The 57,230-nt window shown below is 70.7% G+C and carries 49 protein-coding genes and 5 pseudogenes; 32 read left to right on the top strand and 22 right to left on the bottom strand.

What is annotated here, in order from left to right:
* Positions 1-63 precede the first annotated feature (63 nt).
* Positions 64-390 carry a carboxypeptidase-like regulatory domain-containing protein gene (locus ACZ6BG_RS11775; RefSeq protein WP_469000240.1) on the top strand — a complete coding sequence of 109 codons (327 nt, stop codon included), beginning with the start codon at positions 64-66 and terminating at the stop codon, positions 388-390.
* 288 nt (positions 391-678) lie between these two features.
* On the opposite strand, the pseudogene ACZ6BG_RS11770 reads toward ACZ6BG_RS11775, so the two are convergent.
* Together ACZ6BG_RS11770 and ACZ6BG_RS11765 are read right to left on the bottom strand one after the other, a co-directional pair.
* Positions 679-1,215: pseudogene (locus ACZ6BG_RS11770) on the bottom strand (RNA polymerase sigma factor); the annotation flags it as partial.
* Between the two features lie 245 nt (positions 1,216-1,460).
* Positions 1,461-1,916, bottom strand: a complete 456-nt coding sequence (locus ACZ6BG_RS11765) for a hypothetical protein (RefSeq protein ID WP_468999726.1) — start codon at positions 1,914-1,916, stop codon at positions 1,461-1,463.
* 286 nt (positions 1,917-2,202) lie between these two features.
* On the opposite strand from ACZ6BG_RS11765, the gene ACZ6BG_RS11760 reads away from it, so the two are divergent.
* A complete protein-coding gene (locus ACZ6BG_RS11760; RefSeq protein WP_468999725.1) occupies positions 2,203-2,361 on the top strand; it encodes a hypothetical protein in 159 nt (52 codons plus the stop codon).
* Between the two features lie 173 nt (positions 2,362-2,534).
* On the opposite strand, the gene ACZ6BG_RS11755 is transcribed toward ACZ6BG_RS11760, so the two are convergent.
* On the bottom strand, positions 2,535-2,954 hold the full coding sequence (locus tag ACZ6BG_RS11755; RefSeq protein ID WP_468999724.1) for a VOC family protein: 420 nt from the start codon (positions 2,952-2,954) through the stop codon (positions 2,535-2,537).
* A 116-nt stretch (positions 2,955-3,070) separates the two neighbouring features.
* Between ACZ6BG_RS11755 and ACZ6BG_RS11750 the strand changes: the two genes are divergently transcribed.
* The 5 genes and pseudogenes from ACZ6BG_RS11750 to narI all read left to right on the top strand — a co-directional run bounded on the left by ACZ6BG_RS11750 (position 3,071) and on the right by narI (position 8,348).
* Positions 3,071-3,442: a cupin domain-containing protein gene (locus ACZ6BG_RS11750; protein ID WP_468999723.1), complete on the top strand. Its 372-nt coding sequence runs from the start codon at positions 3,071-3,073 to the stop codon at positions 3,440-3,442.
* A 64-nt stretch (positions 3,443-3,506) separates the two neighbouring features.
* Positions 3,507-5,480 (top strand): annotated as a pseudogene (locus ACZ6BG_RS11745) (molybdopterin dinucleotide binding domain-containing protein); the annotation flags it as partial.
* Positions 5,447-7,078, top strand: coding sequence for a nitrate reductase subunit beta (gene narH / locus ACZ6BG_RS11740; RefSeq protein WP_468999722.1), 1,632 nt, complete (start codon positions 5,447-5,449; stop codon positions 7,076-7,078). The pseudogene ACZ6BG_RS11745 and the gene narH, both read left to right, overlap by 34 nt.
* Positions 7,075-7,623, top strand: a complete 549-nt coding sequence (gene narJ / locus ACZ6BG_RS11735; RefSeq protein ID WP_468999721.1) for a nitrate reductase molybdenum cofactor assembly chaperone — start codon at positions 7,075-7,077, stop codon at positions 7,621-7,623. The genes narH and narJ overlap by 4 nt, the downstream gene beginning before the upstream one ends.
* Complete coding sequence (gene narI / locus ACZ6BG_RS11730) at positions 7,623-8,348, top strand: respiratory nitrate reductase subunit gamma (RefSeq protein WP_468999720.1); 726 nt, start codon at positions 7,623-7,625, stop codon at positions 8,346-8,348. The genes narJ and narI overlap by 1 nt, the downstream gene beginning before the upstream one ends.
* 3 nt (positions 8,349-8,351) lie before the next feature.
* Here the strand turns inward: narI and ACZ6BG_RS11725 are convergent, their stop codons facing one another.
* The 6 genes from ACZ6BG_RS11725 to ACZ6BG_RS11700 all read right to left on the bottom strand — a co-directional run bounded on the left by ACZ6BG_RS11725 (position 8,352) and on the right by ACZ6BG_RS11700 (position 13,340).
* Positions 8,352-8,975 (bottom strand): Uma2 family endonuclease, encoded by a 624-nt coding sequence (locus tag ACZ6BG_RS11725; RefSeq protein ID WP_087885609.1) that lies wholly within the window; start codon positions 8,973-8,975, stop codon positions 8,352-8,354.
* A gap of 152 nt (positions 8,976-9,127) precedes the next feature.
* Complete coding sequence (locus ACZ6BG_RS11720) at positions 9,128-9,889, bottom strand: succinate dehydrogenase iron-sulfur subunit (protein WP_468451004.1); 762 nt, start codon at positions 9,887-9,889, stop codon at positions 9,128-9,130.
* Positions 9,889-11,643: a succinate dehydrogenase flavoprotein subunit gene (gene sdhA, locus ACZ6BG_RS11715; RefSeq protein ID WP_468451006.1), complete on the bottom strand. Its 1,755-nt coding sequence runs from the start codon at positions 11,641-11,643 to the stop codon at positions 9,889-9,891. Before sdhA ends, ACZ6BG_RS11720 begins: the two co-directional genes overlap by 1 nt.
* 23 nt (positions 11,644-11,666) lie before the next feature.
* Positions 11,667-12,161 (bottom strand): succinate dehydrogenase hydrophobic membrane anchor subunit, encoded by a 495-nt coding sequence (locus ACZ6BG_RS11710; RefSeq protein WP_087885611.1) that lies wholly within the window; start codon positions 12,159-12,161, stop codon positions 11,667-11,669.
* 8 nt (positions 12,162-12,169) lie between these two features.
* Positions 12,170-12,550, bottom strand: coding sequence for a succinate dehydrogenase, cytochrome b556 subunit (sdhC, locus tag ACZ6BG_RS11705; protein WP_190114701.1), 381 nt, complete (start codon positions 12,548-12,550; stop codon positions 12,170-12,172).
* Between the two features lie 148 nt (positions 12,551-12,698).
* Positions 12,699-13,340, bottom strand: coding sequence for a 2-oxo-4-hydroxy-4-carboxy-5-ureidoimidazoline decarboxylase (locus tag ACZ6BG_RS11700; RefSeq protein WP_468999719.1), 642 nt, complete (start codon positions 13,338-13,340; stop codon positions 12,699-12,701).
* Between the two features lie 406 nt (positions 13,341-13,746).
* Between ACZ6BG_RS11700 and ACZ6BG_RS11695 the strand changes: the two genes are divergently transcribed.
* The 4 genes from ACZ6BG_RS11695 (at position 13,747) to ACZ6BG_RS11680 (ending at position 17,848) form a co-directional block, all read left to right on the top strand.
* On the top strand, positions 13,747-15,366 hold the full coding sequence (locus ACZ6BG_RS11695; RefSeq protein WP_468999718.1) for a beta-N-acetylhexosaminidase: 1,620 nt from the start codon (positions 13,747-13,749) through the stop codon (positions 15,364-15,366).
* 295 nt (positions 15,367-15,661) lie between these two features.
* Positions 15,662-16,375, top strand: a complete 714-nt coding sequence (locus tag ACZ6BG_RS11690; protein WP_468999717.1) for a DUF4328 domain-containing protein — start codon at positions 15,662-15,664, stop codon at positions 16,373-16,375.
* A gap of 159 nt (positions 16,376-16,534) precedes the next feature.
* Positions 16,535-17,038, top strand: coding sequence for a hypothetical protein (locus ACZ6BG_RS11685; RefSeq protein ID WP_468999716.1), 504 nt, complete (start codon positions 16,535-16,537; stop codon positions 17,036-17,038).
* Positions 17,039-17,152: 114 nt separating this feature from the next.
* Complete coding sequence (locus ACZ6BG_RS11680; protein ID WP_468999715.1) at positions 17,153-17,848, top strand: hypothetical protein; 696 nt, start codon at positions 17,153-17,155, stop codon at positions 17,846-17,848.
* Positions 17,849-17,953: 105 nt separating this feature from the next.
* Here the strand turns inward: ACZ6BG_RS11680 and ACZ6BG_RS11675 are convergent, their stop codons facing one another.
* Positions 17,954-18,448: a hypothetical protein gene (locus ACZ6BG_RS11675; RefSeq protein WP_468999714.1), complete on the bottom strand. Its 495-nt coding sequence runs from the start codon at positions 18,446-18,448 to the stop codon at positions 17,954-17,956.
* A 25-nt stretch (positions 18,449-18,473) separates the two neighbouring features.
* Positions 18,474-19,907, bottom strand: a complete 1,434-nt coding sequence (locus ACZ6BG_RS11670; protein ID WP_468999713.1) for an FG-GAP-like repeat-containing protein — start codon at positions 19,905-19,907, stop codon at positions 18,474-18,476.
* A 317-nt stretch (positions 19,908-20,224) separates the two neighbouring features.
* Here ACZ6BG_RS11670 and ACZ6BG_RS11665 point away from each other — a divergent pair, with 317 nt between their 5' ends.
* From ACZ6BG_RS11665 to ACZ6BG_RS11655, 3 genes are all read left to right on the top strand, one after another.
* Complete coding sequence (locus ACZ6BG_RS11665) at positions 20,225-21,043, top strand: hypothetical protein (protein ID WP_468999712.1); 819 nt, start codon at positions 20,225-20,227, stop codon at positions 21,041-21,043.
* A 327-nt stretch (positions 21,044-21,370) separates the two neighbouring features.
* Positions 21,371-22,042, top strand: coding sequence for an RNA polymerase sigma factor (locus tag ACZ6BG_RS11660; protein WP_468451022.1), 672 nt, complete (start codon positions 21,371-21,373; stop codon positions 22,040-22,042).
* Positions 22,042-23,388, top strand: a complete 1,347-nt coding sequence (locus ACZ6BG_RS11655; RefSeq protein ID WP_468999711.1) for a hypothetical protein — start codon at positions 22,042-22,044, stop codon at positions 23,386-23,388. Before ACZ6BG_RS11660 ends, ACZ6BG_RS11655 begins: the two co-directional genes overlap by 1 nt.
* Before the next feature lie 301 nt (positions 23,389-23,689).
* On the opposite strand, the gene ACZ6BG_RS11650 is transcribed toward ACZ6BG_RS11655, so the two are convergent.
* The 3 genes from ACZ6BG_RS11650 to ACZ6BG_RS11640 all read right to left on the bottom strand — a co-directional run bounded on the left by ACZ6BG_RS11650 (position 23,690) and on the right by ACZ6BG_RS11640 (position 26,760).
* Positions 23,690-24,619 carry a L,D-transpeptidase family protein gene (locus tag ACZ6BG_RS11650; RefSeq protein WP_468999710.1) on the bottom strand — a complete coding sequence of 310 codons (930 nt, stop codon included), beginning with the start codon at positions 24,617-24,619 and terminating at the stop codon, positions 23,690-23,692.
* 75 nt (positions 24,620-24,694) lie between these two features.
* A complete protein-coding gene (locus ACZ6BG_RS11645; RefSeq protein WP_468999709.1) occupies positions 24,695-25,228 on the bottom strand; it encodes a MarR family winged helix-turn-helix transcriptional regulator in 534 nt (177 codons plus the stop codon).
* Positions 25,225-26,760, bottom strand: coding sequence for an FAD-dependent monooxygenase (locus ACZ6BG_RS11640; protein ID WP_468999708.1), 1,536 nt, complete (start codon positions 26,758-26,760; stop codon positions 25,225-25,227). Before ACZ6BG_RS11640 ends, ACZ6BG_RS11645 begins: the two co-directional genes overlap by 4 nt.
* Positions 26,761-26,798: 38 nt before the next feature.
* Between ACZ6BG_RS11640 and ACZ6BG_RS11635 the strand changes: the two genes are divergently transcribed.
* The gene (locus tag ACZ6BG_RS11635) at positions 26,799-27,458 is read left to right on the top strand and encodes a TetR/AcrR family transcriptional regulator C-terminal domain-containing protein (RefSeq protein WP_468999707.1); all 660 of its coding nucleotides are present in this window, start codon (positions 26,799-26,801) and stop codon (positions 27,456-27,458) included.
* Here ACZ6BG_RS11635 and ACZ6BG_RS11630 read toward each other — a convergent pair.
* From ACZ6BG_RS11630 to ACZ6BG_RS11620, 3 genes are all read right to left on the bottom strand, one after another.
* Positions 27,424-28,368, bottom strand: a complete 945-nt coding sequence (locus ACZ6BG_RS11630; RefSeq protein ID WP_468999706.1) for a class I SAM-dependent methyltransferase — start codon at positions 28,366-28,368, stop codon at positions 27,424-27,426. The two genes, ACZ6BG_RS11635 and ACZ6BG_RS11630, sit on opposite strands and share 35 nt — an antisense overlap.
* A 232-nt stretch (positions 28,369-28,600) precedes the next feature.
* Positions 28,601-30,007 carry a polysialyltransferase family glycosyltransferase gene (locus ACZ6BG_RS11625; protein WP_469000237.1) on the bottom strand — a complete coding sequence of 469 codons (1,407 nt, stop codon included), beginning with the start codon at positions 30,005-30,007 and terminating at the stop codon, positions 28,601-28,603.
* 17 nt (positions 30,008-30,024) lie between these two features.
* Positions 30,025-31,005, bottom strand: coding sequence for a glycosyltransferase family 2 protein (locus tag ACZ6BG_RS11620; RefSeq protein ID WP_468451034.1), 981 nt, complete (start codon positions 31,003-31,005; stop codon positions 30,025-30,027).
* Between the two features lie 198 nt (positions 31,006-31,203).
* Between ACZ6BG_RS11620 and ACZ6BG_RS11615 the strand changes: the two genes are divergently transcribed.
* From ACZ6BG_RS11615 to ACZ6BG_RS11590, 6 genes are all read left to right on the top strand, one after another.
* Positions 31,204-32,547: a DUF6716 putative glycosyltransferase gene (locus ACZ6BG_RS11615; RefSeq protein WP_468999705.1), complete on the top strand. Its 1,344-nt coding sequence runs from the start codon at positions 31,204-31,206 to the stop codon at positions 32,545-32,547.
* Positions 32,548-32,834: 287 nt separating this feature from the next.
* Complete coding sequence (locus ACZ6BG_RS11610; RefSeq protein ID WP_469000235.1) at positions 32,835-34,139, top strand: cytidylyltransferase domain-containing protein; 1,305 nt, start codon at positions 32,835-32,837, stop codon at positions 34,137-34,139.
* A gap of 14 nt (positions 34,140-34,153) precedes the next feature.
* On the top strand, positions 34,154-35,095 hold the full coding sequence (locus tag ACZ6BG_RS11605; RefSeq protein ID WP_468999704.1) for an N-acetylneuraminate synthase family protein: 942 nt from the start codon (positions 34,154-34,156) through the stop codon (positions 35,093-35,095).
* A gap of 136 nt (positions 35,096-35,231) precedes the next feature.
* Positions 35,232-36,497, top strand: coding sequence for a hypothetical protein (locus ACZ6BG_RS11600; protein WP_468999703.1), 1,266 nt, complete (start codon positions 35,232-35,234; stop codon positions 36,495-36,497).
* Between the two features lie 491 nt (positions 36,498-36,988).
* Positions 36,989-40,945, top strand: a complete 3,957-nt coding sequence (locus ACZ6BG_RS11595; RefSeq protein ID WP_468999702.1) for a polymorphic toxin-type HINT domain-containing protein — start codon at positions 36,989-36,991, stop codon at positions 40,943-40,945.
* Positions 40,946-41,023: 78 nt separating this feature from the next.
* Positions 41,024-41,464 carry a hypothetical protein gene (locus ACZ6BG_RS11590; RefSeq protein WP_468999701.1) on the top strand — a complete coding sequence of 147 codons (441 nt, stop codon included), beginning with the start codon at positions 41,024-41,026 and terminating at the stop codon, positions 41,462-41,464.
* A gap of 84 nt (positions 41,465-41,548) precedes the next feature.
* Here ACZ6BG_RS11590 and ACZ6BG_RS11585 read toward each other — a convergent pair.
* Positions 41,549-42,085 (bottom strand): annotated as a pseudogene (locus ACZ6BG_RS11585) (site-specific integrase); the annotation flags it as partial.
* Here ACZ6BG_RS11585 and ACZ6BG_RS11580 point away from each other — a divergent pair.
* Positions 42,044-42,217 carry an HNH endonuclease gene (locus ACZ6BG_RS11580; protein ID WP_468999700.1) on the top strand — a complete coding sequence of 58 codons (174 nt, stop codon included), beginning with the start codon at positions 42,044-42,046 and terminating at the stop codon, positions 42,215-42,217. The pseudogene ACZ6BG_RS11585 and the gene ACZ6BG_RS11580 sit on opposite strands and share 42 nt — an antisense overlap.
* 13 nt (positions 42,218-42,230) lie before the next feature.
* Entirely contained in the window at positions 42,231-42,701 is a 471-nt protein-coding gene (locus tag ACZ6BG_RS11575) for a DUF4262 domain-containing protein (protein WP_468999699.1), read from the top strand.
* Positions 42,702-43,054: 353 nt separating this feature from the next.
* Here the strand turns inward: ACZ6BG_RS11575 and ACZ6BG_RS11570 are convergent, their stop codons facing one another.
* Entirely contained in the window at positions 43,055-44,302 is a 1,248-nt protein-coding gene (locus tag ACZ6BG_RS11570; RefSeq protein WP_468999698.1) for a helix-turn-helix domain-containing protein, read from the bottom strand.
* 132 nt (positions 44,303-44,434) lie between these two features.
* On the opposite strand from ACZ6BG_RS11570, the gene ACZ6BG_RS11565 reads away from it, so the two are divergent.
* A complete protein-coding gene (locus tag ACZ6BG_RS11565; protein WP_468999697.1) occupies positions 44,435-44,647 on the top strand; it encodes a hypothetical protein in 213 nt (70 codons plus the stop codon).
* A 401-nt stretch (positions 44,648-45,048) separates the two neighbouring features.
* Positions 45,049-45,719: pseudogene (locus ACZ6BG_RS11560) on the top strand (polymorphic toxin-type HINT domain-containing protein); the annotation flags it as partial.
* A 1,099-nt stretch (positions 45,720-46,818) separates the two neighbouring features.
* Here the strand turns inward: ACZ6BG_RS11560 and ACZ6BG_RS11555 are convergent.
* Together ACZ6BG_RS11555 and ACZ6BG_RS11550 are read right to left on the bottom strand one after the other, a co-directional pair.
* Complete coding sequence (locus ACZ6BG_RS11555; protein WP_468999696.1) at positions 46,819-47,055, bottom strand: DUF7848 domain-containing protein; 237 nt, start codon at positions 47,053-47,055, stop codon at positions 46,819-46,821.
* A pseudogene (locus ACZ6BG_RS11550) lies at positions 47,052-47,304 on the bottom strand (hypothetical protein). The gene ACZ6BG_RS11555 and the pseudogene ACZ6BG_RS11550 overlap by 4 nt, the downstream one beginning before the upstream one ends.
* 273 nt (positions 47,305-47,577) lie before the next feature.
* On the opposite strand from ACZ6BG_RS11550, the gene ACZ6BG_RS11545 reads away from it, so the two are divergent.
* The 3 genes from ACZ6BG_RS11545 to ACZ6BG_RS11535 are packed head-to-tail and all read left to right on the top strand — an operon-like array spanning position 47,578 to position 49,265.
* On the top strand, positions 47,578-48,297 hold the full coding sequence (locus tag ACZ6BG_RS11545) for an XRE family transcriptional regulator (RefSeq protein ID WP_469000233.1): 720 nt from the start codon (positions 47,578-47,580) through the stop codon (positions 48,295-48,297).
* A 2-nt stretch (positions 48,298-48,299) separates the two neighbouring features.
* Positions 48,300-48,770 carry an NUDIX hydrolase gene (locus ACZ6BG_RS11540; RefSeq protein WP_468999695.1) on the top strand — a complete coding sequence of 157 codons (471 nt, stop codon included), beginning with the start codon at positions 48,300-48,302 and terminating at the stop codon, positions 48,768-48,770.
* 45 nt (positions 48,771-48,815) lie between these two features.
* Positions 48,816-49,265, top strand: a complete 450-nt coding sequence (locus ACZ6BG_RS11535; RefSeq protein WP_468999694.1) for a hypothetical protein — start codon at positions 48,816-48,818, stop codon at positions 49,263-49,265.
* Between the two features lie 47 nt (positions 49,266-49,312).
* On the opposite strand, the gene ACZ6BG_RS11530 is transcribed toward ACZ6BG_RS11535, so the two are convergent.
* Positions 49,313-51,499: a glycosyltransferase gene (locus ACZ6BG_RS11530; protein WP_468999693.1), complete on the bottom strand. Its 2,187-nt coding sequence runs from the start codon at positions 51,497-51,499 to the stop codon at positions 49,313-49,315.
* 566 nt (positions 51,500-52,065) lie between these two features.
* Between ACZ6BG_RS11530 and ACZ6BG_RS11525 the strand changes: the two genes are divergently transcribed.
* From ACZ6BG_RS11525 to ACZ6BG_RS11510, 4 genes are all read left to right on the top strand, one after another.
* Positions 52,066-52,695 carry a hypothetical protein gene (locus tag ACZ6BG_RS11525; protein WP_468999692.1) on the top strand — a complete coding sequence of 210 codons (630 nt, stop codon included), beginning with the start codon at positions 52,066-52,068 and terminating at the stop codon, positions 52,693-52,695.
* 391 nt (positions 52,696-53,086) lie between these two features.
* Positions 53,087-54,340: an amidohydrolase gene (locus ACZ6BG_RS11520; RefSeq protein WP_469000230.1), complete on the top strand. Its 1,254-nt coding sequence runs from the start codon at positions 53,087-53,089 to the stop codon at positions 54,338-54,340.
* A gap of 325 nt (positions 54,341-54,665) precedes the next feature.
* Positions 54,666-55,748, top strand: coding sequence for a BMP family lipoprotein (locus tag ACZ6BG_RS11515; protein ID WP_468999691.1), 1,083 nt, complete (start codon positions 54,666-54,668; stop codon positions 55,746-55,748).
* Positions 55,749-56,079: 331 nt separating this feature from the next.
* Positions 56,080-57,132 carry a BMP family lipoprotein gene (locus tag ACZ6BG_RS11510; protein WP_468999690.1) on the top strand — a complete coding sequence of 351 codons (1,053 nt, stop codon included), beginning with the start codon at positions 56,080-56,082 and terminating at the stop codon, positions 57,130-57,132.
* Positions 57,133-57,230 lie beyond the last annotated feature (98 nt).

Raw genomic sequence — 57,230 nt, 5'->3', positions numbered from 1 at the left:
GGAGCACCCGGGTCCCGCGGCGCGGCCAAAGGACATGGCGCACCCAGGGAGGACGACGCGCCCATGGCAGGCGACACACCCAGGGAAGGCGGCGCCCCCGGCCCGTACGGCCCCGTCGTCCACGGATTCATCGTCACGCCGGACGGCGACCCCATCCACAGCGTGACGCTCACGCTGCTGTCCAAGGGCGGCAGCCAACTGGACCGGGTGTCGTCCCTGGCCGACGGCTCCTACATCCTCGCCGCCCCCGCCCCCGGCGTGTACGTGCTGGCGGCGACGGCCCCCGGATACGCCTCGAAGGCCCGCCACATCATGCTCGGCGACGGGCCGTTGACGTACGACCTGGAGCTGGTGGAGGCGGTGGGCGGCGGAGTGAACGCCGTGACCTGACCCCGCACCGGCCGGTACGGGTCCCGACCCGACCGGACCGGCCTGGACTCGGCCGGTGGGCGGAGCTGCACCCGCCCACCGGCCTCACCGCCGGGACACCCGCCCGCCGACGACCCGAGCCCACGGGACGGCGAGCGGGAGGACCGGCACAGCGGTGGCCGCCCACCCGTGGGGGCGGCCACCGCTGCTCACGCCGTGCGGCCCGCGGGGACAGTGGTCCCGCCCGGGATCGGGCCCGCCGCCCGACGAACCCCGCCCGGAGCCACCGCTCCGCCCCCGCCGCACCTCGCCCGTCAACTGCGCCCGCAGCCGCCGCAGTCCGCGGTGCAGCGCCATCCGGACGGCACCGGGCCGCTTGCCGAGGACCCGGGCCGCGCTCGGCCCGTCCATGCCCATCACCACGCCCAGGTAGACGGCCCGGCCCTGGTCCGGCGGCAGCCCGGCGACCAGGTCGAGGGCGTCGTCGGTCGACAGCGCCTCCAGGACCTCGTCCGCGGTGTCGCGGGCGGCCGGTACGTCGAGCGCGTCGCCGTCGGTGAGGCTCAGGCGGGGGCGGCTCAGGCGGCGGCGGACGTGGTCGCGGGCGCGGTTGCGGGCGATGACGGCCGCCCAGCGGCGGAAGTCGCCGCCGTCGCCGGTGAAGCGCCGCAGATCACGGGCGATCTGCAGCCACGCCTCCGACGCCACGTCCTCCGACTCGTCCCCGACGATGCCGCGCACATAGCCGAGCAGGCCCGGGTGCACCCACTGGTACACCGTCGCGAACGCGGCCTCGTCCCCCTCCTTGGCGGCGGCGAGGGCGCGCGTCAGCTCCGCGTCGCCGATCCTCGTACGCCCGCCGGGGCCCGCCGACGCGCGGTCCCCCCGGCCCGCGCGTCCACCGCCCCCGGGGCCCCGGTCGCCGGGCTCCCGGCCCTCGGATCCCCGGCCCTCAGGCTGTGCGTCCCCGGCCTTCCGGCCCTCACGCTGTTGGTCCCCACCCGCGCCCACGCGCTCCTCTTAACCCCCGCTGACACTGCGCACCGTGCCCGTGCCCCCATGGCCCTGCGGCCCCGTGCGTCCCCGGTCCGCTACCGTCGCGCGGGTTCCGGCTCCGCATCGGGCGCCGGGGCGGTCCGTCGGCCCGGCAGCGTCAGATAGAAGGTCTGGAGGGACTCCGCCGCCCCCGCCTCGTACCGGTTGACGACCTTCCCCAGCGGGCTCCACACCCGCCCGTCCGGCATCCGGACGCCGACGGTCTGCCCGAAGAACTCCCGCTGGCTGTCGTCGAAGTCGATCCACGCGGCCCCCGCCCGGCGCACCAGGACCTCACCGACGTACGCCCCGAAACCGAACAGCGCCCCCGCGACCTCCGCCCGCTCGCGCCCGTCCTTGCGCAGCCCGTCCAGGACGAAGTCCACGACGCGCAGGCTCCGTACGGAGAAGTCCAAGGGCAATCGGTTGCGCTCCGTCACATGCGCGACGAACCTGCGCGTGTACCCGCGCATCTCGTCGGCTCGCGGCGGTCTCTTCCCCTCACCGGCCATTCTTCCCCACCCCTTTGGCCTTGCCCCCGCGTGTGCGGGAGCACCGAACGCACTCTCCGCTTAACAAGCGCAACCAGGATCCCAGGCGTCACGGGTGCCGTCGGTGTCCCTTCTCACATGCCCAACTCGCCCTGTCTGTACAACCTTTACGGCTGATCGGCCGTCCGCGAGGCGCCGCGGAATGCCCGATTTCGGCACGGCGTGGTGACGGGGCGGCGCCGTGTTGTACAACCACCGCGCCCATCGGGTGAGGGCCTGTCGGGGCGAGTGGGGAGGGGCGAAGGGCGTGGAGATTCCCGGGCTTTCGGAGGACGTGGTGGAGCTGGGCGAGGAGGAGAAGGCGGGGCTCGTGGGGGAAGTGCCGGACCGGCGGGTGGTGTTGGTGGGGGTGGTGCTGTTGGTGATCTGCGCGGGCTTCGTCGTCAGGGCGCTGTGGGGGGCGTGATGGGGGTGCTGCGCCGAGGGGGATGGGGGTGCTGCGCCGAGGGGGATGGGGGTGCTGCGCCGAGAGGGATCGGGGTGCCGCTTCGGGTGCGACCGGGGTGCCGCGCCCAGCGTGATCGGGGTGCCGCTTCAGGTGCGAGGGCCCCGGGACAGGGTGCCGCCCCCGGTCAGGTCCTACGCGCGGCCGAGCCCCGGCCGCTTCGAGTAGTCCGTGAAGCCGACCACGTTCCCCCACGGGTCGGCGATCTCCACGGTCCAGCCCGTCGCCACCGAGGCCGGTTCGGCGAGCACCGCGACGCCGGCCTCGCCGAGTTCGCGGGCCTTCGCGCGGGCGTCCCGCACCTCCAGCCAGACGCGGGGCGCGGGCCACGGCGGCGGGCGGCGGTCGGTGCCGTCCTCCACCCGGAGCAGCACCCCGGGCGTCTCCGCGCCCACCTTCAGGATGGCGAGCCCGGCCTCGTCCAGGCGGTACGTGAGCGGGAACCCGGCCCGCTCGTAGAAGCCGACCGCCTCGTCGAGGTCGCCCACGGGGAACAGCGCGTTGTCGAATCCGAGCAGGTCGGAGGCCGTCGACGGCTGGCTATTGTCTGACATGTCGTCAGAATACGGGTCGGTTCGGCCCAGGGGCCGCGTCATTGCCGCGCGGCGCGTTTCCCGCCGGGAACCCTGGTACCCGACCACCACCACCGCCGCGACGTACGGAGCACCCCATGCCGGACCCCCACGACCCCCACGACGCTCAGGACTCCTGGGCAGTCCTGGACCTCACCGCCCTCGCCGACGACCACCTGAACCGGGCCCGCACCGCCGCCCACGGCCGCAGCGCGCATCTGATCGTCCACGACGGGCCGCTGCGCCAGAGCGTCATCGCGCTGGCCGCGGGGTCCGCCCTGCAGGAGCACGCGGCCCCGCCCGCCGCGAGCCTCCAGGTCCTGCGCGGCAAGGTGCGGCTCACCACCGGGTCCGGCGCCGACAGCGTGCTCGCCGGGGGCCAGTTGTGCGCGATCCCGCAGGAACGGCACGGCCTGCTCTGCCTGGAGGACTCCGTGGTGCTGCTCACGGCGGTCACGGAGACGGCCTGAGCAGGGGGCACCGCGACGGCCCGAGCCCCGGGCACCGCGACGGCCCGAGCCCTGGGCGCCGCGACGCCCCGCGACCGGCTGGGCCACCCTCGCGGGCGCCGGCGACTGGTCGCGGCCGCCCCGGCGGATGATCGACTCGGCGTACTGGTTCCTCAACACCGACCAGTGGCGCTACGACCGGTTCGCCGCCGACGTGCTCGCCTCACCGCTCGGCGAGGGCCGGTTCACGGGGATGACGGCGGCGGACTGCCTGGCGCAGTCGACTCGGTCGGGCTGGATGCCGTCGTACCCGACGTTCGACCGCAACCCGCTCGACCTGGGCGAGGGCACCGACCCGGTGACCGCGGCCGTGGACCAACTCCGCTCCGGCGAGCTGAAGTTCGCCTGCGAGGACCCCGACGCGCCGGAGAACTGGCCGCGCGTCCTCACCCTGTGGCGGGCCAACCTCCTCGGCTCGTCCGCCAAGGGCGCCGAGTACTTCACCAAGCACCTCCTCGGCACCCACTCCTCCCTGTGCGCCGAGGAGGCACCGCCCGGGGCCCGCCCCCGCGACGTGACCTGGCACGAGCAGGCCCCGGAGGGAAAGCTCGACCTGCTCCTCTCCCTCGACTTCCGCATGACGTCGTCGACGCTCCTGTCCGACATCACGCTCCCGGCCGCCACCTGGTACGAGAAGCACGACCTGTCGACCACCGACATGCACCCCTTCGTGCACGCCTTCACCCCCGCCGTCGACCCGCCCTGGCAGGCCCGCACCGACTTCGACGCGTTCCGTGCCATCGCCGACCGGCTCAGCGAACTGGCCGCCGACCACCTCGGCACCCGCCGGGACCTGGTCGCGACCGCCCTCCAGCACGACACCCCCGCCGAGACCGCGCAGCCCGGCGGGCTCGCCCTGGACTGGCGGCGCGGCGAGTGCGAGCCCGTGCCGGGGAAGACCATGCCCGCGCTCACCGTCGTCGAGCGCGACTACACCGCGATCGGCGCCAAGTTCGCCGCCCTCGGCCCGCTGGTGGAGCGGCTCGGCCTGCCCGCCAAGGGCATCGCGCTGCGCCCCGACGAGGAAGTGGCGGCGCTCGGGGCGCTCAACGGCGTCGTAAGCGAGGGTCCCGCCGCCGGACGCCCCCGCCTGGACGCCGCCGTGAAGGCCGCCAACACCATCCTCGCCCTGTCCGGCACCACCAACGGCCGCCTCGCCACCCAGGGCTTCCGCACCCTTCAGGCCCGCACCGGCCAGGAGATGGCGCACCTCGCCGCCGAGCACGAGGGCAAGCGCGTCAGCTACGCCGACACCCAGGCCGCACCCGTCCCCGTCATCACCTCGCCGGAGTGGTCGGGCAGCGAGTCCGGCGGGCGCCGCTACACCGCGTTCACCCTCAACACCGAGCATCTCAAGCCCTGGCACACCCTCACCGGCCGCCAGCACTTCCTCCTCGACCACGACTGGATCCACGAGCTGGGCGAGGCCCTGCCCGTGTACCGGCCGCCGCTCGACATGCACCGCCTGTTCGGCGAACCGCGTCTCGGGGCCGACGGGGAGCGGGAGGTGACGGTCCGCTACCTCACCCCGCACAACAAGTGGTCCATCCACTCCGAGTACCAGGACAACCTGTTCATGCTGTCGCTGTCCCGCGGCGGCCAGGTCATCTGGATGTCCCCGGACGACGCGGCGGCCATCGGCGTCCAGGACAACGACTGGATCGAGGCGGTCAACAGGAACGGCGTGGTGGCCGCCCGCGCCGTCGTCTCGCACCGCATGCCGACCGGCACGGTCTACATGCACCACGCGCAGGAACGCACCGTCAACGTCCCCAGGACGGAGACGACCGGCAGGCGCGGCGGCATCCACAACTCCCTGACCCGGCTGCTCCTCAAGCCCTCCCACCTCATCGGCGGCTACGCCCAGCTCTCCTGGGCCTTCAACTACCTGGGCCCGACGGGCAACCAGCGCGACGAGGTCACCGTGATCCGCCGCAGGACCGAGCAGGAGGTGACGTACTGGCCATGCGGGTACGCGCACAGATCGCGATGGTCATGAACCTCGACAAGTGCATCGGCTGCCACACCTGCTCGGTCACCTGCAAGCAGACCTGGACCAACCGCTCCGGCATGGAGTACGTCTGGTTCAACAACGTCGAGACCCGCCCGGGGCAGGGCTATCCGCGCCGCTACGAGGACCAGGAGAAGTGGCGCGGCGGCTGGGAGCTGAACCGGCGCGGCGCCCTCAAGCTCAAGGCGGGCGGCCGCTTCCACGCCCTCGCCACGATCTTCTCCAACCCGGTCCTGCCCGAGATCAAGGACTACTACGAGCCCTGGACGTACGAGTACAAGAACCTCACCGACGCGCCCCTCGGCGAGGACTACCCGGTCGCGGAACCCCGCTCCCTGCTCACCGGCAAGCCCATGAAGATCGAGTGGAGCTCGAACTGGGACGACGACCTCGGCGGCGGCGCGCCGGGCCTCGACGCCGACCCGATGGTCGAGCGGGCCCGCGACCAGGCCCGCGGGACCGCCGACCGGCTCTCCCGCGACATCCGCGCCACCTTCGAAGAGACCTTCATGTTCTACCTGCCGCGCATCTGCGAGCACTGCCTCAACCCGGCGTGCGTGGCGTCCTGCCCGTCCGGCGCGATGTACAAGCGGGCGGAGGACGGCGTCGTCCTCGTCGACCAGGACGGCTGCCGGGGCTGGCGCAAGTGCGTCACGGGCTGCCCGTACAAGAAGGTCTACTTCAACCACCGCACCGGCAAGGCGGAGAAGTGCACGCTCTGCTACCCGCGCCTCGAAGTGGGCCTGCCCACGGTCTGCTCCGAGACGTGCGTGGGCCGCCTGCGCTATCTGGGCGTGGTCCTCTACGACGCCGACAAGGTCACCGCGGCCGCCTCGACACCCTCCGAACAGGACCTGTACGAGGCCCAGTTGGGCGTCTTCCTCGACCCCGGCGACCCGGACGTGCGGCGCGCCGCCGAGCGCGACGGCGTCCCGCACGACTGGATCGAGGCCGCCCGGCGCTCACCCGTGCACGCCCTGATCAGCACCTACCGGGTGGCCCTCCCGCTGCACCCGGAGTACCGCACCCTGCCCATGGTCTGGTACGTCCCGCCGCTGTCCCCGGTCGTGGAGGCCCTGGCCGGGACCGGACACGACGGGGAGGACGCGGGCAACCTCTTCGGCGCCATCGACACCCTGCGGATCCCCCTCGAATACCTCGCGGAACTCTTCACGGCCGGGGACGTCGGGCCGGTGCGGGCCGCCCTGGAACGGCTCGCGGCGATGCGGTCGTACATGCGGAGCGTCAACCTGGGCGACCCGCCGGACAGCGCGGCCGCCGAGGCGGTCGGCATGACGGGCGCCGCGATCGAGGACATGTACCGGCTCCTGGCGATCGCCAAGTACGACGAGCGGTACGTCATCCCGACGGCGGCCATGGCGGACGCGCGGCGCCTTGAGGAGTCGGCGGTGCCGGACGGCTGCTCCCTGGACGCGGCGGGCGGACCGGGGATGGGCGGGCCCGGGCCCTTCGGGGACGACTCAGGGACCCACAACGGTCTGCCCCTGGTCACGATCGAGAACTTCCACGCCTCCCGCGACCGCCAGACAGCGGACGCCCCGGCGCCGGGGGAGGAGGACCGGTGACCGCGCCCGCCGCGCTCTACCAGGGCGCCGCACACTGCCTCTGCTACCCCGACACGGAAACCCGGGCCCACCTCCCCCTGATCCGCGAGGCGGCCCCCCAACTGACCCCGTTCCTGGACTACGCCCAGTCCGCGACCCCGACCGAGCTCGCCGAACACTACGTCCGCACCTTCGACTTCAAGAACCGCCACAGCCTGTACCTGAGCTGGTGGCTGGACGGCGACACCCGCCGCAGGGGCGCGTCCCTGGTCGCCTTCAAGGAGACGTACCGGGCGCACGCCTTGGAGCCGACCGGCGAGGAACTCCCCGACCACCTGCCCACGGTCCTGGAGTTCACAGCGGCGACCGGCTCCCCGGACCTGCTCCTCGCCCACCGCGCGGGCCTCGAACTCCTCCGCATCGCCCTCACCGAGAACGGCACCCCCTACGCCTCGGTCCTCGACGCCGTCTGCCGCACCCTCCCGGGCCCCTCGCCCAAGGACCGCGCCGAGGCCCGCGCCCTGGCCCGCTCGGGCCCGCCCACCGAGACAGTCGGAGTCGACTGATGCACACCCTCGTCTGGGCGGTCCTGCCCTGCGTGGCCCTGACCCTGCTCGTCGCGGGCACGATCTGGCGCTACCGCTACGACAAGTTCGGCTGGACCACCCGCTCCTCCCAGATCTACGAGTCGAAGCTCCTCAACATCGCGTCCCCCGCCTTCCACTACGGCATCCTCTTCGTCCTCGCCGGCCACCTCATGGGCCTGTTCGTCCCGGAGTCCTGGACGAACGCGGTCGGCCTGAAGGAGCACGCGTACCACCTGCTGTCCCTCTTCGGTGGCACGGCGGCGGGCCTACTGGCAGTGGCGGGCATCGCCCTGCTCCTCTACCGCAGACGCACGAACGCGCCCGTCTTCCGGGCGACCACCCGCAACGACAAGCTCATGTACGCGGTGCTCCTGGCGGCGATCATCATGGGCATGTGGGCCAAGCTCACGAACTCCTCGGTGAGCGAGGGCTACAACTACCGGGAATCCATCGCCCCGTGGGCCCGCAGCATCGTCACGCTCCAGCCGGACGTCGACGCGATGACGGGCGTCCCCCTGACCTTCCAGCTCCACGCGGTCATCGGCCTGCTCCTGATCGCCCTGGTCCCCTTCACCCGCCTGATCCACATGTTCAGCGCGCCGGTGCAGTATCTGTTCCGGCCTTATGTGGTGTATCGGAGCCGCGCCACGGACGCGGTGGGCACACGGAAGGAGCGGCGGGGGTGGGAGAAGGTGGATTCGTAGGATTCAGTCGGTGCGCCGCTTGGGCTGGGCCGCTTTGAGGATCACCGCCACGTCCAGCGACACTTTGACGCCGATCGAGTCGGGGAGGGCGACCACCTGGCCGGAGGCGTGCACTTGATGGTTCGCGTACTCGCCGTCGGTGGGTTCGGTGAGGACGTGCAGGCGCTGGTGCTTGCGGTCGACGACGACATATACGGGGACGTTGGCCTCGGCGTAGGCGGCGACCTTGGTCTTTAGGTCGTCCTTCCAGTTGCTGGAGGTGACTTCCAGGACGAGCCGGAAGCAGGCCGGGTCGTAGGCGTTGTTCTCGACGAAGTGGTCGTCGATGTCGGCGTCCACGATCACGAGATCGGGGATGGCGTAGTCCTCGGTGCCGGTGGGGAGCCAGAGCCCGACGTTCTGGAGGACCTCGGCATCGACGTCGTCCAGCCCGGCGTCGAAGAACGGGCGCATGAGCGTGGTCAGGGCGCGGGCATGCGGGACATCCGGTGAGGGGGTCACGAGGAGATGGCCTCCGATGATCTCGACGCGGTAGCCCGGATGGCGCTCCATGATCTCGTCTGCGATTGCCGTGAGGGAGAACGGCTCTTCGTCCTCGAAAGGCTGCTCGACGCTGGCGGCGGACATCGCGTGCCTCCTAGGGGCTGGGGTCGAGAGCATCATCGTAGGACGAACCAGGCTCGGGCATCCGGAACCGAATCGTTCACCAGAACGAGTGAGGGCCCCGCGCCCGGTGTGGAAACCGGGTGCGGGGCCCTCACGCAGGCCGAGCCGAAAAGCTAGAAGCGGCGCGTGATCAGCGCCCGCTTCACCTCCTGGATCGCCTTCGTGACCTCGATGCCGCGCGGGCACGCGTCGGTGCAGTTGAACGTCGTGCGGCAGCGCCACACGCCGTCCTTGTCGTTCAGGATCTCCAGGCGCTGCTCACCGGCCTCGTCGCGCGAGTCGAAGATGAAGCGGTGCGCGTTGACGATCGCGGCCGGGCCGAAGTACTGGCCGTCGTTCCAGAACACCGGGCAGGACGACGTGCACGCGGCGCACAGGATGCACTTCGTGGTGTCGTCGAAGCGCTCGCGGTCCTCGGCGGACTGCAGGCGCTCCCGGGTCGGCTCGTTGCCCGTGGTGACCAGGAAGGGCATCACGTCGCGGTAGGCCTGGAAGAACGGGTCCATGTCGACGACGAGGTCCTTCAGGACCGTGAGGCCCTTGATGGGCTCGACCGTGATCGGCTTGGCCGGGTTGATGTCCTTGATCAGGGTCTTGCAGGCAAGGCGGTTCTTGCCGTTGATGCGCATGGCGTCCGAGCCGCAGATGCCGTGCGCGCAGGAGCGGCGGAACGTCAGCGTGCCGTCCAGGTCCCACTTGATCTTGTGCAGACCGTCGAGGACCCGCTCCTTGGGGTCGATCTCCAGCTGGAAGTCTTCCCAGACCGCGTCCGCCGAGATCTCCGGGTTGAAGCGGCGGATCCGGAAGGTGACGGTGATGAGGTGGGACGAGGCCGCGGCGTCCGCCTCGACCTTGTCCATCGTCGGAGTTGCCATCAGTACTTACGCTCCATCGGCTGGTAGCGGGTCTGGACGACCGGCTTGTAGTCGAGGCGGATCGAGTCCTTGCCGTCGTCGGCGACCTCGCGGTACGCCATGGTGTGGCGCATGAAGTTGACGTCGTCGCGGTTGGGGAAGTCCTCGCGGTAGTGGCCGCCGCGGGACTCCTTGCGGGCGAGGGCCGAGACCGCCATGACCTCGGCGAGGTCGAGCAGGTTGCCCAGCTCGATGGCCTCCAGGAGGTCGGTGTTGAAGCGCTTGCCCTTGTCCTGGACCGAGACGTTCTTGTAGCGCTCGCGCAGCTCGGCGATCTTCTCGACGGCCGTCTTGATGGTCTGCTCCGTACGGAACACCATCACGTTGGCGTCCATCGTCTCCTGGAGCTCCTTGCGGATGTCCGCGACGCGCTCCGTGCCCGTGGAGTCGCGCAGCTGCTCCACCAGGGAGACCACGAGCTCCGCCGGGTTCTCCGGCAGCTCGACGAAGTCGGCCTTCTCGGAGTACTCCGCGGCGGCGATGCCCGCGCGGCGGCCGAAGACGTTGATGTCCAGGAGCGAGTTCGTGCCCAGGCGGTTGGCGCCGTGCACGGACACACAGGCGACCTCGCCGGCCGCGTACAGGCCGGGGACGACCGTCGTGTTGTCGCTGAGGACCTCGCCCTCGACGTTCGTCGGGATGCCGCCCATGGCGTAGTGCGCGGTCGGCTGGATCGGGATCGGGTCCGTGTAGGGCTCGATGCCGAGGTAGGTGCGCGCGAACTCGGTGATGTCCGGGAGCTTGGCGTCGAGCTGCTCCGGCGGCAGGTGCGTGAGGTCGAGGTAGACGTGGTCGCCCTCGGGACCGCAGCCGCGGCCCTCACGGATCTCCGTGTAGATGGAGCGGGACACGACGTCACGGGACGCGAGGTCCTTCATGACCGGCGCGTACTTCTCCATGAAGCGCTCGCCGTCCTTGTTGCGCAGGATGCCGCCCTCACCGCGGGCGCCCTCCGTGAGCAGGATGCCCATGCGCCAGATGCCGGTCGGGTGGAACTGGAAGAACTCCATGTCCTCGAGCGGCAGACCACGGCGGTAGCAGGCGGCCTGGCCGTCACCGGTCAGGGTGTGCGCGTTCGACGTCACCTTGAAGAACTTGCCGGTGCCGCCGGAGGCGTACACGACCGCCTTCGCCTGGAAGATGTGGATCTCGCCGGTGGCCAGCTCGTACGCGACGACGCCCGCCGACTTCTTGACGCCGTCCTCCTCCACGATGAGCTGGTCGAGGACGTAGAACTCGTTGAAGAACTCCACACCCTCCTTGACGCAGTTCTGGTAGAGGGTCTGGAGGATCATGTGGCCCGTGCGGTCCGCGGCGTAGCAGGACCGGCGCACCGGCGCCTCACCGTGGTTGCGGGAGTGGCCGCCGAAGCGGCGCTGGTCGATGGTGCCGTCCGGGGTGCGGTTGAACGGCAGGCCCATCTTCTCGAGGTCGAGGACCGCGTCGATGGCCTCCTTCGCCAGGATCTCGGCGGCGTCCTGGTCGACCAGGTAGTCGCCGCCCTTGATCGTGTCGAAGGTGTGCCACTCCCAGTTGTCCTCCTCCACGTTGGCGAGCGCGGCGGCCATGCCGCCCTGCGCCGCGCCTGTGTGGGAACGCGTGGGGTAGAGCTTGGTGAGCACGGCGGTGCGGCTGCGCTTCGTCGCCTCGATGGCGGCGCGCATGCCGGCGCCGCCCGCGCCGACGATGACGGTGTCGTACTTGTGGATCTTCATGGGTGGTTACCTCAGCCCCGTGCCTAGCGGATGTTCGGGTCGAAGGTGAAGATCACCAGCGTGCCCAGCAGGATGGTGAACACCGTGGCGGTGTACAGCAGGCCCTTCAGCCACAGGCGCGTGTTCGGGCGCTCCGCGTAGTCGTTGATGACCGTGCGCAGACCGTTCGCGCCGTGCAGCATCGCGAGCCACAGCATCAGCAGGTCCCAGACCTGCCAGAACGGCGAGGCCCAGCGGCCGGCGACGAACGCGAAGCCGATCTTGCTCACGCCGCCGTCGAGGACCAGCTGGATCAGCAGGTGCGTGATGACGAGGACGACGAGGACGACGCCGGACAGGCGCATGAACAGCCACGCGGCCATCTCGAAGTTGCCGCGCGTGGCGCGCGGGGTCTTCGAGGTGCGCTTGCGGGGCGCCTCGATGAGGGGGGCCGGGTGGTCGACGTCGTACAGCGAGACGTCTTCGACGGGGCCGACGCCGGAGCCGCCGGACTTCTCTACGGTCGTGTCAGTGGACATGTCTGGCCTCAGCTCCCGAATACTTCACGGACGGCGTGGCCGAGGACCGGGTAGAGCGCGCCGACCATCAGCACGACCCAGATGCCCACGACGGTCCAGAGCATCTGCTTCTGGTAGCGCGGGCCCTTCGACCAGAAGTCGACGGCGATGACGCGCAGGCCGTTGAGCGCGTGGAAGAGGATGGCGGCGACCAGGCCGTACTCGAGGAGCGCGACGAGGGGCGTCTTGTAGGTAGCCACGACATCGTCGTACGCCTCCGGGGAGACGCGGACGAGAGCGGTGTCGAGGACATGCACGAACAGGAAGAAGAAGATGAGGACACCGGTGACTCGATGAGCCACCCATGACCACATGCCTTCCCGGCCGCGGTACAGCGTTCCAGCCGGCACGGAAGAACCCTCCGGGAGCGGGGATTGGGGCCGGCCGGCTTCTCTGTCGGACGAGCCCGGCCGGGTACGGTCCACCGGCCGCTCGTCATCGTATCGACGAGTTGTCGGCTCCCCCGCCCCGGGTCCTCGGGTGTGATCAAACAGGCAATCAAACTGGTACGTACGGGCTATCGCGACGGGGTTCGCCGCGTCGGGCCGGGGGCGCGACGGGGTGGTCCTGGGCGGTCGGCGCGGCCTGGGCGTGGACCAGGCGGGTGAGGCGGCCGCGGGCCAGGCGCCGCAGTTCCTCGGCGGCCACGGCGCGCTCTTCCTCCGGGTCGTTGCCGAGGCGGCCGTGGATGGAGGCGAGCAGGTGGTCGAGGGATTCGCTGGGGGCGACGGCGTCGAGGCAGACCACGAAGGCGTGGCCGAAGCGGCTCTCGTACGCGGCGGTGGCGGCGCGCAGGGCGGTGGCCGCGGCCTCGTAGCCGCTGCCCGGCGGGAGCGAGGGCTCCAGGGGTTCGGCGGCCAGGGCCTCGGCGAGGTCGTCGGGGGTCAGGTCGTAGGCCGCCTCGTCGGCGGCGGCGAGCAGCGCTTCCAGGTCGGGGTAGGGCCGGTGGGCGGCGACGCGGTGGGCCCAGTGACGGCTCCCGCAGCAGGTCAGCAGGGTGCGCTCGGCGTCCTGGGGCCTTGCGGCGTTCAGGGCGTCCGGTATGGCGCGGTGCGGCGGCAGGGGAGCTCCTCGGCACAGAGCAGCGGGTGTCGGGTGGTCCCGGCGCGGGGTGGGATCCCGGCGCGAGGTCTGGGGCAACGCTAGCGGGGTGGGGAGAGAGGTGTCCGTGAGGCACCCGGATTTCACCCGAATGGGAGAGTTTGGGGTTGATCGGTGGACGCGCGAGCCCTCGTGGGGTGGACGAGCGGGCGGCGTCGGGCCGGGCTTAGCGTGGGGGCATGGAGGCTCTGACTTCTGGTGCGGTGGGTCCGGTGGCGGGTTCTGACGCGGTGGGTGCGGGGGTGATGTCCGGCGTGGCGGGCGTGTCGGCCGTGGCGGGTGCGGAGGTGTCCTCCGGGGCGGTGGGTGCTTCCGGGGCGGCAGGTGTGTCTTCCGGGGCGGCAGGTGTGTCTTCCGGGGTGGCCGCTGTGGCGGCGGTCGCGGATCCGGGGGCGGGTCCGGCCGCCGCTTCTCGCTCGGTGGGCGTGTCGGTGGGTGGTGGGGCGTGATCCGGGGGCGCCTCGCCGTCGGCACGGGGATCGTCGCGGCGGGGGCGGTGGCCCTCGCGGTCGGGTTCTGGCCCGACGGATCCGGCACGGGAGGCGGCTCCGGTGACGGGGGCCGCACGGCAGGGACGGCGACGGCGTCCGAGCCCGCCCCGCGCTCGCCCGCGCCCACCAAGTCGTACGCGCTCTCCGAGGCGCCCGCCACCATCCCCGCCGTCCGCGAGCACACCCCCGCCCGTGGCCCCGGCTGGCGGCCGGGCGACGGCGGCCGGGTCGTCGTCGGGGACCGGGTCCTCGCGGACGAGGCGCGGCTGCTCGCCCGGGAGCTGCGGCTGCGGTACGCGGGCGAGGCGAAGCCGCGCGCGGGCGACGTGCGCCTCGAACTGTCCCGGGGCGGGGGGCGGGGCGGCGGCCCCGAGTCGTACACCCTCACCGTCGAGGACCGCACCGTGCGCGTCGCCGCGCCCGCCGAGGCCGGGGTCTTCTACGGCACCCGCACCCTCAAGCAGGAGGTGGCGGGCGGCAGGAGCGCCCCGGAGGGCGTCGTGCGGGACCGGCCCGCCAAGCCGCGCCGCGGCTTCATGGTCGACATCGCCCGCAAGCACTTCTCCGCCGAGTGGATCGAGGACCGGATCCGGGAGCTGGGCGACCTCAAGTACAACGAGATGGGCCTGCACTTCTCCGACGACCAGGCCTTCCGCATCGCCTCCGACTCGCACCCCGAAGTCGTCTCCGCCGACCACCTCACCAAGGCGCAGGTCCGCCGCATCGTCGCCCTCGCGGCCGAGCGGCACATCACCGTCGTACCGGAGATCGACTCGCCCGGACACCTCGGCGCGGTCATAGCCGCCCACCCCGACCTGCAACTGCGCGACAGCCGCGGCGTGGCCACGCGGGGCGCCGTCGACATAGCGAAGCCGAAGGCCGCCGAGATCGTCGACGACCTGCTGCGCGAGTACGACGAGCTGTTCCCCGGCGCCCGCTGGCACCTCGGCGCCGACGAGTACCAGGCGCTGACCCGGAGCGACCCCGAGGCCTCCTACCCGCGGCTCGCCGCCGCCGCGCGCGACCGCGTCGGCCCGGACGCCCGCGTCCAGGACCTGGCGACGGCGTGGCTGAACGACCGCGCGAAGGCGGTGGGCCCGGGGCGGGAGGTGCGGGCCTGGAACGACGGGTTCTTCCGCGACGGCGTCACCCGCGTCGACGACCGCGTCGAGGTCGCGTACTGGACCGGCAAGGAGATCGGCGCCCGCGAGCCCGTCGAGTACCTGCGCGACGGCCGTGACGTGCTCAACTACAACGACGAGTACCTCTATTACGTCCTCGGCGAGCCCAACGACTTCCAGTACCCCACCGGGCAGCGCATCTACGAGCAGTGGACCCCCCTGGTCCTGCGCGGCACCCGCCCCGTCCCCGCCTCCTACGACCGCCGGATACTCGGCGGCACCTTCGCCGTGTGGTGCGACCTCGCCGGATCGCAGACGCAGGAGCAGGTGGCGCGCGGGGTCCGGCTGCCGCTGCGGGCGACGGCGCAGAAGCTGTGGGACGAGCGGGGGCCGACGCGGCCGTGGGAGGCGTTCGTGCGGCTCGCGGGCGAGGTGGAGCGGCCCGCGCGCTGAATGCCCGGACCGGGCCGGGCCAGACCGGGCCGGGCCAGACCGGCCCGGACCAGACCGGCCCGGACCGGCGGGCACGGGGTTTCCGGCGCCCCTTTTGCCGCCCCTTTGGCCGCGAATGCTCCGGCGAGTTCCGAATGATCCGCGAGTGGACACCCCTGTCGTTGACGCGTACATTGCGCCGGTCGTGCCGCGCCGACGCCCGGGGAGGGGTGTGAGCGGCGGCCGCGCTCTCGCAGCGCTCATCCGATCTCGACCCGTGGGGGACAGCTCCGTCATGTCGTACACGCCACCGCTCATGCCTTCGGCCCCGCCGCCGCCGTCCGCCCCCGGGCCCGGTGCCTGGCTGAAGTCGCCCGCGGGCCTCGCGAACGCCACGGTGGCGCTCCTCGGGGCCGGCATCGCCGCCGACCTGTTCTCGCTGTGGGCGGGCGGCGGGGTCTTCGGTGTCGTGAGCGATGTGCTCGACGGGGACTACAGCGCCGTCACCGAGGACCGCCTCGACCGGGCCGACACCCTGTACGGCGTCTCCGGGATCCTCCAGGGCGCGGTGATGCTCGGCACCGTCGTCCTCTTCCTGTGCTGGTTCCACCGGGTGCGGGTGAACGCCGAGGTGTTCGCGCCGGACGCGCACAGCAAGTCGCGGGGCTGGGCGGTGGGCGGCTGGTTCGTGCCGATCGCCAACCTGTGGTTCCCGCGCCGGATCGCCGTCGACATCTGGGACGCCAGCTCCGGCGAGCGCTGGCTGCCGGGCGCGGGCGTGCGGAACGAGCGGCGCACGCTCCTCAACGCCTGGTGGACGCTGTGGCTGACGACCGGCATCTTCGGGCAGATCGCCTCGCGCCAGTACGCGAACGCCGAGGAGCCCGAGAAGATCAAGCAGGCCGTCGTCTCCCTGATGGCCTCCGACCTCATCAACATCGCCGCCGCCGTCGTGGCGATGCTCTTCGTGCGCCGTCTCACCGCGATGCAGGACGCGATGGCGCGCTCCGGCCCGGGGCACCTCGCCTAGCCCGGCCGCGGCCGGTCGCGTGGATCACCCGTGGCCGAACGCGTGGATCATCCGCGTGTGCTGTGCCTGATCCGTGCTTTCGGTGGCGCACGCACGCGCCCTGTGGTGTATTCGGCCGGAAGCCGGAAACAGCGGTTCGAGCACAACGGGGGCACGGAGATGGGCTACTGGGGGTACTACGTCGTGGGCAGGAGCACGCGGCCGCTCGGGGAGTTCGCCGCGGTGGCGGGCGTACGCGACCGGCTCACGCTCCTTGAGGCGCGGCCCGACGGCTGGCAGGTCTGGGAGTGCCCGGGCGACGGTTCGGTGGACGTCGGCAACATGAACGCGCTCGCCCGGGAGACGGCGGCGCCCGCGCTCTTCGGGTACGTCCTGGACAGCGACTGCGTGGTCGTCGAGGCGGCGGCGCCGGAGAGCGGCGCGTGGACGACGTGTCTGGCCCGCGAGGCGATGGCCGGGTACCTCGGCGAGGACGAACTGACCGTCGAGGACTACTTCCTGGAGCCGCGCGACGCCGCCGAGCGCGCCGTCGCCTGGGCCGCCGAGTCGGGCCGCACCGCACGTCCCGCCGCGCTCCTCGACGTCCTCACCGCAGCCCCCGAACCGTCCGCGGAGGAACTGTTCTTCCGGTTTCTCGACCGGCTCGGGGTGTTCCCGCAGTAGCCTGCCCGGCGGCGTCGAATTCCGGCCGCTGTGACGTTACTGAGCCTCCGTACGCAGTAAGGGCAAGTGGGGCATGCGGAGGTGCCCAGTCCGCGACAGGAGACGGCGTACGTCATGAGTACGAGCCCTTTGCCCAGTTCAGACCCGCGGGTGCGGGCGGGCGACGCATGGCCGGATAGCGCGCTCCGCGCCGCCGGACCGTCGGATACCGGCCAGCCGAGCCTGGTCGACCTCATCGCCCTGGCCGACGAGACCGCCCTGGCCGCCAGCGGCCTCGGCTGCCTCGACCGCTGCCTGCCGCTGCTCGGCGACGACGACCAGGTGCTTCGCCCCCTGTGGGTGAGCCTCGCCGACGGTACGGCGTGGGAAGGGGCGTTGGGGGAGGTGCGGGGGGCGCTCGGGGCCGGTGGGTCCGGTGCGTTCGGTGGTGCTGCTGGGTCCCGTGGTGCCGGTGCCGGTGCCGGTGCCGGTGCCGACTCCGACTCCGACGCCGTCGCCCTAGCCCGGCGCATGCTCGACGCCGTCCCCGCCACCCGCTCGGCCGACTCCCTGCGGGCCTGGGCCGACGGCTGCTCGGCCGCCGCCCTGCAGATCCACCGGCTCCTGGACGCAGGGAACGACGGCGTGTCACCGCTCGTCGCCGCCGAACTCCGGCGCCAGGTACGGGTCCTTGAGCTGCTCGGCGGCCGCGCGGGCACCGGTGGCGGACTGCGCCAGGTGCTCGACGTGTCGACCGAGGGGCGGCGGGTGCTGCGGGCGGTGGTGTCGCGGTCGCGGCGGTCGGGGGTTGGGGCGTCGGGGTCGGACTAGGGCCTGTCCGACGGGGGCGCGGACACGCCCCGCGTGCCGGTGGGTGTGCGGGTCGGTGCGCGGGTCGGTGCGCGGGCTTGCCCAGCCAGCGCTACAGCGCCGCCGTCAACTCGTCCGGCGCGGCCCCCGCCTCGCCCCCGGCGTCCGCGCCCATGCCACGTACCCGTCCGCCCGGACGAGACGCCGCTCGCCGCCCTGCGCCGCCGCGCCCTCGAACTCCTCGACGAGCGGCACCCGTTCGGGGCCGTCGGCGAGTCCTTCCCGCGCTTCTGGCGGGTCGTCCTCGACTCGCCCGCGCTGCGCTCCCGCGCCCGTGAGGCCCTGGAGGAACTGGAGGAGGCCCTCGCGGCGGCCCTCGCCGAGGCCGCGGGCGAGGACCCCGCCGCGCCGGGGGACGACCCCCGCCTCACCGCCGCCCTGACGATGGCGGCGTACCGCACGGCGTACGCCACGGCGGCAGCTCGCGGGCACCGGCGCCGACGAGGCCGCCGTCGGCCACCGCGAGCTGGTCCACCGGGCCTTCGACGCACTGGAGCGGGCGGTGCCACGGCCCCGGCCTCCCGAGGCCGTGTCGGCACCGCCCGCTCCGTGATCGCTCAAGGGCACCCCTGACGGGGAGGACCCGTCAGGGGGTCAGGGCCTCGCCCAGGTGCGCCGTCGCGGGCGTACCGAGCTGCGTCCGCCCGTAGTAGACCCCGCTCTTGAGCACGGGCGCCCCCGAGGCGTCGGTGTCCAGTTGCAGGACCGTGCCGGCGCCCTCGTCCTCGCCGTCCGCGCCGATCGCGAGGTCCGCGCGGCCGTCGCCGTCGAAGTCGGCCAGCGTGACCGCCGAGCCGAGCCGGTCGCCGGACTCGGTGGAGCCGGGCACGTCCGGCTCGTCCTGGCTGACGGCGAGCGAGCCCGCGCCCGTCAGGCCGGACGCGGTGCCCTTGAAGAGCAGTGACGTTCCGGCGTCCGTACGGGACTTGTCCGCGCGCGTGATGTCCTCGCCCGGCGCACCGGCCAGGACGTCCGCGTGCCCGTCCTTGTCGACGTCGCCCACAGCCACCGACCAGCCGAGCGCGTCGCCCGCCTCGGCCGCGCCCACCACTCCGGGGCTCGCCTGGTGGACCGTGGTCGCGCCGGCCGAGGAGAGGCCCGACGACGTACCGGGCACCACCGTCACCTGGCCGCCCGCGTGCGCGCCGGACTCCGAGGTGTACGGCTGGCCGATGACGAGGTCGTCGCGGCCGTCGCCGGTCACGTCGCCCGCGGCGACCGCGCGGCCGCCCTTGGCCGTCAGCGTGCTCACGCGGCTGAGCCCGGAGCGGGTGCCCTTGAACCAGACGACCTTCCCCTGCCCGGCCGCGTCGCGGTAGGTGAGGGCCACGTCGGCGTACTTGTCGCCGTTGAAGTCGCCGGAAGCGGCGTCGGCGTACGCGATGGCCCGGTCCCCGGACGTGACGGTGCCCGCCGTCTCGCGGCCCGCCGCGAACCGCGCCGACCAACTGCCGCCCGTGCCCGTGGCCGCGGCGAACACGTCCGCCTTGCCGTCGGCGTCGAAGTCGCCGACGGCGACCGCCGAGCCGAACCGCGCGCCGCCGTAGGCGAAGTCCTCGGACAACTGCATGTCCGTGCCGGACGTGAACTTCGGGCCGTACAGCATCGTCACGGCGCCGCGGTCCTTGTGGCCCGACATGTCGTCCTCGCCCGGCGCGCCGATCACGAGGTCCGCGTTGCCGTCGCCGTCGATGTCGCCCCAGGCCGTGGCCGCGCCCCACTGGTCGCCCGACTCGCTCACGCCGGGCACACCCGTGCTCGACTGCGTGAGCGTCTTCTTCTTCCCCGCCGCCGGACCGCCCGCGCCGCCCGGCACGACGGTCACCGACCCCTTGGACCCGGACGCGCGCGGCGTGGCCACGACGAGGTCGGCGGTGCCGTCGCGGTCGAAGTCGGACGTGGGGGCGGCGGGAGCGGCGTCGGCCGCGTGCGCCGTCGTGCCCGCCATGACTCCGGTGCCGCCGAGCACGACCGCCCCGACGGCCAGCCACGCCCCGCGGTGCGCCTTTCGCAGGCTCAAATGCCTCAACCCCTCTGATGAGCTCCTGGTGAATCAGCGAGTTCGTATGACTGTCCGGAGAGCGGAAGGGTTGTACAGGGTGGGGCGAAATGTCGCGTGACCTTTCCCTCACCGCCCTGGTGTGACAACCAGGTGGACGGCCACGCAGGGTTCATGGGACGGGTCGCATGAGAAACGCGTGAGAACGCGGATGCGCACACGTGGGCGCCTGGGCGCGCGGTCGGAAACGGGAAAGGTCGGCGGGACGGGTGGGGACTGTGGGGCTCGGAGCGGGGCACGGGACGCGGCGCGGCGGGCGCCGGAGCCGGCCCCGGGGCGTGGCCGCCGTGCTCGTGGCCGCCGCGACGGCGTCCGCGCTGACGGCCTGCGGCGCCGACGACAAGCCGGTCCGGCTGGACGGCACCTTCGAGCAGCAGCTGCCGCCGGACCAGGCGCGCGGCGCGCGGCTCGCGACGGAGGGCATGCGGCTGCTGGAGTCGGCGCGGTCGCTGCGTCTGAACGCCGCGATCACCAAGGGCTCCGCGACCGCGGGCACGGCCCAGCGCATCGAGGTCTCGCTGCGCGTCGACCGGCACTCCAACTGCACGGGCACGTTCGACGGCGGCCAGGGACAGCGCGGCGAGCTGCTCGTGGTCAAGGGCGGCGCCACGCACATACGGTTCACCGAGGCCTCGCTGGACGGCCTGCTCGCCCAGGCCGAGGCGGAGGAACCGGCCGCCGCCGCGGCCATCAGGGAGCGGGTCGCGCTGGTCCGCGGCAAGTATCTGCGGATGCCGACGGACAACGTCGCCTTCTCCAAGGGCATGTGCGACCTGGGGAGTCTGTCCCAGGCGGTCGACGGGCTCGGCGACGACGACTTCGAGGGCACCGTCCGCGCCGAGCGGCCGACGTACCGCTACGGCCGGCACGTCATACCGGTCGTCGACGTGGAGCGCGGCGACAAGAACGTCATGTACGTCGCCGCCGAGGGCGAGCACCGCATCACGGCCTACGAGGCCGAGGACAGCGGCGAGCGCCGGGTCCTCAAGCTGTCCGACTACAACGAGCCGTTCGAGGTGGCGACGCCGCCCGCGGCCGAGGTCGTCGACGCGAGCGAGTTCGGGGGACCGGCGGGGGCCGACCTCTTCGAGGTCTGAGCCGCACCGCCGGCGAGTGAGCGGCCGGGGCCGCCACCCCCCACAGGAGAGGCCCCGGCCGTCACACGGTACGAACCGCGTGGCGGTCCGTACTCCCTTCTGCGTCCCGGGTGCGTTTTCTGTCACACCGCGATGCGTCACCCGCTAGTTGCGTGTTGTACAAACATGGACGCGCACCGGTTTCACGCCGTAGCGTGCAGGTTCGCGCCGCGTTGCGACCCACCTACGCGACCTCCGACCCGAGCACCGTGAGCGGTGCAGCGGCGCACGACCGCGAGAAGACAGACCCGTGAGAGCGGCGCCTGGCCAGGCGCAGAGGGGCACGCAGTGCAGGGGGAGGACGACGCTGAGCTGACCGCCGCCGTGCTTGCGGCACAGAACGGGGACGAGACCGCGTTCCGGACTGTGTACCGCTCCGTGCACCCGCGGCTGCTCGGTTACGTACGTACGCTCGTCGGCGACCTCGACGCGGAGGACGTCGCGTCCGAGGCGTGGCTCCAGATCGCCCGCGACCTCGACCGGTTCAGCGGCGACGCGGACCGCTTCCGCGGCTGGGCCGCGCGCATCGCCCGCAACCGCGCCCTCGACCACATCCGGATGCGCGGCCGCCGCCCCGCGATCGGCGGCGACGAGACGGAGCTGACCGGCAAGCCCGGCGCGGCCGACACCGCGGGGGAGGCGATCGAGTCCCTCTCCACCGGCGCCGCGCTCGCCCTCATAGCCCAGCTCCCGCAGGACCAGGCGGAGGCCGTCGTGCTGCGGGTCGTGGTCGGCCTCGACGCCAAGAGCGCCGCCGAGACGCTGGGCAAGCGCCCCGGCGCGGTCCGCACCGCGGCCCACCGCGGCCTCAAGCGCCTCGCCGAGTTGATGGGCGCCGACGACCCCGCGCAGGGGCGCGGACTCGGTGCCGTACCCCCGCAGCCTGACCCGCACGGACGTGCGGTGCCACCGTCCCCGTGTGTGACGCATTCGCGTACGCGGACGCAGAAGGACATGTGATGGCCGACGAGCAGTACAAGTGGCTGGACCGCGATGCGGCGGAGCGATTGCTCCGCGGCGAGCGGCTCGACGGCATCGGCGATCACGAGCGCGAACAGGCGGAACGCCTCACCGAGGCCCTGATCGCCCTCCGCGCGACCACCCCTTCGACCCCCTCCGGCCCCGCTCCCGCGTCCACCCCCGCCGCGAAGGCCGAACTGCCCGGAGAGGCGGGGGCGCTGGCGGCGTTTCGCGCGGCGCGGGGGGCTGGTGGGGTCCCTGGTGCTTCTGGGGAGGTTTCTGCGGCTGGTGCGGCTGGTGCGGCTGGTGCGGCTGGTGCGGCTGGTGCGGCTGGAGTCTCCGGTGTGCCCAGCGCCTCCGGTGCGGGTGGTGTCTCGGGTGCGCCCAGCGCCTCCGGTACCGGCGCACCCAGTGGGTCCGGCGCGCCCGGCGGTGCCCCGACCGACATCAGCCCCGTCGCCCCCGCCAACCCCGGCGCGTTCGGCGACACCCGCGCCCCCGGCGCACCCGGCGCTCCCACCGCCCTGGCGACTCCCCCCGACCGGACCGACCGGACCGACCAGCGCGACCGGACCGACCAGACCGTCCGCATCGGCCGCACCACCCCCCGCCCCACCCGCTGGGCGCGCCCCGTCCGCCTCGGGGTGGCCGCCGCGCTCGCCGCCTGCATGGCCGGTGGGGTCGCCGTCGCGGCCGGGGCCGGGGTGATCCCCTCGCCGTTCACGCGCAGCGAGCAGGGGCCCGCCACCAGCGCGTCCCCGGTGGCGACGCCGGAGCAGCCGCTCAGCACGCCCTCGGACGACGCCGTCGACCCGCCCGACGAGGTCCCCGACGACGTCAGCTCCGCCCCCGAGGACGACCCGTCCGAGCCGCCCAGGAGCAGCGCGCCGCCCGAGGACACCAAGACCCCCGGCGGCACCGAGGGCACCGGCGGCGACAAGGACACCGCCGACAAGCCGGACACGGGCCCGGGCCCCGGCACGGGCGAGGGCGAGCAGCGCGGCGACGCCAGGAAGTGGCGCAAGCGCGTGATCTCCGCCTGCCGCGACTACCGCAGCGGCGCGCTCCAAGGCGACAAGCGCCGCCGCCTGGAAGAGGCCGCGCGCGGCGCCGAGCGCGTCCAGCGCTTCTGCGAGCGCGTCCTCAACGGCAAGGGCGGCGGCAAGGGCGACAACGGCGGCGGCGACGCCGGTCAGGGCGACGGGGACGGGCCCAACGGCGGTGGGGACCACGGCCCCGGCGACGGACACAGTGGTGGCGGCTCCGGCGGCCACACCCCGCCCGTGATGCTGCCCGCCCCGCTGCCGCGCCCTTCGACCTCGTACAGCGCCCTGCCGGTCCGCTGACCGCACTCCGTGCATCCGCCACGAAGGTGTGACCCAGGCCGCACCGCCAGGGTGTGACGTTTTCCGAATCGGCGGCGCAGTAAGAAGTGAGCCGACTGGTCATCGGCTGCGCACGAGCCGGGGTTCCCCCCGTACCTACGGCTCAGTGCCACTGGCGCGGGCGGGATACGTTCCCCCGATCCCGCCCGCGCCCCATCTCGCGCCTGGACCGGCGCCGCTCTCGCGGACCGAATCGCTCGCCGCTGTGGTTGCTCAATTGGTGGTTTCGGCGCGTCTTGGGGGCATTTGTCGGTGGTCGCCGTTACTTGTAGATGACGACCCTGTCGCCCGTCCTGACCTGCTTGAACAGGCCTGCGATGCCCTTCTTGTCGCGTACGTTCACGCAGCCGTGTGAGGCGCCGTTGTAGCCCCTGGCCGCGAAGTCGGACGAGTAGTGGACGGCCTGGCCACCGCTGAAGAACATGGCGTACGGCATGGGGGTGTCGTACAGCGTCGAGACGTGGTCGCGGTTCTTCCAGAACACCTGGAACTCGCCCTCGCGCGTCGGCGTGTACTCCGAGCCGAAGCGCACGTCGACCGTCGTGACGGCCTTGCCGTCGATCATCCAGGTCAGCGTGCGGCTCTCCTTGCTGATGCACAGGACCCGGCCGGTCAGACAGCGCCGGTCCGGCTTCGCGGGCGGCATGCCACCGTCGGGGTACAGCTCGGCCTTCGTCGGCTCGCGCGTCATGGCGAGCAGCCGGTCCCAGGTGCGGGTGTCGGTCGCGCCGGTGCGCAGCAGCCCGCGCTTGCCCTGGAAGCCCTCGACCGCGGTCGCCGTGACCGGTCCGTACGCCCCCGTCGGGTGCTGCCCGAACCAGCCGATCTGCCGCAGCCGCGCCTGGAGTTCACGCACCTTCCTGCCGTCCTGGCCGCGGGCGAGGACGACCGGTCCCGGCTCCGGCGGGGCCGGGGGCGGCGGGGTGCTGGTGCGCGGCCGGGGCGGCGGTGTGGACGGCAGGTCCGGGGTCTTCGACTGCGGCAACTCGGCCCGCGACACCGGGGACTTCATCTTCTTCAGGGGTGATTCGCTCGGCGTGGGCGAGGAGTTGGCCGAAGAGGGGCGGGTGGATGGCGACTTCTCGTCCTTGCCCGCCGTCTCCACGGCCTGCGCCGTGCACCCGCACGCCAGGGCCAGGGCGACGACGGCTCCCGCCGCCGCGCGTCCCCTGGCTATCGCGTCCCTGCTCATCGCATCCCCCACACCGCTCCACCGGACAACACTCCCCGAAGTGTTTCCCATCAGCGAATGGTTGGGAAGCCTGCGTCAGTGGTGCCAGGCCTGCCCGTCCACGTTGTGGATCATGCGCTGGAGCACCTTCAGGGCCCGTACGTAGTCCGCGTCGTCGATGCCCTCGTGGATCTCCGCGCGCGTCCTCTCCTGTAGCGCGGCGACCTTGTTCCGCAGCTCCGCGCCCGCGTCGGTGAGGAACAGCGGGGCGTCCGCGACGTCCGGGTCCTGGGTGATCAGCGCGCGGCCGATCAGGGAGTCGATGTCGTGGTGCAGCGGCCCCTCGCCGAACTCCAGGTAGCCGCGCAGGACTTGGACGACCTCCTTGCGGCCGCGGCCGTTCTCGTGGCCGGTGAGCTGGTTCAGGATCCACCACTGGGGCTGGGTCAGCCCGTTCTCGGCGAGCATGGTGCGGATGTGGTGGACGACGGCCTTGCCCGCCGCCGAACTCCAGTAGCCGATGGGCTGGTCGACCAGGTCGGCGTCGCTGTGGGACGGGGTGAAGGGGGCCTTCTTCGGGGCGGTGGCCGAGGTGGCGGTCGCGGTCGTGTTCGCATTCGTGTTCGTCATGCCCTCGAACTTAGGACCTCAAGTTTAGTTGAGGTCAAATACTTCCTGAGGCCTTGTTCGTCCTGTCCCGTCCAGGCGATGTATCCGTCCGGGCGGACCAGATGCAGGCCCGGACCGTAGGGGGCGCACCGGTCCGTGCGGCGTACGTGCGTCAAGTCGCCCCTCAGTGACGGGAGTTCCGCGTCCGTGGCCACCGCGAGCAGTGTGAAGTGCGGGCCGCGGAAGGCGTCGAAGAGGCGTCCGGAGCCCAGCGGCGCGTCCGGGGCGCGGTCGCCCGCTCGCGGGGTGGTGTCCGGGGCGGCCGTCGAGGTCTCGACGTCGGCTGTCGGCGTATCGAGGGAGAGGGGCGAGTCCCGGTAGCCCAAGCCGAGTTGGCGGGTGGCCGTGCCGCGCCGGTCGGTCCCGTGGTGGATGCGCGTGGACAGGTCCAGCATCCGCGCGGCGACCGCGCGCCGCTCCTCCTCGTACGTGTCGAGCAGCCCCGCGTCCGCCCCGTGCCGCAGCACCACGCCCAGCTTCCAGCCCAGGTTGTAGGCGTCCTGCACGCTGGTGTTGAGGCCCTGGCCGCCCGCGGGGGAGTGCACGTGCGCCGCGTCGCCCGCGAGGAAGACGCGGCCCGCGCGGAAGGCGTCCGCGAGCGCGGCGCGCGGCCGGAAGTCGGAGGCCCAGCGGACCTCGGTGACGTCGGCGGCGGTCAGATGGGTGCGCGCGGCCACCGCCGCGCGTACGCCGTCGGGGGACAGGTCGGGCTCGGCGCCGCCCGTGAACCGGGCGACCAGCTGGAAGTCCGGGATCCCCGGCAGCGGGCAGATCGCCGCGAAGTCGCCGCCGCTCGCGGCCCCTTCGGACGGGTGGGCCCCGGCCGGCGGGAACACGTGCCAGTTGTCCCGGTCGAGCGCGTCCTCGGCGATGCGGATGTCGGCCACCAGCATGGGCTGCGGGTCCACGGTCTCGCCCGTCATGCCGATGCCGAGCGCGCGCCGCACGGCGGAGCGGCCGCCGTCGGCGGCGACCGCGTAAGCGGCGCGGACCGTGCCGCCGCCCGCCAGGTCCGCCGTGACCCCGTCCGCGTCCTGCGCGATCCCGGTGACCTCCGCGCCGAAGGCGACCGACCCGCCGAGCTCCGTCAGGCGGGCGTACAGGATCTCCTGCGTGCGCCACTGCGGCACGAGCACCGGACCCGCGTACGGCGCCGAGTCCACCGGCTCCGGCTCGTCGAACATGCGGTACTCGCCCTGCCGGACGCCGTCCCGCCACACCATGCCGACCGGCGGCGCGCCGCCCGCCTCCAGGATCGCCCCGGCCACCCCGAGGTCGTCGAAGACCTCGAGCGTGCGCGGCTGCACGCCCTTGCCGCGCGAACCGGGGAAGAGGCCTGCCGCCCGCTCCACGACGAGGGCGCGCACGCCCCGGCGCGCCAGGTCGCAGGCGAGGGTGAGGCCGGTGGGGCCCGCGCCGACGACGAGGACCTCGGTCGTCGTCACGGCATCGGGGCGGTTTGAGGGGATTGCCTTAACGTCGTTAAGTGCCATGCCCCCGAGCCTGCGCTTAACGGTGTTAAGTTGTCAAGGTGGCTACGACACGACTGGACCGGCGGCGGGTGGCGCGCGTCGCGCTCGGCCTCCTGAACGAGACCGGGCTCGACGGCCTGACCCTGCGCGCCATCGCCAAGGAGCTGGACGTCAAGGCCCCGGCTCTGTACTGGCACTTCAAGGACAAGCAGGCGTTGCTCGACGAGATGGCGACGGAGATGGTGCGCGGCGCGGCGGCCGAGCTCGCGGGCGCCCCGGACGCCGACTGGCAGACCTCCGTCACGACGGCGATGCGCGCCCTGCGCCGCATGCTGCTGCGCTACCGCGACGGCGCGAAGGTCTACAGCGGCACGTACTTCACCGACACGTCGTACGCGGCGCCCGTGGAGGCCCAGCTGCGCCGCCTCGCCGCGGCGGGCTTCACCCCGGGCGCGGCGGCCCGCGCCCTGCTGACCGCGACGAGCTACACCATCGGTTACGTCATCGAGGAGCAGGCCACGGGGCCGCGCCCGGGCGCGGAGGGCGGCGAGGGGTACGACCTGGCCGCGCGCGCCGAGCGCCTGAAGGACTACCCGCTGGCGGCGGCCGCGGGCGAGGAGATGTTCCGGGGCTACGAGGACGGCTTCGAGGCGGGCCTCGCGGCGGTGGTGGCCGGGGTCGGCGTCACCCTGCTCGGCCCCGGCGCACGGCCCGCGTGACGACCGGCGGGAGCAGGTCGGCGGCGAGGCGGCGGGCGCGGGAGCGGGCCCGGGAGCGGGCGGCGGCGGGGCGCTGGTCGGCGGACGCGGGGGACTGGGCGGCGGAGCGGGGGCCACGTTCCGGGGCGTCGGCCCGGGTGGCCGCGCGGTAGTGCCGTGACGGGGGGAACGCGGGCGCCGCCATGCCCTTCTTGGACTTGACCCGGACGATCCGGTGCCCGGCGGCCTCCTGCACGCTCAGGTGGCAGTCATCCCGCTCCCGCACCATGTCGAGCAGCTCCTCCTGTACGGGCCCCGGCTCGTCCCAGGTGCCGTACAGCTTCTGGGAGCTCAGGCAGATCGGCTTCAGGCCGCGGTTGAGCACCGCCTCCCAGGCCGCGATGGACACGCCCGGCGTGTGCTCGGAGCGGAAGTCGTCGAGGACCACGATGCCCTCGGGCAGCAGGGTGTCCCTGGCCGCGCCGATGTCGCCGTGCACGTGCTCGTACAGGTGCGAGGCGTCGACGTGCACGAACCGGCAGGACTTCGGCGGCACTTCGTCCGGCACCACCGAGCTGGGCCCGCGCAGGACCCGCGGCAGCTCGTCGTGGAAGGAGAGGTAGTTCCGCTCGAACGCCTGCTTGGTCAGCGTGGGATAGGACTTCCTCGACTCCGCCTCGTTGGCCCCGTCAGGCGCCTCGTCCTCGAAGAGATCGCAGACCGTGTAGCCCTCGCCGTCGACCAGATGGTGGCCGAGGAAAATCGCACTCTTGCCCATATAGACGCCGATCTCCAGGAGATCGCCCCGAACTCCCCGGCTCTCCTGCCGGGACAGCAGCCAGTCGAACAGCATTTGATCAAGATTCGGGAACCAGCCGGGAACGTCACTGAGCTCTTGCGGCGGCATGGATATGTCGTGCGCAGCAGGCATGAGGGAAAACCACTCTCTTGTTGCGGACGCAAGTTTCCGGGGAAACTAGGGGATACCCCGGAAGTGGTCAAGGCGCGTGCCGCAATGCTGCTTTTGGACATCCGCAGGACGGCCGAGAAGGTCCGGGAAGATGAATTCCCCGTGAACGCGAGCGGATTTTCACCTTACCCGCAGCCGGGGTGCGCGGCACGCCGGTGCCCCGCACCCCCCAACCGCCGAGGAACGCGCCCGCTCAGCCCAGCGCCGCCCGCTTGATCGACCGGGCCCGCCGCGCGACCTTGCGCACCGCCGCGTTGCGCGGGATGAACGCGAGCTGCACCGGGATGCCGCCGGGCAGCGCGAGGGCGGTCAGCCTGCGCTTCTTGAAGTACCGCCAGGTGCGCTCGTTCAGGTGCGCGGCGAGATAGCGTTCCGTGGCCGGGCGCAGGCTCGGGTAGATCTTGGGCTGCATGGCGAAGCCCACGGCGCGCACCAGACCGCTCAGCGCCGCCGTGTCCGGCTCCTCGCGGCGCCCGGAGGCGGCCTCGCGGTCGCCGAGTTCGGGCAGCAGCGCGTCGACCAGCGTGACCGGGATGCGGTTGCTGTTCTCGTACGGCTTCAGGCGCTCCAGGAGCGTCTCCGTGCCGATGCGCGCCACCGGCAGGTCGTAGAACGCGGAGGCGGTGAGGAGCGCCGTGGAGAAGCAGCCGACGACGAGGGCGGGCCGCATGCGCTGGTAGAGCACCTCGGCGAGCACCGGCGTGTCCAGGACGGTCAGCTGCACGCCGAGCCGCTCGGCCTCCTGCTCCAACTGCCGCGACCAGCGCGCGGGGGCCGTCGGATGGGGCTTGAAGACCACCTGCTTGTGCCCGAGCGCCGCCGCGCCGCGCAGCATCCGCGCGTGCAGGTCCTCTTCCTCCTCGGGGTTGAGGATGTTGAGGGCGGAGAGGTACTGGCCGAGCAGCAACGCCGGCTCGGCGATCCGCGACAGCGCGTCCAGGGAGCCCGACTCCGCCTCGCTGTCGGCGAGTTCACCGAGGACCTTCAGGAAGGTGTCGGTCGGTACGAGCTCGGGCTCGACGGCGAACTCGGTGAGGAGCAGCGGCTTCAGGCCGGGTACCAGGTCGAGGTGGAGCAGCCGCCGCACCCGGGTGCCGACCAGCGGGTCGATCTTGTTGCGGGTGGGGCCGTAGCTCATCAGGCCGTCGGCGTAGACGTCGACGGGCGCGCCCGTGAAGATCTGCGTCAGCGCGAGGGCCGGGTTGACCTGGATGGACTCCACGGCCAGCTCGATGTTGTCGTCGCCCAGGCCCCAGGCGAGCCGCAGATAGCGCTGCCACAGCGGCAGGTCGTCGCCGCGCGGGGACCAACTGCCCGGGTGGAACGGCGAGATGGCCTCGTTCCAGGAGAGCACGTCGTCGAAGCGGCCGCGCAGCCGGTCGAAGCCGGGCATCGTGTCGACGGACGGCGTGGTCTCCGGGGTCGCCGCGTTGTTGGCGATCAGCAGGACGCGCCGGTCGGCCGGGCCGAAGCGGTCGGCGTCCAGGGCGGCGGCCAGGGTGGCGACGCCGTACAGCGTGGACGCGAAGAAGATCTGCGTGGTGCGGCGGCGGGCGTCGGGGCGCGCGGCGGCGAGGGCGGCGGCGTGCGGGTCGGGCACGGCCTGGCCTGCGGGGCTCACGCGGCCACCTCCCCGGCGCCGACGGCACGGCGGCGCAGTCGACGCAGCCGCGTGGCGCGCTGGACGTCCATGGAGTCCAGGGCCTCGTCGAGGACGCCCTGGGGCATGCGCTTGAGTGCGGCGGCGCTCAGCGACTTCAGTTTCCGGGCCACGGCCGGCTCGAACCTTTCGATGGATCCCAGGTGGTGGGAGATGATCGCGCAATACGTGCGCACGGCCTTCGGCAGCAGCAGGTCCGCGTCGCGGTCCTCGGCCGTCTCCCGCACCACCTGGTCGAACGCCTTGATGAAGTCGAGCTGGCGGACGTCGCCGATCTGCGTGAGGGACGACGCGACCCCGCGCCGGTAGAAGACACCGAGCAGCCCCACCGCGGCGAACGACTTCGCCTCCCGGTGCAACCGCCAGATCCACGGCCGGTCCTCGGCCGTGCGCAGCCCGTGGGTGAAGTGCAGAAGGCCCTGGTCGAGCAGGCGGCGGTGGTACATCCCGGCCCAGGCGAAGGCGTAGTCCACGGACGTGGAGCGGTCGGCGGGCAGGATCACGTCGCGCGGGGACATCACCGCGCCGCGCAGGCCGTGCGGCACCCGGTGCACGCTGCGGGCGCGCGCGGTGCACTGCACATGGTCGGTGCGGACGAAGTCGCAGCCCAACTCCTCCATGGCGCCGAGCAGTTGCTCGTAGTAGCCGGGGGCGAGCCAGTCGTCGCCGTCGAGGAAGGTGATGTACTCGCCGCGGGCCGCGTCCAGACCCGTGTTGCGGGCCGTGGCCAGGCCCCCGTTCTGTTCATGTCTGAGGTGGACGGCGCCGGGGAGCTCGCGCGCGGCACGCTCGAGCACGTCCGGGGTCTCGTCCGTCGAACAGTCGTCGACGAAAATGAATTCGAAGTCTCCACGCACGTTCGCGTGCAGGGACTTCAAGGTGTCGGGCGCGTATTGCTGCACGTTGTAGAACGGCACGATGACGGAGAGCTTAACCACGTGCGAGACGTTAGGTGTCGGCCCGGCATTCGTCTTGTCCCGCAGTGGGATGTCAGGTGAACGAAGCGTGGCGGAATGGTTAACCGGGCATCCCGTCACACGTTTGCCAGCCCCCTTCGCCATTCGTCGGCATGCTGTTAACCGTTTGTTGCACCTGAGTTGGGCCATCAATCGGAATGCCTTCCTAGCGTCTTCGCTGTGCCAGTAAGCAACAAGACGACGCGGGTCGCCGTGCTCGCCGACTCCGACACCCGGTGGAAATGGGGCTCGCTCACCGCGAAGCGCCTCACGGGAGCCGCCGAGGGCGAGGAGGCCGCAGCGGACCTCCGCCTCGACGGTTATCTCCTCCGCGGCCGGGCCACCCCCACCCCCCGCCAGCTCGAAGAGGTCGGGGTGCGCGCGGACAGCATGCGCGAGGTCACCGCCATCGAGTTCCTGAACGCCGTCGGGTCCCGCCGCGACGAGGAGGCGTACGACGTCATCGTCCTCGCCCTCGTCGGCGGCGCCGTCCAGGCCGTCCTGCACGGCCTCGCCCGCGCCTTCGACGGCGCGGCCCGGCGCCCCGTCGTCGTCACCGGCTACGTCGGCGTCGTCTACGAGAAGCTGGCCGACGGACTCCTCCTGCGGCACGGCGCGGACGTCGTCCTCGCCAACTCCCGCCAGGACGCGGAGCGTTTCCGCGCGGTGTACGAGGGAGTGGGCGCCGACGCGTCCGGCGTCGTGGAGGCCGCGCTGCCGTTCCTCGGCGGCGAGCCGTACGCGCCCCGCGACCCCTACACCGTCGTCTTCGCCGCCCAGCCCTCCGTGCCGGAGAAGCGGGCCGACCGGGTCTACCTGCTGTCCCGCCTCATCCAGCACGCCCGCCGCCACCCCGAGCGCGAGGTGCTCCTGAAGCTGCGCAGCAAGCCCGGCGAGCACACCACGCACATCGAGGAGCTGCCGTACCAGAAGCTGGTCCGCAGCGAGGAGCAGCCCGCCAACTTCCGCCTCGTCTACGGGCACATGGGCGAGGTCCTGGACCGCACCGACCTGCTCGTCACCGTCAGCTCCACCGCGGCCCTCGAATCCCTGCACCGCCGCATCCCCACCGCCGTCCTCACCGACCTCGGCGTCCGCGAGGCGCTCGGCAACCACGCCTTCATCGGCTCCGGCTGCCTCGCCTCCTGGGACCAGCTCGACGCCGGACAGAGCCCCGAGCCCGACCCCGACTGGGTCGCGCGCCAGGGAGTCGCCGCCGACGGGGCGTACGAGACGGCGTTCGACGCGGCCCGCGAGCGGGTGGCGGAGCTGACGGGCCGGGCCCGCGACGGCAAGCTCCCGCCGATCCAGCCGTACTACACCCAGGTCACCGCCCCCGGCTACCTCCCCGGCATCCTGGCCCGCCACCACCTGGGCCCCGACGCCACCCCGCTGCCCGGCGCCCCGGCCGCCGACCGCGACCCAGGACCGGTCCGCCAGGCCGTCCGCAGCGCCGCGCGCGGGGCGTACCGGCACGGCGTGCAGCGGGTCGCGCCGGTGATCCGGCGGATGGGGGAGCTGTGAGGGGGGCGGGCGGAGGTGAGGTGACTCCGGCGGACGTGGTCGGGGGTGTCGCGGTCCCGCCGGACGCGGTCGAGGGCGTCGTGACCTCGCCGGACGCGGCCCAGGCCCCCGTGACCCCGTCGCACGCGACCAAGAGCCCTTCGGGCCCCGAGGCCACCGCCATCCCGCCGCAGGGGCCCACCCGGCCCGCGCCGACCACCCCCACCCGGTCCACCCCCGAATCCGCCGCCCTGCCCCGGCCCGCCGCCCCGACCAGCCCCCCACCAGGCATCCCTGAAGGAGCCTCCATGTCCAAGCCCCACCCAGCGGGCCCCTCCCACCCGGAGGGCGAACCGGTGCGCCGCGTCCTCGCCGTCATCCCCGCGCGGGGCGGCTCCAAGGGTGTGCCCGCCAAGAACCTCGCGCCGGTCGGCGGCGTCCCGCTGGTGGCCCGCGCGATCCGCGCCTGTGTGGCCTCGCCGCTGGTCACCGACGTCGTCGTGTCCACCGACGACACGGTGATCGCCGAGACCGCGCGGGCCGCCGGGGCCGAGGTCGTGCTGCGCCCCGCCGCCATCGCCGGGGACACCGCGACCAGCGAGGCGGCGGTGCTGCACGCCATGGACGGCTACGAGGAGCGGCACGGCGTCAGCGTCGACGTGGTCCTGCTCGTGCAGTGCACCAGCCCCTTCCTCGTCCGCGAGGACGTCGACGGCGTGGTCGGCGCGATCACCCGCTCCGGCGCCGACACCGCGCACACCGTCGCGCCCTTCCACGGCTTCGTGTGGCGCGACGCGAGCGACGAGCCGCCCGCCATAGAGGGCGAGCGCACCGCGGCCGAGGGCGGTACGACCACGGTCGTCACCGACACCACCACCTCCGGCGGCTACGGCGTCAACCACGACAAGTCCTTCCGCCCCCGCCGCCAGGACCGCCCCCAGGACCTCCTGGAGACCGGCGCGGTCTACGGCATGGCCGCCACCGGCTTCCGTACCCACAAGCACCGCTTCTTCGGGCACACGGAACTCGTCCGCACCGACCCCGCGCGGGTCCTGGAGATCGACGACCCGCACGATCTCGCCCGCGCCCGCGCCCTCGCCCCGCTCTTCGACGCGGACCGCGACGGCGCCCTGCCGACCCGCGACGACATCGACGCGGTCGTACTCGACTTCGACGGCACCCAGACCGACGACAGGGTGCTGATCGACTCCGACGGACGGGAGTTCGTCACCGTGCACCGCGGTGACGGCCTCGGCATCGCCGCCCTGCGCAGGTCGGGTCTGACGATGCTGATCCTGTCCTCGGAACAGAACCCGGTCGTCGCCGCCCGCGGACGGAAGCTCAAGATCCCCGTCCTGCACGGCATCGACCGCAAAGACCTCGCACTGAAGCAGTGGTGCGAGGAGCAGGGCATCGCTCCCGAGCGCGTGCTCTACGTCGGCAACGACGTCAATGACCTCCCGTGCTTCGGCCTCGTCGGCTGGCCCGTGGCGGTCGCGAGCGCCCACGACGTCGTACGCGGCGCCGCACGCGCGGTCACCTCCGTCCCCGGCGGTGACGGCGCGATCCGAGAGATCGCCGCCTGGATCCTCGGCCCCTCCCTCAACAGTTAAGGAAAGTTCCTGCCATGAGCAACACGGCCTCCAACGACCGCCTGCGCACCCTCGGTTCGAAGACCGCCGGCCCCGGCCACCCCGTCTACATCACCGGCGAGATCGGCATCAACCACAACGGCGACCTGGAGAACGCCTTCGCGCTCATCGACGTGGCCGCCGACGCAGGCTGCGACGCGGTGAAGTTCCAGAAGCGCACCCCGGAGATCTGCACCCCGCGCGACCAGTGGGACATCGAGCGCGACACCCCCTGGGGCCGGATGACGTACATCGACTACCGCCACCGCGTGGAGTTCGGCGAGTCCGAGTACCAGGCCATCAGCGAGCACTGCGCCAAGCGCGGCATCGACTGGTTCGCGTCCCCGTGGGACACCGAGGCCGTCGCCTTCCTGGAGAAGTTCGACGTCCCGGCGCACAAGGTCGCCTCCGCCTCCCTGACGGACGACGAGCTGCTCCGCGCCCTGCGCGCGACGGGCCGCACGATCATCCTCTCCACGGGCATGTCCACCCCGAAGCAGATCCGCCACGCGGTCGAGGTCCTCGGCTCGGACAACATCCTGCTCTGCCACGCCACGTCGACGTACCCGGCGAAGGCCGAGGAGCTGAACCTCCGCGTCATCAACACCCTCCAGGCCGAGTACCCGAACGTCCCGATCGGCTACTCCGGCCACGAGACGGGCCTGCAGACCACCCTCGCCGCGGTCGCCCTCGGCGCCACCTTCGTCGAGCGCCACATCACCCTGGACCGCGCGATGTGGGGCTCCGACCAGGCCGCCTCCGTCGAGCCGCAGGGCCTGTCCCGCCTCGTCCGCGACATCCGCACCATCGAGGCCTCGCTCGGCGACGGCGTCAAGAAGGTGTACGAGTCCGAGCTCGGCCCGATGAAGAAGCTCCGCCGTGTCGCGGGCGTCGTCGCCGAGTCCGAGACGGGCGACCGCGAGCCGGTCGCGGTCTGACACCCGCCGGCCCACCGGCGCCCCGGGAACACGGGGCGCCGGTTCCGTCGGCTCCGGCCCCGGGCCCCGGCCCGTCGTGGCCGGGCCTCCGGCGGCTCCACGGGAGACCGCCGCACCGCTGTACACGGGAGGACTCATGTCAGTACGAAGCGGTCGGCGCACCGCCACCCCGACGACCGACGGCGGCACGCTGGCGTTCGTGGAGTCGCCGGTGCAGTTGCTGAACGTGCTGGAGTGGGCGCATACGGCGGTGCGGGGTGAACTCCCGCAGGAGAACCGGCCGGTGGACGAGCCGGCGGACCTCTCGGCGAGCCCCTCGGCGGACCCGCCCGAGGAGCTGACCCTGGTCGTCCTCTCGCCCACCGACCCCATGACCCGGGGCCAGCTGCGCCGCATGTGCGAACTGGCGCGCGGCGAGGGCTTCCATGTGCGCTGGGAGGAGGCGCGGGGCGGCACCACGGCACCCTTCCACACGATCGGCGGCCTGGCGGGCCCGCTGCGCAGGGCCCGCCGGATAGTGATCGGCGACCCGTTCTCCCGCTACGTACAACTGCTCCTGTCCATCACCCGCGCCCGCGACCTGGTGGTCGTGGACGACGGCACCGCGACGATGGAGTTCATCTCCCAACTGGCGCGCGGCGAACGCCTGGTGCGCTGGCACCGCAGAGGGGGCCGCCCCGGCGCGCGGGACATGGTGTTCATGCCGGTGTCGTCCAAGGCGCGCCGCCGCCTGACGCCGAGCGGCGACCGCAGGGTCGAGGTCTTCTCGTCGATGCCGATCGAGTCGGCGCCGGACGGGGTGACCGTCACGGCGAACGCCTTCGCCTGGACGCGGGCCCGCTTCGGCCCGCCGCGCATCACGAAGGGCTCGGACCTGGTCGGCACGTCCCTGGTGGAGACGGGTGTGGTGGACCTGGACCGCTACGTCGAGGCGGTGAAGGCGCTGGCCCGCACGCACGGCGCGGCCCGCTACTTCGCGCACCGCCGCGAGAGCGCGGAGAAACTCCACCGCCTGGCCGTCGACACCGGCCTCCAGATCGTCCGCCCCGACCTCCCCCTCGAACTCATCGCCCGCAGAGGCCCCATCGGCCGCACCATCCTCAGCTTCCCCTCCACGGTCGTCCACACCCTCCCCCTCGCCCTCGCGGGCACCGAGGTCAAGGTCGCCGTCATGGACATCGACCCGTCCTGGCTCACGGACACGGCTTCGCCCCGGGCGCAGGGGTTCCTTTCGGGGGTGACGGGGACGGCTCGGGATGTGCAGCGGTTGGCTTCGGTGGTGGATGAGGAGGAGCGGGGGGCGGGTCAGGGACAGGTCCAGTCCTCGGCGCAGGACCAGAGCCAGGGGCAAGTCCAGGGCCAGGACCCCGGCAGCGGAGTGAAGCAGACGGCCCCGGCGTGAGGCGGACGGCCTCGGCGTGAACGGGGCCGCGCTGTCCGTCCCACCCGCGGCTACTTGGCAAAATCCTTCGACTGCGGTGCGTGACGCAAGGCCTTCCTCGCTCCACCCGCCTGGCCGAAAATGTGCCACCTCCGCCCGCCGTGTTTGGCACTCGTGAACTCTGGAACTCCACAAGCGCTCAATGGTGAAAAGGTGCTTGATGGGCTGTGAGGGGTTCCTGATTCGCAGGTGTCACGGGGCGAAGGCGCTTTGGTCGATACTCGCGCCTGGATGAGCACGCCCAGTCAGGGGTCATGACACCCGGCGACGCGATGTGCCCTGCGTCATATTGACCACTTCCGTGGACCTACGACCTGGTCTCCCGCGTCGAGAAGGTCGCCGTCACGTGTGACACGAAGCCGGACCGCAAGACCCAGGTCATCTCGGACGACCTGACGTTCTACGACGGCAAGGGCCTGGGCGAGGCGCCCACCAAGGGTGACACCACGAAGGTGCAGCGGCTGTCCAAGCACGACGGCACCACCGCCACCTATCAGACGGTGACGGAGACCGCGGCGGCGGACTTCGACAGGTTCGGCCGCCCCCTGAAGGTCAAGGACGCCAAGGGCACCGAGACCACGTTCCAGTACACCGAGACCGACGGCCTGACGACCAAGCAGGCGGAGACCAATCCGCTGGGCTGGCAGGTGTCCACGGAGTACGTCCGCTCCTGGGGATCCCCGTCCGCGCAGGTCGACATGAACGGCAAGCGCAGCGACCTCGGGTACGACGCCCTGGGCCGGCTCACCTCGGTGTGGATGCCCGACCGGAACAGGGACAAGGACTTCTCCCCGTCGATCAAGTACAGCTATCTGATCCGGCAGAACGCCCCGGCCGCGGTCAAGACGGAGAAGATCGAGAACAACGGCACGTCGTACGGCACCGAGTACACGCTCTACGACGGCATGCTGAGGCCCCGCCAGCAGCAGTCCGAGGGCCCGGGCGGCGGCCGGATCGTCGCCGACACGCGCCATGACGCCTTCGGCAACGTCGTCGAGACGGCCACGGACTACTACACCAAGAAGGCTCCCAGCGACGAGATCTTCAAGCCCACCGGTGAGGTGGACGGCCAGACCGTCACCCGGTACGACGGCGCCGGTCGCAAGACGGCCGAGATCTTCCAGGTCGCCGACGAGGAGAAGTGGCGCACCACGTACGCCTACGGCGGCGACCGCGTCCACGTCGACCCCCCGGCCGGCAGCGCGCCCACCACGACGGTCACCGACGGCCGCGGCAGGACGGCCGAGATCCGCCGCTACAAGGGCGACAAGCCCGTGCCCACGGGCACCGCGGCGGACTACGAGGCCACGTCCTACACCTACACCCCGACCGGACAGCTGAAGACCGTCGAGGACCCGGCGGGCAACACCTGGTCCTACGGATACGACCAGCGGGGGCGCAAGACGTCGGCCACCGACCCGGACACGGGCAAGTCCACCTACTCCTACGACGTCCTCGACCGGCTCGTCTCCACGACGGACACGCGCGGCAAGAGCGTGTCCACGAAGTACGACGAGCTGAGCCGCCCGACGTCCACATGGGAGGGCAAGCCCGACGAAGGCACCCAGCTCACCGCGACGACGTACGACCACGTCGCCAAGGGCCAGCCGTACGGCACGTACAAGTACGAGAACGGCAAGGTCCAGACCTCGACACTCAACGTTCAGCTGGACGAGCTGTACCAGCCGACGCTGACGAAGGTGGCGCTGGGCGGTGACACGGCCGCCGAGCTCGCGGGCACCTACGAGTTCGGCACCCAGTACAACCCGGACGGCACCGTCCAGTCGCAGAGCGTCCCCGCCGCGGGCGGCCTCGGCTCCGAGACGCTCACCTACACCTACGACGAACTGCAGCGCCCGACCCAGCTCCTGTCGACCCTGGACGGCAAGCGCCAGGGAGCGTACGTCGGACAGGCCTCGTACGCCCCGACCTCCCAGCTCCAGCAACTGGAGCTGGGCACGATCGGCGGCTCGGACGGCAAGAAGACCTGGCTCACCTACGAGCGCGAGCGCGGCACCGACCGGCTCTCGAACTCCCGGGTGGACGTCTCGGGCGTCGACGCGGTGACGTACGACGCCGACTACACGTACGACGCGTCCGGCAACGTCACCTCCGTCGCCGACACACCCACGGGCGGCCAGGCGGACGTCCAGTGCTTCCGCTACGACTGGCAGCGGAGGCTCAAGTCCGCCTGGGCGACGGCCAACGCCGCCGACGAGGCCGCGGGCACCGGCAAGCAGAACAAGGCGTGCGCGGACGACCCGAGCGCGCCGACCCTCGGCGGCCCCGGGGCCTACTGGCAGGACTTCGACTACGACTCCTCGGGCAACCGCAGCAAGCAGGTCCTGCACGGGGTCGGCGGCAAGCCCGACGTGACGCGGACGTACACCTACGGCAAGGACGCGGACGGCAACGGCGGTCCGCACACCCTCACCAAGGTGGTCACGGACACCCCCGCGAGCGGCAGCGGCCCCGCCGTGAAGTCGCAGGACACCTTCGCCTACGACGCCTCGGGCAACACCCGCCGACGGGTCCTCAACGGCACGACACAGGACCTGACCTGGAACGCCGAAGGCAAGCTGACGAAGTCGGCGAAGCCGGACGCGGAGGCCTCGGCCTTCTCCTACGACGCCACCGGGAACCGCCTGCTGCGCAAGGAACCCGGCGAGCAGACGTTGTACCTGCCCGGCATGGAACTCAGCCTGAACACCGATACCCGCGCGGTGCGGGCGACCCGCTACTACTCCTTCGCCGGCCAGACGGTGGCGATGCGCACGACGAAGGGCGTGCAGTTCCTGGCGGGCGACCACCACGGGACGTCGCTCGCGGCGGTCGACGCCCAGTCCGGTGCCGTGACCCGGCGCCGCATGGACCCCTTCGGCAACGCGCGCGACGCCGGTGTGACCGATCCGTGGGTGGACGACAAGGGCTTCCTCGGCAAGCCCGTCGACAAGTCCACGGGTCTGACCCACATCGGGGCCCGTGAGTACGAGCCCGAGAACGGCCGCTTCGTCTCGGCCGACCCGCTGATCGACTTCCAGGATCCGCAGCAGATCAACGGGTACGCGTACGCCAACAACAGCCCGGTGACGTTGTCGGACCCGACGGGTGAGAAGCCCGACGAGTGCGCCCTCATCGGTGTCTCGTGCCGACTGAAGGACAACGGCGGCTGGACCTCCAAGCCCACGCCGATCTACAAGAAGTACTACATGCTCGACAAGACGCCGGCCCAGCGGAAAGCCGTCATCGTCCGCTCCAGGGCCAACGTCGAGCAGAGCCGCGCCGTCCTCGCCGCCAAGGAACTCGGCAAGATCATCCAGGACGAGCTGGGCATCACGGACGCCCTCGACTGCTTCAGCACGGGCAGCCTCAGCTCCTGCGGGGCGACCATCCTCAACGTCGTCACGAGCGCGATCGGCGCGAAGATCGGCCAACTCGCCAAGAAATACGTGTGGCACTGGAAGAAGGGCATCGCACTCGCCAAACGCGTCTGGGGCCTCCTCAGCCAACTCAAGAGCAGCTACGGCAAGTGGCGCACCCTGGACAAGAAGGCCGACAAACTGGAGGACGCAGCCGAGAAGTCCTGCGCCGCCAACAGCTTCACACCCGGCACCAAGGTCCTGATGGCCGACGGCACCACCAAATCCATCAGAGACGTCGACATAGGCGACAAGGTCCTGGCCACCGACCCGAAGACCGGCAAGACCAAGGTCCGCACGGTCACGGCGGAGATCAAGGGCAAGGGCCCCAAGAACCTCGTCAAGGTCACGATCGACGTCGACGGCAAGAAGTCCCCCAAGAAGTCCGCCAGGACGGCCTCCGTCACAGCGACGGACGGACACCCCTTCTGGGTCCCGGAGTTGGGCAAGTGGCTCGACGCGACCGACCTGCGGTCGGGGCAGTGGCTGCGGACGAGCGCGGGGACGTACGTGCAGGTCGCGGCGGTCCAGCGCTGGACCCAGTCGGCGACGGTGCACAACCTGACGGTTGCGGATCTGCATACGTACTATGTGGGGGCGGGGGCTGCGCCGGTTCTCGTCCACAACTGCGGTGGCGCGAATGGTGGGAAATACGGGGACCTGCAACCTGCGGGGACGGGAAACGAGATCAATCACATTCCCGCCAACTCATCCAGCCCTCTCAGTAAGTACAGCGGGCCGTCGATTCGGATGGATTACGCCGACCATCGTGCCGTTTACAGCACCGGATCCTCCCTAGAGTCGAAGGCGTGGCGCATGAGGCAGAAGGAGCTGATAGATGGAGGCGACTTCCGGGGCGCTATGCAGATGGACGTGGATGATATTCGCTCCCGGTTCGGCAGCAAGTACGACGAGGCGATCACGGAAATGTGGATGAGCCTCAGCCAGAACAAGGCTCTTCGGAAGTGGGCTTCAGGGCAAAACCCTTAGCCAGGAGATCGCACAGAACGAAATGGGACTCGCGTGTCGTCAGACTGGAAAGTAGAGATTGTGGAGTGCGGTGACCTCGTGCAAGACGATGACGAGCTCACCCCGCCCGACGAAGCTGAGCGTCGCTGGAATCGATATGTCGAGCTGGCCGATTCGGTGACTGGAAATGAAGGACCCGCCGGCGTCGCTGCGATCGTTTCTTCCCTCAAGGCTGAGGAGGATTACGGGGCTTATCAGGCGGCGCATGCGGCTCTGAGTCGCTTCCCTAATTCGGAACTTGGTCAGGGAGTGGCTGATGCGGCAAGGGAACTTCTTTCCATTCCTCGGGATGGGAGTGGGAATATCCTACTAATCCTGACCCACGCTGGCCCTGCTGCAGTGAATGCCTTCAACGAAGCTATTCAGGCCGCTGATCCGGACGTTCGGATTTCAGTTCGTGAACTTGTGGAGTTCCATGAATCCGAGGAGTGGCTCTCTGAGGGAAGCGCTCAGAACCTTCTCCTGATGCCACGGACATAGTCTGGATGTGTGAATTCGAAAGCCCCACCGGCAGTGGTGCTGGTTGGGCTTTTGTGTGCCTTGACGGCAACGGTGACGGCAACGTCAGCGGACGGTGGCTGTGATGGGCGGGTCGTCGGGGTTGTCGTTGTCCGAGCTGAGCGCGATGCCCAGGCTGTCGATGGCCTGGCGTTGGAGGCGGAGTCGGACGTGGGCGTAGACGTCAGCGGTGACGCCGATGTGGGCGTGGCCGAGGAGTTCCTTGATGACGACGAGGTCGATGCCCTTTTCCAGGAGCAGGGTGGCGGTTGAGTGTCGGAGCTCGTGGAAGCGGATCGTCCGGAGGTCGGCGTTGTGGAGGAGACGGCGGAAGCGGCGGGTGAGGTTGGTGGGGTCGAGGGGCCTGCCCTTCGGGGTGGTGAAGACGAGCCCCTTGTCCGTCCAGCCCGTTCCGGCCGACTGTTGCTCTTCCTGCTGTTGTTCCTGGTGGATCTTGAGGGAGTTGATGCACTCGGTGGGCAGGGCGATGCGGCGTTCGGAGGCGAGGGTCTTGGTGTTCAGGACGGTCAGCCCCTGGGCGCGGGTGCGCTGGAGGGAGCGATGGATGGTTGCGGTGCCGCTGTCGAGGTCGAGGTCTTGTTGATCATGCCCGATGCCCCTGAAAACGAATGGCAGATCGATCATATTCAGCCCAAGTCGCGAGGTGGGTCCGGCGACCCGTCTAACGGGCAGGTCTTGTGTCGAGTCTGCAACAGGGAAAAGTCGGATAACTGAAGGAAGTGCTCCCGTGAGTGATGAACTGGGCGGGGTGGACCTCAGCTCGATCCAGCGAAAGAGCCATAGCGATGTGGCAGCTCAGGGATGGAGCTGGATCTGGGTCTTTGATCCTGCTGCAGAGCGCCCTCACTTTGCATATAGCATCGGGTTCGGTTCCAGCTTTGATCACCCCGAATTGGTCGTTGCTGGGCTCCCGGAGGAGACTTCGGGAAGCGTTTTGAGCTCAGTTCAGGCCATGCTCGCTGATAGGAACGCGTATGGCGACGGTGACACTTCGGGCGACATCCTCGAGGGGTTCGATGTGCAATTCCGGGCGATTCCACAGGACCTCTTGACCTCTAGCCTGGCGCAGGCCTCTGTCTTCTACGGAGAGAGGCCGTTCTCTGCACTCCAGCTGGTTTGGCCCGACGGATACGGGAACTTTCCGGGTGGAGAATATGCGCCTGCCTGGCTGAGTGATAGACAAGCTCTGTCGCTGTAGCCAAGGGTGGACCTTGGCTTGGATTCGGAATGTGCGACAGTAATGCATAAGCCTCGCCGTGTGTTGTCTAGAGATCTTTGACGGTGCATGTTACGTCGGGTCGTGGCGGATGTCGTTGTCCCAGCTTTCCGGGAGGATGAGGTAGCCCCATGGCGGTGTTTGACGCGCAAAGAACGGGCTCGGCGTAAGTTGGGGTCTGGCTCGCGACGCCGACCTGAGCGAGGCCCGGGCGAGACGGGCAGAGCTTGCGGCGCCGGTCGCCTGAGACGTCGAACGTCTCGATCAACAGCTCGGAGGTCTTGCTCGTTGCGCTTCATGGGCCATCACCTGATCGGCGGTCAACTCGACGAAGCTCAGTCGAACTCGCGCAGAGCTGCGACCAGTTGGCGCCCCTGCGCGGGAGACCGTCGCATGAGTACGCCCGCTGTGGTGTGCAATTCGTTCCATGAGTGCGGGCGTCCGACGACCGCGGCGTCCGGGACGCAGGCCGTGGCGACGGTGAGCGCTTGGGCCGTTTCCCCTGCCCCGGCGAGTGCGTGCGCGAGGCAGGCGCGGAACCAGGTCTTGTCGCGTCGGTACGCGTCCGGCATCGCGGAGAGTCCGGCGGAGAACTGGTCCACGGCTGCTTGCCAGTCGCGCAGGTGCAGCGTCGCCATCCCCCGTTGCAACGTGAACCAGTTCGGCGAGTAGAAGTACATCCAAGGCGGCTCGTCCTCGGGGCGTTCGGCTGCCCGGCCCATGACCTCTTGGGCCTCGTCAAGGAGTTGGTGGGCTTCGTCAGCCGCGCCGTTGAGGGCGTGCCCACGGGCTGCCATCTGTGTGGCCATTCCCTGTACGCCGAGGGACGTTCCTGGCGACGACCAGCGGGACGCTTCAGCGAGGCGCACGCACCGGGTAGCTCGCCCCTTGGACCAGGCCTGATGCGCCTTCATGTTCAGTGTGGTCGCGGCCATGTTGGCGTCCCCGGCTTCCAGCGCCCATTCGTGACTGCGGTCGTACCAGGCGAGGGCTGCGGCTGTCTGATCCTGATCTTGAGCCATCCAGGCGAGGAACTGCGCATGCTCGGAGGCCAGCCGCACGACCCGGTCGGCCCAGGGGCCGCGGGCGCTGCTGCACAGGTCGACGACCGTACGGAGCTGTTGGCGCATCACTTCCACGAGCGGCCGTGATCCGATGACGTCTTCGGCGCGGCGATGTTCGGCCAGCAGGCCGTCCAGCCAATCGAGGGTCGCGGCGTCCACGCGGCTGTGGGATTCGACCACGCTCGCGACGCGGGCCAAAAGGTCTTCGTCGGGGCCCGGCCCGGGGAGGGCAAGGCCGGCGACAGGGGCGACGCCGTGTCGCCCTGCGGCGACCTGCCGTTCGGGTGCTCCGAGCCCCGCGATGATGCGCGCCTGCACTTCGTTCGAGGTCACCAGTCGACGTCCGCGCTCGATGTCCGAGACATCGGACTGCGCGAGGCCGACGCGTACCCCGAGCTTCGTCTGACTGAGGCCGGTGAGTTTCCGGTAGGTACGGAAGACCGCCCCCCAGTCCTGGCCGGTGAGCGCGGCGAGCAACTGCGGATGGGACCACAGATCGAGGGTGGGTTCCCTGTCCATATCCCGAATATAGGGCGGTCCTATGGGGCCGTGGGATGGGAGCGGCATGCGTCCGCCGTAAGGGTCTTCGTAGAAGGACCCCGGCGACCGTGCGAACGGTCCCGGGGCACGGCCGACTACGAAGGAGTCGACATGAGCGACAGTACGGCCCCTGGTGACATCGCTGAAGTGGGCGCCGGAAGCGGCATGACATTGAGGACTTACGTGGTCGACCGGGAGGGCACGATCACCTCGGACAGCGGCACGAGGCGCGTGGACACGACGGGCGTGATGCTGCCGCCGCTGCGGGACAGCTATCCGCCGTGTTCCTGCCCGCGCTGTTCCGGGAAGCGGGCGCGAGCATGAAGACGGCCAAGGAGCTGAGTCCCGAGTGCGCGATCGGCCTGTGCCGCCTCTGCCCGGGCGACAAGGTGCCTGTCTACGCGCTGGGCAAACGGTCCTCGTTCGAGGCGCCGCTCTTCGTAAGCCGCTGTGACCACGGGTGCCGTCATGGCGGGCGGGCTGTCGTCTCGCGGAAGCCGCCGCGCACGTTATGACGCGCGTCTGCCACGGGTGCGACGAGGAGACGACGCAGCCGGTCGCGGTGCCGCCGGAACACACGGCGTCAGGTCCCGGGCGAACTCTGCACGCTCTCAAGACCGAGCCTCTGCCCGTGATATCGCCGGGCAGGAGCCGATTGCGCCGGGTCCGCCCAGTGCCCTGAGCACGGTGGTGCCCCCGCTCCCCATATCGAGGGGGCGGGGTGTGGCGCTGTCGACCAGCGCACGGTCACGGCGGAGATCAAGGGCAAGGGCCCCAAGAACCTCGTCAAGGTCACGCTCGCCGTCGACGGCAAGAAGTCCCCCAAGAAGTCCGCCAGGACGCCTCCGTCACAGCGACGGACGGACGCCCCTTCTGGGTCCCGGAGTTGGGCAAGTGGCTCGACGCGACCGACCTGCGGTCGGGGCAGTGGCTGCGGACGAGCGCGGGGACGTACGTCCAGGTTGCGGCGGTCGAGCGCTGGACGCAGCAGGTGACGGTGCACAACCTGACGGTTGCGGATCTGCATACGTACTATGTGGGTGCGGGGGCCACGCCGGTTCTCGTTCACAATGCAACGCCAGGTCAGAAGTGCGATCTGACGCTGGGCGCTGGTCCGAATGCCCGAGAGGGAGTCGGTCTGGAGAACGGTGACATTGAAGCAGATGGCGTTCGAGATCTGATCAATGAATCCGGGAATGCACACGGCTGCCACACCTGCGATGCCAAGACCCCTGGCACCAAAGACGGAGATTGGATTCCAGATCACCAGCCGCCGTCCAGTCTTGTGGCTCCCGGATCTCCTCAGACGGCGTATCCCCACTGCCTGTCCTGTGCTAGGCGGCAGGGTGGGGTCGTCTCACAACTTTCACAAGGAAAGAGCAAGAAGGAATGGTAGCTAATAGCCCTGTGGTTGCATTCCTGGCAAAAATCGAGCACGGGTGCCTGATCTTGCGGGATGCGGGAAGTGACGATGACGTCAGCGACTGGGACCCGGCGTCCAGCAGATGGTATCAAGAGGGCAGTTCACTCATCTTCGGTGTTCAGGCCAGTGTCGACGGTCCTGTCGAATGCGAGGTATGGAAGGCAGCTCCGCCTGAGGTGCTTCCGGCGAACCTCGTTGAGGTGCCACTTCCGTGTCCGTCCGGGTGGCTCGTATTGCACGACCCAAACGAATACGCCCGAATGCAATTCACAGGATTCCGTGATTCTGTGATCTGTTCGGTAATGGTGGATGATCCGCAATTTCCGTCAAAGGTTCAGATCTTGCTGGGGGCGGAAGGCGAGTAGCTCTCGGCGCTCGCGGGAACGGGCGAGGTTCCATTCGGGGGTCTCGCCAGTTTCTATGCGGTGCGAGGGCTTCGTTCCGCTGGGGGGCGTCGACCTTCCCGCGCCGTTCCGAACCGCAAAGCTGAAGCCCCGTCAGTGTGCCCTGACGGGGCTTCAATATGGGTTGACGGCAGTAGTTGACGGCAACGTCAGCGGACGGCGGCTCCGCACATTGCGTCGCCGCAGGCCGCCGTGCGTCGGCGGTCGGTGACCGCCGCCCGCTCCTGTCTGCCGCCCCGCTGGCGACGGCCGCCGACCACTCGGCGCGCAGAGCCCGGGAGCGTGAGCCGGACCATCAGTCGGAAGCCCTGGTCCCGACCACTCAGCAGCAGTGGCCGGGCACCTGAGAGGCTGCGCGGCGGGCTCGCGCCATCCCGTACGCCCATGGTTGCTGCCCGGCTGGGGGCTGTGACGATGCAGACAACGGGGCTGATGCCGGTGCGGGGTTGAGCGAGACACACGTGGCGGGTGACCGGTTGGCGCGCCCGCCGTCGTGGCTGACTTTCTGTGGCAGAGGCCAGAACTCCCACAGCCATGGGCACGGCACGCACGTGAGGGCCCGTCCCTGCCGGGGCTGACGAGTGCGGGGGAGCCTCGATCGGCTGCGCCCGGCAGGGACGGGAGTCGGGTGGGTCAGCGCGGTGCGGCGCCTGGGCGAGGAGAGTGGTTCACGTCTGGCGCAAGGTCCGCCAGGGGCGGGTGATGATCTCCCGGTAGGTGTGGTGCGACGGGTTCTGACCGCAGTGCCGCAGCACCCAGTCCTGCGGTTCGGCGAAGCCCTCGCTCGCAGGGGACGTCTCGCCACCCACAGCGCACTGCATCGCGGACAGGACCGGCTCCGCGTCCTGCTCGCGGTCGGGCTGGAGCGTCCAGGTCTCGTAGCGCAGGACCGAGCGAGGGGTCACCGTCCCTGCCTCCGGCTGGCCACGGCCACCTTCGCGCTCAACTCCTCCGTCGGAGTCGGCGAACGTACGTCCTCGGGTGGCACGTCCCACTCCCGGCCACCGCGCGGTGGCCGAAGCTGCACGTACGGCCCCACATGCCCCATCACCACGCCCACCTTGCCGCTCCGCCGGTCGACCACCAGGGCGCCGACATCGGGCGAGACGGTGTGCCCGTCGGCATCAGGGGGTGGGGGCCGTCATCGTGACCACCCCGGCGAGGCGGAGCGCGACCGGGCATCCAGTCGCAGGGCGGGAACACATGGGGTGGTGCTCTTTCGCACGGTGACGCTCCTCGGCGGCGTTGATGCGTGCCCCTGGGCCTGTCGGTGCCGCAGGGTCGGCACCGATCCTCACGCCGGTCACCGGGACGAAGGAACCTCCACCAAAGCCCACTTCGGGACGTCCTGCACCGCGTAGAACGTCCCTGGTGCCGTCCTGTGACGAGGGGGGAGGCTCGTGCCGAACGAGAGACTACGAGCCGTCATGGCGGCGGGAGGCCGGACGTACGCCGCACTCGCTCAGCAGGTCGAGGTCGACCCCAAGTCGGTCGAGCGCTGGGTGAACCTCGGCCGTATCCCACGTCGTGCCACCGCCCTCCAGGCGGCCAAGGCCCTGGGAGAAGATGTGCACGCACTCTGGCCGGCGCTCCGCCAGGCCCGCCCCGCCCGCGCCATCAGCCCCGAACTGGTCGCGCTCTACGAGCAGCGGGCCGACCTCCCCGTCTCGGCGTTCACCGACCTGATGGCCCAGGCCCGGGAACGGATCGACATCCTCGTCTACGCGGCCGTCTTCCTCCACGAGGCGTACCCGCGGCTGAACGAACTCCTCACCGAACGCGCCGCCGAAGGCTGCACCGTCCGCATCACGATCGGGGACGCCGACAGCGGTGCCGTCCAAGTCCGGGGCAAGGAGGAGCGGTTCGGGCACGGCATCGAATCCCGCTGCCGCCTCGCGCTCATGCACTACAGACCGCTCGCCGACACCCCCGGCATCGAAGTCCGCACCCACGCCACCACGCTCTACAACTCCCTCTACCGCGCCGACGACCAGCAACTCGTCAACGCCCATGTCTGGGGCGTCAACGCGTACGCCGCCCCCGTATGGCACCTGCACCGACACGAGACAGGCGGCATGTTCGACACCTACGCCGAGAGCTTCGACGCCGTATGGGCAACCGCAACCCCCGTACGAGAGGAAGGCTGACCGTGGCCCGCGCCGAGTACTACGACGACCCGAACGCGCCCAAGCCGAACAGCATGGTCGTCGCCGCCTCCGCCGTCGTCACCGACGACCACGGGCGCATCCTCCTCCAGCGCCGCCGTGACAACGACCTATGGGCCCTGCCCGGAGGCGGAATGGACCTCACCGACTCCCTGCCCGGCACGGCCGTCCGCGAGGTCAAGGAAGAGACCGGCCTCGACGTCGAGATCACCGGCCTGGTCGGCACCTACACCGACCCGAAACACATCATCGCCTACACCGACGGCGAGGTCCGCCGCCAGTTCAACGTCTGCTTCAGCGCCCGCATCACCGGCGGTCAGCTGGAGATCTCCGACGAGTCCACCGGACTTCGTTTCGTGCCGCCGGAAGAGATCGAGCAGTTGCCGATGCACCACACCCAACGGCTCAGGCTCCAGCACTTCTTGGAACACCGCCAGAAGCCGTACCTGGGTTGAACCGGCTTACGTCAGTAGTGCACGTTGTGGCGCAGGGGGGCATCTGTGGATGACCCGATGGATTACCGTGGAATCAAGTCCTGGGTGGAGGAGCGGGGAGGCGCCGTTGACTACCTGGACTATGTGAAAAGCAATGGCGATCCAGGAATGTTGGTGGCGTTCTCTCGGATCTTCTGGCCTCGCTTTGTCGAAGTGGGCGGGTGTGTACTGTGGGATCGGGTGTACGAGGAATCCAATTTTGAATCCTGGCGCGAGAACCTCTCTGGTGACATCCGAAAGATTGAGGCCACGCTGAATCGGCTACGCGTCTGGAAGATCGTCGATTCGGAAGATGCCGAAGAAGATCGGGAGGCGCAGGAGTTCTTTGCATCGTGTGTTGTGAAGACGTGGGGGGGGGCTGCGCTGTCTGACGAATTTCCCCACCGAAGCTTCGATGTTCAGGTCATCACTTCCGAAGACGGCCCCATCGTCACCTTCTCGTCCAGCCCGAGGTAGGTCCCCATGGCTCTCCTCGGAAGGCCGTCCAGGCCGTCGGTCTCTCGTCAGTGAGGGGCGCTGCGGGCGCTCAGGGACAAGGCGTTGGTCGCTGTGTAGTAGGGCCTGAGGCGCGTGGTGGTGTTGGGGTGGGCCTGGGGGAGTTCCACCGCGGGGTACGTGTTCGTTTTCTTGCGTTCGACTGTGTCCCCTGTGATGCGGCCCAAGGCGACCCGGCCCGCCGTGGTGTGTACGTGGAGGTCCCAGATCGTGTGGTCCGCCGTGCCGTGGTGGGTCTGCGCCTCGGTGTAGGGGATCGTGAAGTGGAAGCGGGTCGGGGTCAGGTTGTGTGCCGGCACGGTGATGTCGGGGGTGGGTGGGGTGTGCGGGGGGCTCGTGGTGCGGGGAGCGAGGGTCACCGTCGTTCCCTCGGGTGGGAGTTGGGCGCTTCCGAGGAGGTGGGCCGTCACCGTGGCCCCGGTCTCGTTGATCAGGACTTGGTCCACCTCCGCGTGCGCCGGGCGCAGCCATGTCCGCAGGGCCAAGTAGCCGTCGGACGTGGCGTACGGGATCCAGGAGGTCAGGCCCTCGGGGGTGAGGGTCGGGGGGAGGGCCGGAGGGAGGGTCAGGAGCGGGGCCGTTTCGATGAGGTGGGCCCGGAGGCGGGTGCGGGACCTGGTGTTGGCGGGGGTGCTGTGCAGGGTGTCGGCGGTGTCGGCGGCGGCGTCGTGCGGGGTTATGTAGCAGTCCCAGCGGCCCTCCCACAGCACGTGCGCCGCGCGGTCCACCGTGACGATCGACTCCACCACCCCCGGCGCCACCGGAGTCAGCGGCGGCACCGGGACCCGGACTTCGCGGCGCTCGGGGTCCTTGCGTTTGCGCAGGAGGAGGTCGAGGGGGCCTCGGGGGAGGGTGGCGGGGGCGAGGACGACGGCCAGGTCGCCGGTCGGGGTGATGCGGGCGGATGCGGTGGGCGTGAGGGGCGGGTCCGGTTCGGGGGACGGGGTGGGGGCGGGGCGGCGCGGACCCGTCAGGGCCGTGCGGATGCGGGTGGTGAGGCGGGGGCGGGAGGGGGCGGTCGCCGGGCGCAGTTCCTCGATGAGGTCGAGGTAGCGGCGCGCGATCACCGAGGGGACGTACGTCGCCGCCTTCGCGCGCGCCGCCGCGCCCAGGCGGGCGCGTAGGTCCTGGTCCTTCATCAGGGACTTCAGCGCGTCCGCGTACGCGTCCACCCCGCCGGACAGCGGCACGAGCACCCCGTCCTCGCCGTCCGAGATGATCTCCGCAGGGCCGTGCGGGCAGTCCGTCGCGACGACCGGGACGCCGCAGTGCATCGCCTCGACGATGGTCATGCCGAAGGACTCCATGTCGGAGGAGACCGCCGCGATGGCGCCCTTCGCCCACTCCGCCTCGATGGGCGCGGCCGGGCCCATCATCAACACCTGGTTGTAGAGGCCGAGTTCGTCGATCTGGCGGCGCAGGCGGGCCCGTTCGGGGCCGCGGCCGTAGAGGCGCAAGCTCCAGTCGGGGTACTCGGCGGACACCTTCGCGAACGCCGCGACGAGGCGGTCGTACCGCTTCACCGCCACCAGCCGGCCCGCCGCCACGACGACCTTGGAGTCGAGGGAGGACGGCCGGACCGCGGGGGCGGTGACGCCGTTCGGGATGCAGAGGATCTTCGTACGGGCGCCGGGGAGCCCCGAGCGGTACAGCGCCGCGTCCGCCTCCGAGACCGTGACGAACGCGTCCAAGCCTGCGGCTATCGCGGCGTTCTGGTCGCCGCGGAGCTGGTCGCTGTGCGCGTCGTACGAGAGGTGCTCCTGGCCGATGCGGAGGTATCCGCGGCGGCTGGATTTCTGCTGCATTCCGTGGCGGGCGAGGTAGCCGTTGAGGATCGGGCGTGTCGCTATCACCACGTCCGCTTCGGTTTCTTTCAGGTGTTCGACGATGACCTGATCGTGGAGTGCCGTGTAGCGCAGGCGGCCGAAATCCACTCCCTTTTCCGGGAACATCGTGTTCGGGAGTTGGTTCAGTTCGTGGTCTCCCTGGTACGCGGGGGAGTCCGAGCGCATCTCGATGAGGGAACGCAGGCGTACGCGCGGGTCGAACGGTAACTCCGGTCTCTCCGCGACCCGGTGCACGCTCGTGACCTGCACGTCGTGCCCGGCTGCCGCCAGCGCGCCGGACAGGTTCGCCGTGGAGCGGATGGTGCCGCCGATTCCGTACGCGTTGTGGAGCAGGAATTCAATCTTCAATGTGTCGGGCCCCTTGGGTGGTCGTCACCGGCGTCGTCGTCAGGGCAGGCTTCATCGCCACCGCGACATGGATCTCTTCCGGAGTTCGGCGGTTCGGCGGTTCGGTCTTTCCCCGTGTGTGGGGAAAGTGAATTCACGGGGACGGTGTCGTTGTCAACGGGGGGCGTAAATGGGTGGGAATTCGCGGTTCCGGTCCATCCGTCGGCCCCCGCGAGGGGGAGCCGGTCGGCGCCCCCTCGCGGGGAGGCGACGGTGGCGCCGACCGCTTCCGGGGACCGGGAGAGCCCCGGAAGGTCAGAGGGCCCGGTGACGAGCCGCGACTCCCTACGTTCGGAGCGTCGGGCGGGGAGGATTGGGCATCGTTGCTGATTTGTCCTGGCGAATGGTTCGTCAGATGGCGGTGCAGGGTGGCTGCTTCCGGCCCATCTGTCTGAACTCGTCTTCTCTGTCGGTGTTTGCGTACGTCAAGTGGGAGGTCTGTGTCACAGGCAGGGGGGTGCCTGGACTCCCCATGTGGCGGGCTCCTACTCTTGCCGTTCACTCAGTTTCCGTACCAGGAGTCACCTTTGCTCTACCGAAAGAACATCCTTCGCTTCGGCGTGCCCGCAGTCGCGCTCGCGCTCACGCTCACCGCGTGCGGAGGGGACGACGGCGGTTCGAAGAAGTCGAACAGCAAATCCAAGGACGAGGCCCCGGTGGCGGACTCGAAGGAGAAGCCGGCCGGGGAGAAGCCCACCGGCGGCGGCGTGCTCGGCACCGGCAAGAGCGCCACCGGCAAGGTGAAGGAGGGGACCACCCCCGTCACGTACGAAGTCGTCGCGCAGAAGGTCGACGTCGGGACCGAGGCCGACACGCAGAAGCTGGTGCGGGACCCGAAGAAGGCCAAGGGGCTCGTCCCCGCCGTCGCGCACCTGAAGTTCACGCACAAGGGCGGTGGCGTCGTGAAGGAGACTCCCGACGCCGCCGACACCACGGAGATCTGGGCCGACGGCCGGCGCGGGGGCCTCGTCATCGGTGCCTCCGAGGACGCGCCCGGCTGTGACGACCCGCTGGACATCGAGGGCTGGAAGCAGGGCGAGAGCCACGTGCTCTGCGAGACCTACCTCGTGCCCAAGGGCGCCAAGGGCCTCGAGGTCCACTGGGCCGAGAAGGAGGACGGCGAGCCGTACATCTGGAAGTTCGCCGGTCACGGGTAAGAGTTCGCCGGTCACGGGTGAGGGTTCGCCGGTATCCGGCAAGAGTTCGCCGGTATTCGGTGAGTAGACGCACATCCGTGCACGGGTGAACGACGACGGCGCCGCCCTCGGCAGGGGAGGGGCGGCGCCGTTGCCCGTCAGTTGCCCGTCAGCCGCTCGGCGCGATCTTCCTGCGCCCTACGCCGCAAGGATGACCCCACACCCAGAGGTGGACCCACCTGACCTGCGACGATCGCTCTCCGCCTAGCGGAGGTAACTATTCTTCATACCCGCCGTACCAGCCGGACATGCGCACGCGGCCAGCTTTCTTACCTCAATCTGGCTGAACTTTTGTTGATCGAGCCTTAGTTGACCCGGTGGTCGCCTTACCCTTCACAGGGTGAACCAATTGATGTCCCGCGAGTCCGAATCCGAGTCCGTGCCGCCCGGAGATCTGCCCGGCGCGCTGCCAGAAGAGCTGCGCGCCGAACTCGTGGCCTTCCGTCGCGACTTGCACATGCACCCGGAGCTGGGCCACCAGGAGTTTCGCACCACCGCGGCCCTCAAGGCCCGCCTCGAGGCAGCCGGGCTCGAACCCCGCGTCCTGCGCGTCGGCACCGGACTCATCTGCGACATCGGAGGCACCCCCGAAGGCACCTCCCGCCCAGCCCGCCCAGCCCGCCCCGTCCTCGCCCTGCGCGCCGACATCGACGCCCTGCCCATCCCGGACACCAAGACGGGCGTGTCCTACCGCTCCACGGTCCCCGACCGCGCCCACGCCTGCGGCCACGACGTGCACACCACCGTCGTCCTCGGCGCCGGACTGGTCCTCGCCGAGCTGGCGAAGCAGGGGCTGCTCCCGCACCCGGTGCGGCTGATCTTCCAGCCCGCCGAGGAGGTCCTGCCCGGCGGCGCCACGGACGCCATCGAGTGCGGCGCCCTCGACGGCGTCGGCCGGATCATCGGCGTGCACTGCGACCCCCGCGTGGACGCAGGGCGCATCGGCCTGCGGCACGGGCCCATCACCTCCGCCTGCGACCGCCTGGAGGTCTCCCTCGACGGCCCCGGCGGCCACACCGCCCGGCCGCATCTGACGACGGACCTCGTCACCGCCGCCGCCAAGGTCGTCACCGAGGTCCCGGCCCTGGTGGCCCGCCGCATCGACGCCCGCTCGGGCCTCGCCGTCACCTGGGGCCGCATCGAGGCGGGCCACGCCTGCAACGTCATCCCCCAGCACGCCGAGCTGTCCGGCACCATCCGCTGCCTCGACCTCGCGGCCTGGCGGCAGGCCCCCGACCTCGTGCACGCCGCCATCCAGGAGATCGCCGACCTCTACCGAGCCAAGTCCGAGATCAACTACGTCCGCGGCGTCCCGCCCGTCGTCAACGAACCGGTGGTCACGGACCTGCTCCGGGACGCCATGGCCGCCCGGCGCGGGCCCGCCTCCGTCGAGGACACCGAGCAGAGCCTGGGCGGCGAGGACTTCTCCTGGTACCTGGAGCGCGTCCCCGGCGCCATGGCCCGGCTCGGCGTCCGCACCCCCGGGGAGCGCGGCATCCGCGATCTGCACCAGGGCGACTTCGACGCCGACGAACACGCGATCACGGTCGGCGTCGAACTCTTCACGGCCGCAGCCCTCATCGACGGCGCGACACGTTCCGCTTAAGGGCCACCCCGTGCTTTAAGGGCAACCCCGCGCTCTCCGCTCAAGGGCAGCCCGCTCTCTCCGCTCAAGGGCACCCCCTGATCTCCGTATAAGGGCCACCCCCACTCTCCGCTCAACGGCCACCACCCCCGGCCGACGCCCGCGTAACTCCCCTTACGCGGGCGTAACCCGTACCACCCTTCGCGGGCCCGACCCGGCCCGCCACGAATCGATAACGGCCACCGCCGAAACCGTTCCCTCCCCTTTCTACGCGCGTTAATGTGCGCCGAAATCAGCGCCGTCACCGGTGCGTTGGGGAACGTTCGAAACGTAAGGGGTGCGTCCTATGCGTCGGCGTCGAGTGTCGAGGATTTCCCAAGTGGCCGTGACGGTGGCGACGTTCGCCCTCGTGGCCTCCGCGTGCGGCGGCACCAGCAGCGACGCCGCCAAGGACGACGACGGGGGGAAGACGGGCGACGGGAAGTACTCCGCCAAGGGCATCGGCCTCGCGTACGACATCGGCGGCCGGGGCGACCAGTCCTTCAACGACGCCGCGTTCACCGGGTACGAGCGGGCCCGTAAGGACCTGAAGATCGGCGGCATCGCGATGGAGCCGGGCGACGGCGAGTCCAGCGCCGACAAGACGCAGCGCATCGAGACCCTGGCCCGGCAGGGCTACAACCCGGTGATCGGCGTCGGATTCGTGTACGCGCCCGCCGTGCAGGAAGTCGCCAAGAAGTATCCGAAGATCACTTTCGGGATCATCGACGACGACACCGTCAAGGCCGACAACGTGGCCGATCTCGTATTCCACGAGGAACAGGGCTCTTATCTCGCCGGGGTCGCCGCGGCGAAGGCGACCAAGGTCAAACACGTCGGATTCATCGGGGGCGTGGACATCCCGATCATCCATAAATTCGAGGCCGGATTCGTGCAGGGCGTGAAGTCGGTCGACCCGAAGATCAAAATCGAGAAGCGGTATCTGACGGAGAAGCCCGAGGAGGGTGGATTCGCCAGCCCCGACAAGGGGCAGGACGCGGCGAGCGGACAGCTCGAAGCCGGGGCCGACGTGCTCTACCACGCGGCCGGGCTCTCCGGGCAGGGCGTGATCCAGGAGGCCGGGGCGCAGAAGAAGTGGGCGATCGGCGTCGACTCCGACCAGTACAAGCAGAAGGCGCTCGCCAAGTACAAGAAGTACATCCTCGGCTCCGCCCTGAAGGACGTCGGCGGCGCCGTCTACGACCTCACCAAGTCGGTCGTCGAGGGCGAGCCCATGACCGGCACCCAGCGCTACGACCTCAAGTCCGGGCGCGTCGGCTTCTCCGACGCCAATCCGGCGTACCGGGACATGAAGGACGTCGTGGCCGCGGTCGAGAAGGCCAAGAAGGACATCGTCGACGGCAAGGTGACGGTCAAGACCCGGCCTTGATCCGGGTTTGTGTGGTGTGTCCGACGTCGTACGTATAACGGCGTCGGACCCCCATGGGTGAGTCGTACGTATAACCCGTTGGGCTCCGGTGAATCCGCCGCAGTTCAGGCCTCCGATGGCCGCCGCACCCGGCCGTCACCCGCCCGACGTCTGGTGGCCACAGCTCGATAACGGACCGGACAGAAGGGTTCTTATGTCAGGTCTACGCGCGTTACGCTGCGGCGAAATCAGCGCCGGGTGAGGCGCACTGCACGTACGTGGCTCGTCGTGTGTCCCCAGGTCCGCAAGCCGCGTCCGTACTCACGTCCTTGTACATAAGGAGTTCGTCTCTATGCGCCGGGTGTCCCGAATAGCGCTCGCGTCTGCCGCGACCGCCGCTCTCGCCGTTTCCGCCACCGCCTGCGGCGGTACCTCCAGCGACGCCGCCAAGACCGACGACGGCAAGAGCAAGGGTGTCGCGATCGCGTACGACGTCGGCGGCGCGGGCGACCAGTCGTTCAACGACGCCGCCACCGCGGGCATGGACCGTGCGGCCAAGGAGCTCAAGGTCGGCAAGAAGGCCGTCGAGCCCACCGACGGCGAGTCCGACGCCGACAAGGTCCAGCGCCTCACCGAGCTGGCCAAGCAGGGCTACAACCCGGTCATCGGCGTCGGTTACGCCTACGCGCCCGCCATCAAGGAGGTCGCGGCCAAGAACCCGGACGTCACCTTCGGCATCGTCGACGACGCCACCATCAAGGCCAAGAACGTCTCCGACCTGGTCTTCAACGAGGAGCAGTCCTCGTACCTGGCCGGTGTCGCCGCCGCGAAGGCCACCAAGTCCAAGACCGTCGGCTTCATCGGCGGTGTCGACAACCCGCTGATCCGCAAGTTCGAGGCGGGCTTCGTCCAGGGCGTCCAGGACACCGACAAGTCGGTCAAGGTCAAGCGCCAGTTCCTCACCGAGAAGGCCGAGGACGGCGGCTTCTCCAGCCCGGACAAGGGCAAGGAGGCGGCCAGCGGCCAGATCGAGGGCGGCGCCGACGTGGTCTACCACGCCGCCGGTCTCTCCGGTCAGGGCGTCATCGAGGCCGCCGCCGCCAAGAAGGTCTGGGCTATCGGCGTCGACTCCGACCAGTACAAGCAGAAGGCGCTCGACAAGTACAAGAAGTACATCCTCACCTCGGCCACCAAGGACGTCGCCGGAGCGGTGTACAACCTGGTGAAGTCGGTGAAGGATGACAAGGCCGAGGGCGGCGTCGTGCGCGCGGACCTCAAGTCGGGCGGTGTCGGCCTCGCCGACTCCAACCCCGAGTTCACCAAGATGAAGGACCTGCAGGCCTCCCTGAAGAAGGCCGAGCAGGGCATCACCAGCGGCAAGATCAAGGTCAAGACGGCGCTGTAATGGCGCCGTTACGGCGGCGGAACGGGGTGTGAGGACACTGGCGCAACGGCCTCCTCGCGCCCCGTTCGCGCGGCCAGGGCCTCAACCACCGCGCCCGG

It is taken from the genome of Streptomyces sp. NPDC041205, from assembly GCF_055591765.1.
Note: the sequence above shows the minus strand (reverse complement) of the source record. Positions and strands in the feature narration are given on the sequence as shown.

Coding starts and splice junctions, on each gene's coding strand:
- ACZ6BG_RS11775 (WP_469000240.1), top strand. CDS start 64: ATGGCAGGCGACACACCCAGGGAAGGCGGCGCCCCCGGCCCGTACGGC.
- ACZ6BG_RS11765 (WP_468999726.1), bottom strand. CDS start 1,916: ATGGCCGGTGAGGGGAAGAGACCGCCGCGAGCCGACGAGATGCGCGGG.
- ACZ6BG_RS11755 (WP_468999724.1), bottom strand. CDS start 2,954: ATGTCAGACAATAGCCAGCCGTCGACGGCCTCCGACCTGCTCGGATTC.
- ACZ6BG_RS11750 (WP_468999723.1), top strand. CDS start 3,071: ATGCCGGACCCCCACGACCCCCACGACGCTCAGGACTCCTGGGCAGTC.
- narH (WP_468999722.1), top strand. CDS start 5,447: ATGCGGGTACGCGCACAGATCGCGATGGTCATGAACCTCGACAAGTGC.
- narI (WP_468999720.1), top strand. CDS start 7,623: ATGCACACCCTCGTCTGGGCGGTCCTGCCCTGCGTGGCCCTGACCCTG.
- ACZ6BG_RS11725 (WP_087885609.1), bottom strand. CDS start 8,975: ATGTCCGCCGCCAGCGTCGAGCAGCCTTTCGAGGACGAAGAGCCGTTC.
- ACZ6BG_RS11720 (WP_468451004.1), bottom strand. CDS start 9,889: ATGGCAACTCCGACGATGGACAAGGTCGAGGCGGACGCCGCGGCCTCG.
- sdhA (WP_468451006.1), bottom strand. CDS start 11,643: ATGAAGATCCACAAGTACGACACCGTCATCGTCGGCGCGGGCGGCGCC.
- ACZ6BG_RS11710 (WP_087885611.1), bottom strand. CDS start 12,161: ATGTCCACTGACACGACCGTAGAGAAGTCCGGCGGCTCCGGCGTCGGC.
- ACZ6BG_RS11690 (WP_468999717.1), top strand. CDS start 15,662: ATGCCTTCGGCCCCGCCGCCGCCGTCCGCCCCCGGGCCCGGTGCCTGG.
- ACZ6BG_RS11685 (WP_468999716.1), top strand. CDS start 16,535: ATGGGCTACTGGGGGTACTACGTCGTGGGCAGGAGCACGCGGCCGCTC.
- ACZ6BG_RS11680 (WP_468999715.1), top strand. CDS start 17,153: ATGAGTACGAGCCCTTTGCCCAGTTCAGACCCGCGGGTGCGGGCGGGC.
- ACZ6BG_RS11655 (WP_468999711.1), top strand. CDS start 22,042: ATGGCCGACGAGCAGTACAAGTGGCTGGACCGCGATGCGGCGGAGCGA.
- ACZ6BG_RS11650 (WP_468999710.1), bottom strand. CDS start 24,619: ATGAGCAGGGACGCGATAGCCAGGGGACGCGCGGCGGCGGGAGCCGTC.
- ACZ6BG_RS11645 (WP_468999709.1), bottom strand. CDS start 25,228: ATGACGAACACGAATGCGAACACGACCGCGACCGCCACCTCGGCCACC.
- ACZ6BG_RS11640 (WP_468999708.1), bottom strand. CDS start 26,760: ATGGCACTTAACGACGTTAAGGCAATCCCCTCAAACCGCCCCGATGCC.
- ACZ6BG_RS11630 (WP_468999706.1), bottom strand. CDS start 28,368: ATGCCTGCTGCGCACGACATATCCATGCCGCCGCAAGAGCTCAGTGAC.
- ACZ6BG_RS11610 (WP_469000235.1), top strand. CDS start 32,835: ATGTCCAAGCCCCACCCAGCGGGCCCCTCCCACCCGGAGGGCGAACCG.
- ACZ6BG_RS11605 (WP_468999704.1), top strand. CDS start 34,154: ATGAGCAACACGGCCTCCAACGACCGCCTGCGCACCCTCGGTTCGAAG.
- ACZ6BG_RS11600 (WP_468999703.1), top strand. CDS start 35,232: ATGTCAGTACGAAGCGGTCGGCGCACCGCCACCCCGACGACCGACGGC.
- ACZ6BG_RS11580 (WP_468999700.1), top strand. CDS start 42,044: ATGGATGGTTGCGGTGCCGCTGTCGAGGTCGAGGTCTTGTTGATCATG.
- ACZ6BG_RS11570 (WP_468999698.1), bottom strand. CDS start 44,302: ATGGACAGGGAACCCACCCTCGATCTGTGGTCCCATCCGCAGTTGCTC.
- ACZ6BG_RS11565 (WP_468999697.1), top strand. CDS start 44,435: ATGAGCGACAGTACGGCCCCTGGTGACATCGCTGAAGTGGGCGCCGGA.
- ACZ6BG_RS11545 (WP_469000233.1), top strand. CDS start 47,578: ATGGCGGCGGGAGGCCGGACGTACGCCGCACTCGCTCAGCAGGTCGAG.
- ACZ6BG_RS11520 (WP_469000230.1), top strand. CDS start 53,087: ATGTCCCGCGAGTCCGAATCCGAGTCCGTGCCGCCCGGAGATCTGCCC.
- ACZ6BG_RS11515 (WP_468999691.1), top strand. CDS start 54,666: ATGCGTCGGCGTCGAGTGTCGAGGATTTCCCAAGTGGCCGTGACGGTG.
- ACZ6BG_RS11510 (WP_468999690.1), top strand. CDS start 56,080: ATGCGCCGGGTGTCCCGAATAGCGCTCGCGTCTGCCGCGACCGCCGCT.